The organism is Pseudomonas plecoglossicida NBRC 103162 = DSM 15088 (genome assembly GCF_000730665.1).
Classification (GTDB): domain Bacteria; phylum Pseudomonadota; class Gammaproteobacteria; order Pseudomonadales; family Pseudomonadaceae; genus Aquipseudomonas; species Aquipseudomonas plecoglossicida.
Window position 1 is genome coordinate 57,076 of the sequence record NZ_BBIV01000017.1, and the last position, 57,671, is coordinate 114,746.

A 57,671-nucleotide genomic window follows, 5' to 3' on the forward strand; every position below is an offset into this window, starting at 1 on the left:
GAAAGCGCAGTTTGTTGTCCTTGCGTGCACGACGCAGGACATTGAACAACAGGCTGACAGGGCGTCCGGTCCTTTTTTTGTTGGAGACTTCCATCCTCCAACATTCGAGCAGGTCGGCGTACTTCACACCTGGCCTCCAATGAACGGGTGCCAGCATTGTGCCGCAAAAGCCGCCGCGCTGCACTTGCCCTTGTCTGCTCCGGCCCCGCTGGCTAGGCTAGCCAACCCACTGCAGAGACCCTGCCATGCCGGATTCGCGCCCCATCGCCCTCGACGAAATCGACCACCAGTTGATCGCCCTGCTGCAGATCAACGCCCGCGAAAGCGTCGCGACCCTGGCCCGCCAGCTTGGCATCGCCCGCACCACGGTCAACTCGCGCCTGGCGCGCCTGGAAAAGGGCAAGGTCATCACCGGTTATGGCGTGCGTCTGGGCCAGCGCCTGGTCGGCGGCGGCCTGCAAGCCTACGTCGGGATCAAGGTACAGCCACGTTCCGGCAAGGAAGTGGTACGCCGCCTGAGTGCCATGGGCCAGGTGCAACAGCTGTGCGCGGTCAGTGGCGAATTCGACTACGTGGCCTGGTTGCGCAGCGATACGCCGGAGCAGCTCGACCAGTTGCTGGACCAGATCGGCAGCGTCGAGGGTGTGGAGAAGACCACCACCTCGATCATTCTGAGCAGCAAGGTGGATCGCGGGCAGCCGGTTTGATCTCGAGGATTTCCTGCACACGTTACACCCTGTAATTCTCTGGCGCTCGCAGGCAGCGCCAAGGCGTATAGGCTGGGAAACGGCCCATTGACGGCTCGCCGGTACCCAGTTCTGGTTGTTCACGTTGTATGGCAAGGACATGCAGGACGACCTCACTGATCAGCAGCGTAAAGTGCTGAAAACCCTGCTTGAGCGTGAACAACTGATGAGGACAATCCATGCCCCGCAACCTCTTCACTGAACTTGCCGAAGGCTTCGATGCACTGGCCGATGAACGCGCTGGCAAAATGACCCTGCGCACGCATAAAGCCACCCTCGCCGAACTCCGGCCTCTGGCCCCGAACGAACTGATCGAACTGCGCCAGCAACTGAACATGTCCCGTGCGCTTTTTGCGAACTATCTGCGAACCAATGCCCGCACCTTGGAAAACTGGGAACAAGGCCGATCCAGGCCCAATGCCCAGGCAGTCGCCCTGATCCGCCTGGTACAGAAATTCCCAGAGACGGTTGAGCACCTCGCGTCCCTGGCCTGATTCGTCAAAAACACTCAAGCTGCTGTCGTTATGACGAGATAACTTACATTAAGCCACCACTCTGCATCTTAATTACGAACACCCCGCTCCCTAAAATGACCGCCAGGCATCTCCTATACTCAGGCTCCGCCCTCCGCGCAGCCGCTCTGGCAAGGTCATTCCATGAACAAGAAAAACCGCCACCCCGCCGACGGCAAGAAACCCATCACCATCTTCGGCCCGGACTTTCCCTTCGCCTTCGACGACTGGCTGGAGCATCCTGCCGGCCTGGGCAGCATTCCGGCCGAACGGCACGGTGAAGAAGTGGCCATCGTCGGTGCCGGCATCGCGGGTCTTGTAGCGGCCTACGAACTGATGAAGCTGGGCTTGAAGCCGGTGGTGTACGAGGCGTCGAAACTGGGTGGCCGGCTGCGCTCGCAGGCCTTCAACGGCACCGACGGCATCATCGCCGAGCTGGGCGGCATGCGTTTCCCCGTCTCGTCCACGGCCTTCTACCACTATGTGGACAAGCTGGGCCTGGAAACCAAACCCTTCCCCAACCCGCTCACCCCCGCCTCGGGCAGCACGGTGATCGACCTGGAAGGCCAGACCTACTACGCCGAAAAGGCCAGCGATCTGCCCGAGCTGTTTCACCAGGTGGCCGATGCCTGGGCCGATGCACTGGAAAGCGGCGCCCAGTTCGCCGAGATCCAGCAAGCGATCCGCGACCGTGACGTAGTGCGCCTGAAGACACTGTGGAACAAGCTGGTGCCGCTGTGGGACGACCGCACCTTCTACGACTTCGTCGCCACCTCGCGCTCGTTCGCCAAGCTCAGCTTCCAGCACCGGGAGGTCTTCGGCCAGGTGGGCTTCGGCACAGGTGGATGGGATTCGGACTTCCCCAACTCGATGCTGGAAATCTTCCGCGTGGTGATGACCAACTGCGACGACCACCAGCACCTGATCGTTGGCGGCGTCGAGCAGGTACCACAAGGTATCTGGCGCCATGTGCCGGAGCGATGCAGCCACTGGCCCGAGGGCACCAGCCTCAGTTCGCTGCATGGTGGCGCCCCGCGTACCGGCGTCAAGCGCATCGCCCGCGCTGCCGATGGCCGCCTCGCGGTCACCGACAACTGGGGCGACACCCGCCACTATGGCGCCGTCCTCGCCACCTGCCAGAGCTGGCTGCTGACCACCCAGATCGACTGCGAGGAATCGCTGTTCTCGCAGAAGATGTGGATGGCCCTGGACCGCACTCGCTACATGCAATCGTCCAAGACATTCGTCATGGTCGACCGGCCGTTCTGGAAGGACAAGGACCCGCAAACCGGGCGCGACCTGATGAGCATGACGCTCACCGACCGCCTGACCCGCGGCACCTACCTGTTCGACAACGGCGACGACAAGCCAGGGGTGATCTGCCTGTCCTATGCCTGGATGAGCGATGCCCTCAAGATGCTTCCGCACCCGGTGGAAAAGCGCGTGCAGCTGGCGCTGGACGCCTTGAAGAAGATCTACCCGAAGACCGACATCGCCGGGCACATCATCGGCGACCCGATCACCATTTCCTGGGAAGCCGACCCGCACTTCCTCGGCGCCTTCAAAGGCGCATTGCCAGGCCATTACCGCTACAACCAGCGCATGTACGCGCACTTCATGCAGCAGGACATGCCAGCCGAGCAGCGCGGCATGTTCATCGCCGGTGACGATGTGTCGTGGACCCCGGCCTGGGTCGAAGGTGCGGTGCAGACTTCGCTGAACGCGGTGTGGGGTATCATGAACCACTTCGGTGGCCACACCCACCCGGACAACCCGGGCCCGGGCGACGTATTCGACGAGATCGGGCCGATCGCCCTGGCTGATTGAACAAGGAGGCAGCATGCGCATCGCTCTGTTCCAGGGCGCCCCCCACCCGCTGGACGTGCCCGGCAACCTGCAACGGTTGCGGCACCAGGCACAACTGGCAGCCGAGCGCGGAGCGCAGTTGCTGGTGTGCCCGGAAATGTTCCTGAGTGGCTACAACATCGGCCTTGCGCAGGTCGAGCGCCTGGCCGAGGCCGAAGATGGTCCTTCGGCCATGGACGTGGTGGAGATCGCCCAGGCCCACCGGATCGCCATCGTCTATGGCTACCCGGAGCGGGGCGAGGATGGCGCTCTCTACAACAGCGTGCAGTTGATCGATACCCATGGCCGCAGCCTGTGCAATTACCGCAAGACGCACTTGTTCGGTGAGCTGGACCGAGCGATGTTCAGCGCAGGCACCGACCACTTCCCGGTCGTCGAACTGGATGGCTGGAAGGTCGGAATGCTGATCTGCTACGACATCGAGTTCCCGGAAAATGCCAGGCGCCTGGCGCTGGCAGGCGCCGAGCTGATCCTGGTGCCCACAGCGAACATGACGCCCTACGATTTCGTCTGCCAGGTGACCGTGCGCTCGCGGGCCCAGGAGAACCAGTGCTACCTGGTGTATGCCAACTACTGCGGTGCGGAAGGCGAGATCCAGTACTGTGGGCAGAGCAGCATCATCGGGCCGGATGGCAGCTTGCTGGCGATGGCTGGGCGCGATGAGTGCCAGTTGCTGGCGGAACTGGAGCATGAACGGGTAGTGCAAGGACGCCAGGCGTTTCCTTACCTGACGGATCTGCGTCAGGAGCTGCATTGACATAGCACCTGATGGCCCTGTCGCCGGCATGCCGGCGATGAGGGCGGGCCTGCCATTACAAATGGGTTAGCATGAACACCTGCCCCGGAGTTCACATGCCTGACGCCATCCGCCATCTCACCCTCGCCAACGGCGTTAAGCTCATCCTGCGCCACGCCTCGCGCCTGACGCGCGCAGCAGCGGCATTGCGGGTGCACGCCGGTAGCCACGATGCACCGGCGAAATGGCCCGGGCTGGCGCATTTTCTGGAACACCTGTTCTTCCTTGGCACGCCTCGCTTCCCCCTGGTCGATGGCCTGATGCGTTACGTCCAGGCCCAGGGTGGCCAGGTCAACGCCAGCACCCGCGAACGCACCACCGACTTTTTCTTCGAAGTGCCGCCAACCGCCCTGGCGGGCGGATTGCAGCGCCTCTGCCAGATGTTGGCCGAACCCGACCTGGGCATCGATCGCCAACGCGGCGAGCGGGAAGTGATCCACGCCGAATTCATCGCCTGGTCGCGCAACCCGCAAGCCCGGCAGCAGTTCGCGATGTTGCAATCGGTGTGTGCGAATCACCCGCTGAGCGCCTTTCATGCCGGCAACCGCTACACGCTGGCCTTGCAGGATCCTGCCTTTCAGCGGGCGCTTGTCGGTTTCCACGCACGCTTCTATCGAGGCGGCCAGATCACCCTGAGCCTGTGCGGCCCGCAAACCCTGGACGACCTCGAACAGCTTGGCAGGCAAGCCGCCGACCTGTTCACGCCAGGGGCGCCCGTCGCGCAGTTGCCAGCACCTGCCTTGACGGCAGAACCCGGCGCACCGGTCTTTGCCCATGATGACCTGCCCGCTGGCGCCGAACAGGCACTGGAGCTGTTGATGGCTTGCCTGGGCGATGTCAGGCCAGGCAGCTGGCTTGATGCGCTCCAGCAGCGCGAATGGCTGCAAGGGTTCGAGGCTCGAATGCTGTATGCCTTTGGCGGGCAACTGCTCTGGCATATCGACCTCAAGCTGAACCCCGACGGCGACGCCGGAGAAGCCACAGCGCTGTTGCACGGCTGGTTCGGCTTCATCCGGCAACTTGACCCTGCGCAACTGAACGCCGGTTTCAGCCTCCTGCAACAGCGTCGCGAACGCAGCGCCAGCCCGCTTGAGCTGGCCCGCCGTGACGTTACCGGCCAACCGTTCGCGGCGCTGGACAAGCAAGCCCTGCAAGCACTCGCGTCACTGCTGAGGCAGTTGCCGTACCGGGAGCATGGCCAATGGCAGTGGCCTGCGTTCGACCCACTGCTGCTTGACGACCTGCCTGCAGCCACGGCGCAGCCACTGCCTGCAGCCATGACGTTCAGCGACCAGCTGCCTGCCACTCGCCAGTACGCCGTGCTCTGCTTGCGCTGGCATGTACCCTCGGCGCTGCGCCGGCCTCTGCACGTCGCGCTCGAGCGCGCCCTGCGCCCGTTGCGCAAGCGCTGCGAGCGCGCGTCCTTGCAGCTGCAGTTCAGCGCGGCAGGCGAGCACTGGCAGCTGCGCTGCGCCGGTCATCCGGCAGCAGTGATACGGGCTGTGGCACAGGCGCTGGCGGTCTTGTCCGCACCTTCGGCTGATGCCTGGTTGCCGTCGACGGATCAGGAACCTGCCTTGATCCCCATCAGAGCGCTGCTCGAACAGTTGCCAGACGCCGTGCACGGCGGCCTCGCCGAACCAGAGACCACCGACGTCTTCGGTCAGCACGATCTCGAACAGGCATGGCAGCGCAGCCACTGGCATGGGCTGGCTGTCGGCTTCGACAAGCCGGCCCGCGCGGCGTTGAATGCCGTGCTGCAAGCCTGCCCTGGCCAAGCCGGCAAGCCCGACGCCCTCCCCGTCTGGCAGCACGCGCGCTGGCTCCAGGCCCAGGTACCGGGTAACGAACACGCACTGCTGCTGTTCTACCCGCTGCCGGCTCGGCATCAAGCCTGCGGTCGCTTGCTCGCGCAACTGCTGCAAGGGCCGGTGTACCAACGGCTACGGGTAGAGCTGCAACTGGGCTATGCGGTATTCAGTACCTTCCGTCAGATCGAAGGCGTGGGAGGCCTGTTGTTCGGCGTGCAATCACCGCACGTTCGCCAGCATGAAATCCTCGACCACCTGCGCGTCTTGTTGAGTCAGGGAGTGACCCTCGACCCGGCCGCGCGCCAGACCCTGGCCGAGCAGTTCGACGAAACCACCATGGCCAACGACGACCTCGCGCAGTGGCTGTGGCAGACACACCTGGCGACACATAGCCAGCCGCTGGCATCGCTGCGCGCGTCTATTCTCAACACGCGACAAGCGGATCTGGATGATCTGCTTCGGCAGCTTCTCGACCACCACGCCCCCTGCCTGTGCCTGGCCAATGCAGCCGCGCCAGCCGGTTCGTGGAGGTAGCCAGAACCGGGATTGTTACGTCGGCTGCAACAGCGCTTTTCGAAGAATTAACCTTCCGGTACAAATTTTTCTTGTAAGATAGCGCAATCCCAGCCAATGGAACCTCCTGCGCAAGGCGGCATCCCAACAGTAGCTGACCACCCCAAACTCATTCGGAAGGAGTCTCCCATGTGGACCAAACCTGCATTCACTGACCTGCGTATCGGCTTCGAAGTGACCATGTATTTCGCCAGCCGCTAAGCCTTGCTTGCGGCTCGACGCCTCGGTCCGCCGGGGCGTCGTCGTTTTTCAGGAACGCATTCCGGACAGACAACAGCCATGTACATCCAGATTCTCGGCTCCGCCGCCGGCGGCGGTTTCCCCCAGTGGAACTGCAACTGCGTCAACTGCAAGGGCTATCGCGATGGCACCCTGCGCGCCGCGGCACGCACCCAGTCATCCATCGCCTTGTCCGACGACGGCGAGCACTGGATCCTGTGCAATGCCTCGCCCGACATCCGCGCCCAGCTCCAGGCATTCGCCCCCATGCAGCCGGCCCGGGCCCTGCGCGACACAGGCATCGATGCCATCATCCTGCTCGACAGCCAGATCGACCACACCACCGGCCTGCTCAGCCTGCGCGAAGGGTGCCCGCACCAGGTCTGGTGCACCGACATGGTCCACCAGGACCTGAGCACCGGCTTCCCGCTGTTCACCATGCTCAGCCACTGGAACGGTGGCCTGCAGTGGAACCGCATCGCGCTCGAAGGCAGCTTCGTCATCCCGGCGTGCCCCAACCTCAGGTTCACGCCCTTCCCCCTGCGCAGCGCCGCGCCACCCTACTCGCCGCACCGCTTCGACCCGCACCCCGGTGACAACCTCGGGCTGCTGGTAGAGGACACGCGCAGCGGCGGCAAGCTGTTCTACGCCCCCGGCCTCGGCCAGGTCGACGACAAGCTGCTGGCGATGATGCACGACGCCGACTGCCTGCTGGTGGACGGCACGCTGTGGGAAGACGACGAGATGCAGCGCCGCGGTGTCGGCACCCGCACCGGCCGCGAAATGGGCCACCTGGCACAGAACGGGCCCGGCGGCATGCTTGAAGTGCTCGACGGTTTCCCGCGCCAGCGCAAGGTGCTTGTCCACATCAACAACACCAACCCGATTCTCGACGAAGACTCCGCCGAGCGCGCCGAAGTCCAGCGCCGTGGCGTTGAAGTCGCCTACGATGGCATGAGCATCGAGTTGTAATGCACGCGGTCGCTGTGGGAGCTGGTTTGCCAGCCATCAGGCCAGCCCTGGCAGAGGGCAAGGGCTTCGCCCTTGATCGCCGGCAAGCCGGCTCCCACAGGTTTTCAAAGGAGCCAGCTGAATGAACGACGCACTGCCACTGTCCCCGGCCGAATTCGAACAGGCCCTGCGCGCCAAGGGCGCCTACTACCACATTCACCACCCCTATCACGTGGCGATGTACCAGGGCCGCGCCACCCGCGAGCAGATCCAGGGCTGGGTAGCCAACCGCTTCTATTACCAGGTCAATATCCCGATGAAGGATGCCGCGATCCTGGCCAACTGCCCGGATCGCGAAGTCCGCCGCGAGTGGATCCAGCGCCTGCTCGACCACGACGGCGCGCCAGGCGAGGACGGCGGTATCGAAGCCTGGCTGCGCCTGGGCCAGGCCGTGGGCCTCGACCCGGACCAGCTGCGCTCCCAGGAGCTGGTGCTGCCCGGCGTGCGCTTTGCCGTCGACGCCTACGTCAACTTCGCCCGCCGCGCCAGCTGGCAGGAAGCGGCCAGCAGCTCGCTGACCGAGCTGTTCGCCCCGCAGATCCACCAGTCGCGGCTGGACAGCTGGCCGCAGCACTACCCGTGGATCGACCCCGCCGGCTACGAGTACTTCCGCACCCGCCTGGGCCAGGCCCGGCGTGATGTGGAGCACGGCCTGGCGATCACCCTGCAGCACTACACCACGCGGGCCGGCCAGGAGCGTATGCTGGAAATACTGCAGTTCAAGCTGGATATCCTCTGGAGCATGCTCGATGCCATGAGCATGGCCTACGAGCTGAACCGCCCGCCTTATCATTCCGTCACCCAGGACAGGGTGTGGCACAAAGGGATCGCCTTATGAGTTTCGACCGCAACCAGGTACCGAACTGGCGTCCGGGCTACCGTTTCCAGTACGAGCCGGCGCAAAAAGGCCACGTGCTGCTGTACCCCGAGGGCATGATCAAGCTCAACGACAGCGCCAGCCTGATCGGCGGTCTGATCGACGGCAAGCGCGACGTGGCGGCGATCATCGTCGCGCTTGAACAACAATTCCCTGGTGTGCCCGAGGTCGCCGACGACATCGAGCAATTCATGGAGGTGGCCCGTGCCGAACACTGGATCACCCTCGCCTGAGGTGCCGATCGGCCTGCCGCTGTGGCTGCTGGCCGAGCTCACCTACCGCTGCCCGCTGCAGTGCCCGTACTGCTCCAACCCGCTGGATTTCGCCGAGCAGGGCAAGGAGCTGACGACTGCGCAGTGGTTCAAGGTGATGGCCGAGGCGCGTGAAATGGGCGCAGCGCAGATCGGGTTTTCCGGCGGCGAACCCCTGGTGCGCCAAGACCTCGCCGAACTGATCGGCGAAGCCCGGCGGCTGGGCTACTACACCAACCTGATCACCTCCGGCATCGGCCTCACCGAAGCGCGCATCGCTGCGTTCAAGGAGGTCGGCCTGGACCATATCCAGATCAGCTTCCAGGCCAGCGACGAGCAGGTGAACAACCTGCTGGCCGGCTCGAAGAAGGCGTTCGCGCAGAAGCTGGAGATGGCCCGGGCGGTGAAGGCGCATGGCTACCCGATGGTGCTCAACTTCGTCACCCATCGGCACAACATCGACAAGATCGACCGCATCATCGAGCTGTGCATTGCCCTGGAAGCCGACTTCGTCGAGCTCGCCACCTGCCAGTTCTATGGCTGGGCGCACCTCAACCGCCTGGGGCTGCTGCCAACCCGCGAGCAGCTCGAGCGCGCCGAACGCATCACCAACGAATACCGGGCCAAGCTCAAGGCCGAGGGCAACCCCTGCAAGCTGATCTTCGTCACCCCGGATTACTACGAGGAACGCCCGAAGGCCTGCATGAACGGTTGGGGCAGCCTGTTCCTGACCATCACCCCGGACGGTACCGCCCTGCCCTGCCATGGTGCCCGGCAGTTGCCGGTGCAGTTCCCCAACGTGCGTGACCACGACCTGCGGCACATCTGGTACGACTCGTTCGGCTTCAACCGTTTCCGTGGCTATGACTGGATGCCCGAGCCCTGCCGCTCTTGCGACGAGAAGGAAAAGGACTTCGGTGGCTGCCGCTGCCAGGCCTTCATGCTCACCGGCGATGCCAGCAAGGCCGACCCGGTATGTGCCAAGTCGCCCGACCACGGCATCATCCTCAAGGCCCGCGAAGAGGCGCAAAGCGCCGATCTCGCCATCGAACAGATGACCTTCCGCAATGAGCGCAACTCCCGTGTCATCGCCCGCGGCTGAATTCAGCGCCGCGCAGGCCGTCGCCGCCGGCACCGACTTCGCCGAACTCAAGGTCAGTGCCGACGGGTTGTTCTGGAACGAGTTCCGACCGGCCGACGGCGCCTGCCGGGTGTGGCGCTGGCATGGGCAACAAGCCACTTGCCTGACCCCGGACGGCTTCAGCGTGCGCAGCCGGGCCTACGAATACGGTGGTGGCAGCTTCTGCCTGGGTGGCGACGGCTTGCTGTTCGTCAACGAGCAGGACCAGCAGGTCTATACCCAGCCACTGGAAGGCGGCGCCCCCCGCGCACTGACGGGCGATAGCGCCAGCCGCTTCGGCGATGTGCAATGGCACGACGGCAAGGTGCTTGTGGTGCAGGAGTGCCACGCAGAGTCGGTTGAGCACCGCCTGGTCGCTTTCGACGAAGACTCGCTGGAAATACTGGCCGAGGGCGCCGACTTCTATGCCTCGCCCACCTTGAGCCGCGATGGCGCGCGCCTGGCCTGGATCGAATGGGACCGCCCCGCACAGCCCTGGACGATCACCCGGCTGATGTGCCGGGAACGTGACGCCACGGGCGCCTGGGGCTCGGCCCACTGCATCGCTGCGACTGACGAGTCCCTGCAGCAACCGCGTTTCGATACTGAAGGCCGACTCTACTGCCTGTCCGACCGCAATGGCTTCTGGCAGCCGTGGGGCGAAATCGACGGCCATTGGCAAGCCTTGCCCGCCGCACCTGCCGACCATGCGGCCGCGCCCTGGCAACTGGGCGCCTGCACCTGGCTGGCACTGGGGCCCAAAGCCTACCTGGCCACCTGGTTCGAAGACGGCTTCGGCCAGTTGGGGCTGCGCACCGCCGATGGCCGTCTGCAACGTTACGCCAGCGCCTACACCCGCTTTCGCAGCCTGGCCCTGGATGACGAGCACCTCTACGCCATCGCCACATCGCCCATCAGCCCGCCTGCCGTCATTGCCGTCGACCGCGCGAGCCACGAGGTGCATATCCTGGCAGGGGGCGCCGAAGTTCTACCAGACGACTGCATCAGCCGACCCGAGCCGATCCACTACGACAGCGGCGGTGAGGTTGCCCATGGCTTCTTCTACCCGCCAGCGCGTGCGCAAGGCCCGGCGCCACTGGTGGTATTCATCCACGGCGGCCCGACTTCCGCGTGCTACCCGGTGCTTGACCCGCGCATCCAGTACTGGACCCAACGAGGCTTTGCGGTTGCCGACCTGAACTACCGCGGCAGCACCGGATACGGCCGCGCCTATCGCCAGGCGCTGCACCTGCGCTGGGGCGAAAGCGATGTGGCAGATGCCTGCGCGGCCGTCGAGCACCTCGCCGCACAGGGCTTGGTCGACCGCAGCAAGGTCTTCGTTCGCGGCGGCAGCGCGGGCGGCTATACCACACTCTGCGCCCTGGCCTTCCATGATGTATTCCGGGCCGGCGCCAGCCTGTACGGCGTCAGCGACCCGATTGCCCTGGGCCGCGCCACGCACAAGTTCGAGGGCGACTACCTGGACTGGCTGATCGGCGATCCGCAGCGCGATGGCGAACGTTACCAGCAGCGCACTCCGCTGCTGCATGCAGCGCAGATCAAGGTGCCGGTGGTTTTCTTCCAGGGTGAGCTGGACGCCGTGGTGGTGCCAGAGCAGACCCGGTCGATGCTCGAGGCGTTACGCGCCAATGGCATCGAGGCCGAAGGGCATTTCTATGCCGGGGAGCGGCACGGCTTGCGCAAGGCCGAGAACCTTGCGCATGCGCTGGAGGAAGAGTGGAAGTTCTATTGCCGGGTGTTGGGTCAGTAGCGGCCTCATCGCCGGCAAGCCAGCTCCCACAAAAGCCTGTGGGGTACCTGTGGGAGCCGGCTTGCCGGCGATGAGGCCATGAACGGCTAACGCTTGGCGATGATGTACACCGCATGCACGATCCCCGGAATGTACCCCAGCAAGGTCAGCAGGATATTCAGCCAGAACGCCCCGCCGAACCCCACCTGCAGGAACACGCCCAGCGGCGGAAGAATGATGGCGATGATGATGCGAACGAAGTCCATGCGAGTCTCTCCTGAAAGGGTCTAAACAGAGACTAGCCGCGCAAGGCAGAGGTTCCACAGGCAAAAAAAACGCCCCGGGCCAAGTGAATCAGGCCAGGGGCGATGCGCAGAAACGCCAGACGGTTCGTAGAATTCGTGTTACGCCGATACTTCGCGGCGGGCATGCTGTTGCGCATGCAGGCGGGCAAAGGCCCGGGCCAGGCGCAGGAGCATTTCGTCGATGTTGCCCTTGCTCACGGTCAGCGCCGGCGACAAGCGCACCACGTCCGCTTGCGGCGCATTGAGCAGCAGGCCTTCATCCAGGGCCGCCCGGACCAGCTCCGCAGCCAGGTTGTCCTGCAGCTGCAGGGCCCAGAGCAGGCCCTGGCCGCGCACCTCGCCCTGCCCATAACGCCCGGCCAGGCGGCTCAGACCATCGCGCAAGTGGCGGCCGCTGTCCTGGACATGCTCGAAGAAGCCCGGCTCCAGCACGGTGTCGAGCACGGCCAGGCCCGCTGCGCTCATCAGCGCATTGCCGTGGTGGCTACCTTCCAGCTCGCCGGGTTCGGCGCAGCAGGCGCTGCCACGGGCCAGCAGGGCGGCCAGCGGTACGCCACCGCCCAGGCCCTTGCCCAGGGTGACGATGTCGGCGCGCACGCCGTAGGTTTCTTCGGCCAGCAGCGCGCCACAACGGCCGATACCGGTCTGCACCTCGTCAAGGATCAGCAGGATGCCCAGCTCACGGCAGAGTTTTTCCACACCCTGCAGGTATGCCTTGGTGGCCGGAATCACACCGGCCTCACCCTGGATCGGTTCGAGCATGATGGCCACGGTGCGCGAGTCGACTTGCGCATGCAGCGCCGCCAGGTCGTTGAACGGCACCTTGCTGAAACCGGGCAGGCCCGGTTCGCAACGGTTGCACGGCAGCGGATCGGATGCCGAAAGTGCGCCCAGGCTACGGCCATGGCAGCCCTGGTTGGCCGTGATGATGTGATAGGCGCCGTTGCGGTGCAGCTGGCCCCACTTGCGCGCCAGCTTGATCGCCCCTTCACAGGCTTCGGCACCACTGTTGAGCAGGTAAGCCTGGTCGCTGCCGGTGCTCTTGCACAGGCGGTCGACCAAGGCCAACAAGCCGCGGCTGTGATAACCGGCCCCAGGGTTGATCAGCGCCTGGGCCTGGTTGCCCAGCGCCTTGACCAGCACGCTCGGGCTATGGCCAAGGCTGTTCACCGCACAACCCTGGGTGAAGTCCAGGTAGGCGCGCCCCTCGCTATCCCACAACCACGAGCCCTGGCCACGCACGAAAACATGCTCGGCACGTGCACTGCCTGGCATCAGGCGCTCGCGAGACACCGCCGGGGCCGGGGCTTCGGTCACCGGCGCACGCTTGGGCTCGGCAACCGCGGCAGGGGCCGAGCGGCGCAGGTTGAACAGGTTCATTGGGGCTCCAACCAATCACGGTAAAGGGCGGCCAGGGTCCGGTCTTGCTGCCGGCGCTTGATAATTTTGCCTTGCCTATCAAAAGTGTTTTTCCAACGCGGTAACAATGCGTCGCTGTAACCCGTTGCAATGCGGCGATAGACTAGGCTTCGGCGGCGCGTGCGGCCATTCCGTTTTTCCAGCTTTTTCGATAAGTGTTAGTTATGGATTTTCGCCAACTGCGTTATTTCGTCGCGGTGTATGAAGAAGGCCATGTCGGCCGTGCTGCCGAACGTCTTTCCCTGTCCCAGCCGGCACTCTCGCAACAGATCCGCCAGCTCGAACACAGTCTCGACCTGAGCCTGTTCGAGCGCAGCAACAAACGCCTGCTGCCGACCTTGGCCGCGCACACTTTGTACAACCATGCCCTGCCCTTGCTCGACGGCCTGCAGCGTGCCCACGAGGCGATGCGCAACTTCAAGGGCCAGTCGCTGCGTACCCTGGCCATCGGCGTATTGCAGACGGTGCGCCCCAGCCTGGTGCCGCAGTTGCTGGAGCGGGTGCGCAAGGCCCAGCCGCACCTGGTCGTGCAGATCTATGAACTGTCGGGTCTGGAGATCGAACGGCGCCTGCTCAATGGCAGCCTGGACATCGGCATCAGCTACCTGCCGCCGCGCCAGCCAGGCCTGCACGGCATTCTGCTGTATGAAGACGAACTGCAACTGGTCATCCCGGATACCCACCCTTTGAAGGACTTCAAGAAGGTGTCCATCAGGCAGGCCGCGGAGTTGCCCATGTTGATGCTTGGCGAGGAGTTCCAGATCCGCCAGATCTGGAAAGAGCAATTGGCCAACCAGGGCCGCCGGCCCCAGGTCCAGGCCGAAATGAACAACATGGCTGGGATTCTCGACAGCCTGGCCCACACCGCACTGGCCACGATCCTGCCCGGTCGGGCCAAGGATGCCGCTGAAGATGAACAGGGCTTGCTGTGGAAACCGTTGAGCGAACCGCGGGTTCCGCTCAAGGTCGGCCTGGTGTTCCGGGACGCCCAGCGTCAGCAGGCGTCGGTGGAACTGCTGCGCAACCTGCTGGAAGAAGAGGTCGATGCAAGGCCGTTGGGGGCCTCGAAGCTGGATGTGCTCGGCTGAAAAACACGCGCACAAAGAAAACCCCGCCTAAGCGGGGTTTTCCAGACTGTTTCCCTGTGACATCCCTATCGCCCCGCCACCCTGGCAGGAATTCCTTCGTTGTCCCTGTTCTGTCCTTTGCACATCCTGTGCAACGTCCATGAACAAAGATTAACCGTGGATCCAATCTGAGGCTAGTGGCGAAAAGTCACCACGTCGTGTAGGAAAAAGCTTACACGCGCCTTCCAGGGGTCAGAACTGCTCGGCGTCGAGCAGATACAGCGACTCGCTCCCCGCCTTCACCGACGCCACCAGCGAGTCCACCCGTGGCAACAGGCGGTCGAAGTAGAAGCGTGCAGTGCCGAGCTTGGCCGAATAGAACGCCTGGTCGCCCTCGCCTGCCTTGGCGGTGCGCGCCATCAGCGCCCACATGTAGGCATAGGCGACATAACCGAAGGCGTGCAGGTACTCCACCGAGGCAGCGCCAATTTCGTTCGGGTTGCCTTTGGCTTGCTCCAGCACCCACTCGGTCAGCCCATCGAGCTGGTCCAGGCGAGCGCCCAACGGTTTGACGAATTCGGCCAGCTCGCTGCCGGCGGAGGCAATGAACTGGCGGATTTCATCGGAGAACAGCCGGTAGTACGCGCCACCGCTGGCCACCACCTTGCGCCCCACCAGGTCCAGCGCCTGGATGCCGTTGGTACCTTCGTAGATCTGGGTAATGCGCACATCGCGCACCAACTGCTCCTGGCCCCACTCGCGAATGTAGCCATGGCCGCCGAACACTTGTTGGCCGTGCACCGTGCACTCCAGCCCCAGGTCGGTCAGGAATGCCTTGGCCACTGGCGTCAGCAGCGCCACCAGCTCTTCGCTGCGCTTGCGGGTGGTCGGGTCTTCGCTGTACTTGGCGCTGTCCAGTTGCATGGCCACGTAGGTAGAGAAGGCGCGGCCGCCCTCGATCAGTGCCTTCATGGTCAGCAGCATGCGCCGCACGTCCGGGTGCACGATGATCGGGTCGGCAATCTTTTCCTTGGCCTGCGGCCCGACAGGGGCGCGGCTTTGCAAGCGATCGCGAGCGTACTCGACGGCATTCTGGTAGGACCGCTCTGCCGAGGCCAGGCCCTGGATACCCACGCCAAGGCGCTCGTAGTTCATCATGGTGAACATCGCCGCCAGGCCCTTGTTCGGTTCACCAACGATGTAACCCACGGCTTCGTCGAAGTTCATCACGCAGGTGGACGAACCCTGGATGCCCATCTTGTGCTCGATCGAACCGCAATTGGCCGGGTTGCGCGCACCCAGGCTGCCGTCTTCGTTGACCAGGAACTTCGGCACCAGGAACAGCGAAATACCCTTGGGCCCTGCTGGCGCGTCCGGCAGCTTGGCCAGCACCAGGTGGATGATGTTCTCGGTCAGGTCATGCTCGCCGCCGGTGATGAAGATCTTGGTGCCGCTGACCTTGTAGCTGCCATCGGCCTGGGGCTCGGCCTTGGTGCGGATGATGCCCAGGTCGGTACCGGCGTGGGGCTCGGTGAGGCACATGGAGCCAGCCCAGACGCCGCCATACATGTTCGGCAGGTACTTTTCCTTGAGGGCTTCGCTGGCGTGGGCATTGATCGACAGGCAGGCGCCGGCGGTCAGCATCGGATACAGGCCGAAGGCCAGGCTCGAGGCATTGACCATTTCCTCGACCTGGGCCGAGATGGCCTTGGGCATGCCCATGCCGCCAAACAGCGGATCACCGCCCACGCCGACCCAACCGCCTTCGGCGTAGGTCTTGTACGCTTCGGTGAAACCGGCGGGCGTGCGCACGGCGCCGCTGTCCCAGTGGCAGCCTTCTTCATCGCCGGAGCGGCTGAGCGGGGCAATGCTCTTGCCGGTGACCTTGCCGGCTTCTTCCAGCACGGCCATGGCGGTGTCGGCATCGACCGCTTCGGCGAGCTCGGGCAGTTGCGCCCATTGCTCGGCCACGTTGAAGACTTCGTTCAGAACAAAGCGCATGTCGCGCAGGGGAGCTTTGTAGTCTGCCATCACAACCTCTGGCTTGGTCGGGGTCGGGGGCGGTCCGGAAGGGGCCGCGGCTCGGGGTTGAATCCGAGTGTAACCGAACAACTTTTTAGAGACATAGGGTCATCAAGCGACCAATAAGTCATGCTCGGTCACGCGGTGCGGACCGCTCCACGCTGCGATTGTTGCCCATGGACCATGACACAGTTACGTCCGGCACCCTTGGCATTGTAGAGCGCCTGGTCGGCGGACTTGAGCACTTCCTCCGGGTTGCGGTGATCGGCCTGGCGCTCCGCCACGCCGATGCTGATGGTGACCGACACCGTGCCAGCGCCGTTGCCACCGCGGCGTTGACGCCCCGTCGAGTCGTCCTGCGGGCGGTTGTTCTGGTCGCGCAACTGCATGACGTAATTGGCGATCATCTCGCGCACCGCCTCGACATGCGGCACGCACTCCTCCGCGGTCTTGCCCGCGAACACCAGGGCAAACTCCTCGCCACCGTAACGATAGGCTCGGCCACCGCCGGTGACTTTCGACAAGCGGCTGGCGACCAGGCGCAGCACCTGGTCGCCCACGTCGTGACCGTGGGTGTCGTTGAATTTCTTGAAGTGGTCGACGTCGGTCATGGCGATCACGTAGCTACGCCCCAGCCGCTGCATGCGCTCGTTCAGGGCGCGGCGCCCCGGCAGACCGGTCAGCTCGTCACGGAAGGCCATCTGGTAAGCCTCGTGGGAGACCGCGGCAGCGATCATGAGCATCACCTGACTGCACATGATGTTCAGGGTAAACGGCAGGATGAAGGTCTTGGGCAGCATCCAGAAGATACCCACCAGGCCGATCAGCTGCGCCGCGTGCAAGGGCCTCGGCTCGCGCAGATACTGCACCACCAGCAGGATGAAGACACCGATGAACAGTGGGTAGACCATCTGGATCAGGCTCATCCACTGGCCATGCAGCGCTGGCCAGCGGATTTCCGCCAACCAGGTCAGCAACGCCTCTGGGAAACTCTGCTCCAAGGCCACCGCGACGCTGCCGACGGCGAACAGCACGGCAAAGCGGGCCAGCAAGTCCTGGGCGAGGTGGGTGCGTTCCTGCCAGGCGCCGAACAGGCCGAACAATGCCGGTAGCAGCAGGCAGACCAGGTGGAAGATCACCGCGGCGTCTTCACGCACATGCGCGTTGTCGCGGTAGTAGTCGGTCTGGGTGTCGAGCAGGAAATAGGCGATGTACACCGTGACCATCAGAAACAGCTCGCGCTGACGACGGTATACGGCGCAATAAGCACCGCCCAGCAACAGCACCAGCGTGGGCAGTACATTGAACAGTGAAGTGAAGAAGACGCTGAGGTCTCTTACATAAGCCGCCGCAAGCCCTGCCAGCAACAGAAACAACGAAGGCAGAAAGTGGCTCACGCGTACAGCGTTTGGACGAAACAAGGGTAATCTCCGACCCGGCAGATCAATAATGGCATTGTGCCCCTACTTCATCGGCAGCGCACTTGAATAGATGAGGACAAAGGTGATTAACGGCAGCAGGGGCGCAAGGCTTGAGCTTTTCCTGTCACTGGCTCCCGGGGCTCGCGCAGCGACCCAGCCAGCTGAAACCCGCCTGCCGCTGTGGGCAGACGGGTTTCCATCACACGCCAGTGATGCAAAAGGAGAGATTGTTACAAGTCGTTATTGAACGGCAGCAGCGGCCCCTGCAAAGCGGAGCGACCTTGGGCCCCCACGGCATTGAGTTGGAAAATGGCGTCCTGCGCTGGCCGAGAGGTGGTCGACGCGCCTTGCGCGACGGCGTTCTCATCGCCCTTCTCACCCTGTGGCAGCATCAGCGAGGGGTGATCGAACGGAGCCCGTTCCCACGCCACGCGCGGATCGAGCAAGCCGACCTCCATGAACTTGACCAGTGCATCCACTTCATCTGCGGTCAGGTTCAGCGCGGTCATGTCCGGGTCAAGGTTGGAGCCGTTGTGCTGATTGACGGCCGGGTGTTCGAAACCGCTGGTGTTGCTGGCGTCTTCGCCACGGCGATCGCCGCCGCGGTTGTAGAACTCCATGACCTGTTGCAGCGTTGCCCGGCTGCCGTTGTGGAAGTACGGACCGGTCAATGCAATGTTACGCAGCGTCGGGGTCTTGAAGGCGCCATCGACCGAGTCGCGGAAACCGACACTGGGCTTTTGCGTCGGGTCGCAAGGGACTGCGGCGCTCAGCGGCGCCTCGAAGGTGCAGACATCGACATCCAGTGGGTCAGGGATATTCCCGCCTTGCAGCAGGGTGTTGTACTGACGGGTGAAGGACAATGGATGGCCCCAGGGGTCCGCAGCGCCCAGCGCCAGGTCTTCGGCGGTCGGGCGCACACCGGTGTTGTAGAAACCGTTGTCGTACAGCGTGGTCAGGCCATCCGCCATGACCATGCGTTCGATGCGCTCACGCGGCTCGAACAGCAGCCGACTGGCCGCGTTGGTCAACTCCGCGCCACCATGGCAGGCCACACACTTGCCCTTGCCCAGGAACAGCTCCATGCCTCTCACCTGCTGAGCGTTCATCGCGCTGTGGTCGCCCTGCAGATAGGCATCCAGCGGTGCCTGGTCGGAGATCAGCGTGGCCTCGTACATCTGAATCGCCAGCCCGAAGAACAGCGAGAAGTTCGCCTCCATCTGGCTGTAGGGCTGGCCGCCCAGCGACACCTGTTGCGTGGCATTCCACAGGCGTGGCTGGAATGCGTCTTTGATCAGTTCGCGGTAGGTCGGCCGGCGGGCACTGGAGACAGGCCCGAGCACCGAATCGGTGGGCGAGATCTTTTGCCCCTTGAGCATCATGCTGTCGAGCAGACGCCGGCCGATGTCAGCGAAGGTGCGCCCGCCACAGGACATTTCCACCGCGCTGCCGGGAGGCCCCACGGCTTGCGAGGCCGCCGAGGCATCCTTGAGGGCCAGTCGTGCCTTGACTGCCACGCCACTGCGATCCTTGGTCACGAAGATGGCTGCGTCAGGGTCGCGATTACCGAACGGCGAGAAGCCGTTGAACACATTGTTGGCCCGACCATCCCAGAAGTTGCGGACGTTGAATGCCGCATTGATGACCGACGGCGCATTGCGCCCGGTGCTGCGCCGCACGTTGATACCGCCCACCTGGAAAATCCCGTCAGGCTGCCGTGTGCATTGGTCGAAGCGCGATTGCCTGGGTTTGACGAAGTTGGCCTCGATCACGCCTTGTGAGCCGATGACGTCATCCGTGGAATAGACGATCATCGAGTTGCGATCCAGAGGATTGGCCAGCACGTGGGTCGGAAAATCGCCTTTTTTCAATGTGTAGTTCGGGCCGCCCTTGCCACCGGAGAGGGTGGTGTAACTGGGCACGTCGCCAGGAATATCGGCGGCCGTGAACGGCTTGTTGAAGATCGATGCAACGTTCGCATTGGTATTGGCCTGGCCAGGGTTGATCTGGTTGGTGACCCGGTGATCGACACCGGCGTGGTAATGGCAGGACGCGCAGGCGGTGGCGCCGTCACTGCCGACCGCCATGTCCCAGAACAAGGCCTTGCCCAACGTGATGGCTGCCACACGATTGATCACATAGTCGGACATCAGATCGACCTTGCGGCCATCCTCGGTACCTGAAGGGTCCGGCGGGAGCATGCCACGCAGTGAACTCAGGCTGGGCACTTCCGGCGCTTGCGCAGCGGCTTCGGCCGGGTCAGCGGCCCGAGCGCTCATGAACGGCAGGCCGACAGCGGCGAGGGTCATCGCTGTCGCACAGGTCAGGCGGGGGATTCGCAACGCTCTCAGATATTCGACCATGATGAACTTCCCGATTCAGCACGGAGTAGCCAGCTCCGTTTTTTGCCTGTGTCGAGATGAACTCATCTGCTATCCATCTTGCAGCTCGCAGCTTCAGCCACTTCAACTCAAAGTTGTTCGGGCAGCGCGAGGCCTCGCTGGCAAGGTAATCTCTTGGCTCAGGTTATTTTTAAAACCGATCGTTCACGCATCGCAGTGCGCTTAATGCCAACATAGCTGTAACAAAGTATTTCAGCTGGAAAAAATCAGTATTTTTTTATACCGACTCATTCAGAGATTCATGACGATAAATTCTGACCCGCGCGCTTCCTCAATTTCGGTGTTAGTTCCCCACCACTATTGGGTGCCATTCCCCGAACACCTTGCTTTCCCTGTTCGCCCAACGCCTGGATTCGTCGGCAAAATGAGCATCTTGGAAACTGGCAATGTATTTGCTAACTCAAACTGAGCAGCAGTAATTATTTGGATTCAGGCAGAAGCCTGAAGTCGCGTCAGCTAACAAAATTGCACGTAAGCGCAAGTTACACGGCCATTGTATTTTCACTTGCTGATCGAACTACCTTATTTGAATGCCAAAAAAAAACGCCACTCACGAGGAGCGGCGTTTGTTGAGTCCTTCACTCAGGTTTAATAACCCAGCGAGAAGTCTTCTTCCTTCATGTCCATCAGGTTGTTGGCGCCTGACAACATGGTGGCCACGTGAGTACGGGTACGCGGCAGGATGCGCTGGAAGTAGAAGCGCGCGGTCTGCAGCTTGGCGGTGTAGAACGCCTCCTCGCTGGTGCCGGCTGCCAGTTTCTCGGCCGCCAGGCGGGCAATGTCGGCCCAGAAGTAGGCCAGGCACGCGTAACCGGAATACATCAGGTAATCCACCGAAGCGGCGCCCACTTCCTCGCGGTCTTTCATCGCCGCCATGCCAACCTTCATGGTCAGCTCGCCCCACTCCTTGTTCAGCGCGGCGAGCGGCCCGACGAACTCCTTGAGCGCATCGACGCCTTCCTGCGCCTGGCAGAACTTGTGCACGATCTTGGTGAAGCCCTTGAGCGCTTCGCCCTGGGTCATCAGTACCTTGCGGCCGAGCAGGTCGAGTGCCTGGATGCCGGTGGTGCCTTCGTACAGCATGGAGATACGGCTGTCGCGCACGTTCTGCTCCATGCCCCACTCGGCGATGAAGCCGTGGCCACCGTAGATCTGTACGCCATGGTTGGCGGCCTCGAAGCCGACTTCAGTCATGAAGGCCTTGGCGATCGGGGTCAGGAAGGCCAGCAGGGCGTCGGCCTTCTTGCGCTCTTCCTCATCCTGGCTGTACTTGACGATGTCTACCTGCTTGGCGGTGAAGTACACCATCGCACGGTTGCCTTCGGCGAAGGCTTTCATGGTCAGCAGCATGCGACGCACGTCCGGGTGGACGATGATCGGGTCGGCCGCCTTGTCCGGAGCTTTCGGGCCGGTCAGGGAGCGCATCTGCAGGCGATCACGGGCGTATTTCAGGCCACCCTGGAAGGCCACCTCGGCGTGTGCCAGGCCCTGCAGCGCGGTACCCAGGCGTGCAGTGTTCATGAAGGTGAACATGCAGTTCAGGCCCTTGTTGGCCGGGCCGATCAGGTAGCCGGTGGCGCCGTCGAAGTTCATCACGCAGGTGGCGTTGCCGTGGATGCCCATCTTGTGTTCGAGGGAACCGCAGCTCACGCCGTTGCGCTCGCCCACGCCGCCTTCGGCATTGGGCAGGAACTTCGGCACGATGAACAGCGAGATGCCTTTGGTGCCGGCCGGGGCATCGGGCAGGCGGGCCAGGACGATGTGGACGATGTTATCGGCCATGTCGTGCTCACCGGCGGAAATGAAGATCTTGGTACCGCTGACCTTGTACGAGCCATCGGCTTGCGGCTCGGCCTTGGTGCGCAGCATGCCCAGGTCGGTGCCGCAATGCGGCTCGGTCAGGCACATGGTACCGGTCCATTCGCCGGAAACCAGCTTGGTCAGGTAAGTGTGCTGCTGCTCTTCGGTGCCGTGGGCCGAAATGGTGTTCATCGCACCATGGGACAGGCCCGGGTACATGCCCCACGACCAGTTGGCGCCGCCGACCATTTCGCTCAGGGCCAGGCCCAGCGACTCAGGCAAGCCCTGACCACCGTGGGCGACGTCGTGCGCCAGGCTCGGCCAGCCGCCTTCGACGAACTGCTCGTAGGCTTGCTTGAAGCCGGTCGGCGTCTTCACACCGGATTCGCTCCAGGTGCAGCCTTCCAGGTCACCAACGCGGTTCAGCGGGGCCAGCACCTGCTCACAGAACTTCGCGCCTTCTTCAAGGATCGCATCGACCATGTCTGGCGTTGCGTCCTGGCAACCCGGCAGGCTCTGATAGTGCGCCTCGTAGCCGAGCAGCTCGTCGCGGACGAAACGAATATCACGCAAGGGGGCTTTGTAATCAGGCATTGCGATGAACCTCTGTGATGAGTTCGGTAGGGAGACCGCTGATACCGACCAGCTCTTGGTGGCTTTCGGTCAAACAGTTGTTTGAAACTAACGTTTAGCTCCGCTGCTTGTCAAGAAGACCCTAGTGCCATTTGCGTCACGAAAAACGGTATTTATGCCACCACAGCAAATGCCGGCCATAAACCACTGTGGGAGCGGGCCTGTCCCGCGAATGTGCCAGCCCAGACAGCCTGAGATGTCTGTTCTGCCGCATTCGCGGGACAAGCCCGCTCCCACATGGAGGTGTTCGGCCTTGTCTGGATCAGGCGTAAGTGTCGATGAACCGCCCGAGCATTTCGTCTGACGCCTTGGCGACCTTCGAGCCCAGCTCGACTTCGGTCTTGCCCAGGGCCAACTGCTGGCTGCGATCGACCGCTCTCAGGCGTTCGGCCTGAAAGTCGCTGGATTGGCTGGTGGCGGCGCGTTCGACCGTGGTGTTGGCGATCTGGCCGGCAGCCTGATCGATACGGTTCTGGCCAGTCTGGAGGGCGCCGAGGCCCGCGTAGTAGGCGGAATTGCCGGTGATTTCCATGTCAGTACTCCGGTGACGCTGGATTGGAACAGACTGAATTAAAGCAGGCCATCGCCCAAAAGGCCCGTTTAAATCCCTAATGGCCTAGTGCTAGCTGATAGACCAGGGCCATGTCCGCTAATCCAGCAAGTCCAGTTGCAGGTGCTCCGCCACCGCATCTGCCGTTGCCACCTTGAGCCGTGGCACTCGCCCAAGGCAGGGCGCCGGCAGGCGTTCAGCCAGGCTGGCAAGGTTCTCCTCGAGCCGCGATGTCCGCGGCTCGAGGATGTTGGCTACCCAGCCGGCCAATTGCAGCCCATCACGCGCAATCGCCTCGGCACTGAGCAGGGCATGGTTGATGCAGCCCAGGCGCACGCCCACCACCAGGATCACCGGCAGCTGCAGGCCGATCGCCAGGTCGGAGAGGTTGGCATGATCGGACAGCGGTACCCGCCAGCCGCCCGCGCCTTCGATCAGGGTGAAATCCGCCCCCTGATCCAGGACATACTGCATGGTGTTGAGCAGGGCCGACACTTCCAGTGCCACGCCGGCCTCGCGCGCAGCCACGTGCGGTGCAATGGCAGGCTCGAAGGCAAACGGGTTGACCATTTCGTACTCGAGCTTCAGCGTGCTTTCGTCGATCAACGCCTGGGCATCGGCGTTTCGCAAGCCCTTGGCAGTGACGGTGCAGCCGGAGGCCACCGGTTTTGCCCCCAGGGTGCTCAGGCCCTGCGACCGTGCTGCATGCAGCAGCCCGGCGGCGATGGTGGTCTTGCCAACATCGGTGTCGGTGCCGGCGATGAAATAGGCTTGGCTCATGTCACTCCTCTCATGCCCGTGGCTTGCGCATCACACCATAGACCACCTGGTAGGTGGCTGGCAGCCCCTGGGGCTGGCGAAACGCCTCGTAGGCCTGCAGCAAGCCTTGCATGCGGGCACGCCCGGTCAGGCCGGAAGGCCGCCCCGGGTTGAGGTTGTGGGCGCCCAGTGCCTTGAGTTCGTGGGTCAGGTTGCGCACATCCGGGTAGTACAGCACATGCGCCTGGCGCTGCAGGCCGACCTGCTGCAGACCACTGGCCGCGCACAGTCGCTGATAGTCCTCGAAACGGCGGAAGCGGTTCACATGGACCATGCCGTCCACCGCCTGCCAACTGGCACGCAGCTCATCGAGCGTGCCGACGCACAGGCTGCTGAATGCCAATACCCCGCCCGGGCGCAACACCCGTTGCGCCTCGTTCAGGACGCTGGCGAACTGGCCGCACCACTGCACCGCCAGGCTGGTGAACACCAGGTCGACACTGCCATCGCGCAGCGGCAAGCGCTCGGCATCGCCAGCCACGTGATAGGCCGCGCCACCCTGTTCGCCGCGGGCATGGCGCAGCATGCCTTCGGCGATATCCACCGCCACCCCGCTGGCAGGCGCGAAGCGCTCGGCCAGTACCCGGCTGAAATAGCCGGTGCCACTGCCCAGGTCGAGCCAGCGCGAGGGCGCCAGGTCATCCGGCAATTGCTCCAGCAGGCTCACGCCCACTGCGCGCTGCAGGGCCGCCACGCTGTCGTAGCTGGCCGCCGCGCGGGAGAACGAGGCCGCCACCTGGCGCTTGTCCGGCAGCGCACCGGGCAGGGTTGGACGGGATAGATCAGTCATCGCCACTCTCATGCAGGAAACTCTTGATGCCCGACGCCAGTTCCTGTGGATATTCCAGCAGGAAAGCGTGGGAACTCTCTTCGACCAGTCCGACCTCGATGTCGGGCAGCAGCTCGCTCAAGGCCTTGGCCGCTTCCGCCGGCACCAGCGCATCGCTGCCGGCGAACAGGTGCAGCTGCGGCCCGCCATAGGCCTGCAACGCTTCGCGGGTGTCCATCTGCGCCAGCACCTGGAGCCCCGTGGCGAGGTACAGCGGGTCGGTATCCGGCACGCCTACACCGAGCTGGCGCAACAGCGTGCGTGGCTGCTGGGCACCGTCGCTGCACAAGGTGCGAAAGCGCTTGAGGGTCACCGAGGCATGGCTGCGGCAACCATCGAGAAAGGTGCCAAAGGTATCTTCGGCCATGCCTGGCCAGCCCGGCCGGGCGACGAAACTGGGGTTGCTGGCCAGGGTCAGCAAACCGCAGCAATGGTCGCCACGCTTGCGCGCCAGCTCGCTGGCCAGCATGCCGCCTAACGACCAGCCGCCGAGCCAGGTGTCGGTTGGCAGCTTGCGGTCCAGGTGGTCGACCCACGCCTGGACATCGGCGTCGGCCAGCTCCGGCAGAGGCATCAATTCGACCTGCAGTCGCGCATCCTGCGCCCGCAGGCTCGCGGCCAGGGGCTCCAGTGCGGCAATGCCCAGCCCCCAGCCGGGCAGAAGGATCAGTCGGTTACGCATCGGCGGCCTCCAGCTGTGGATGACACTCGGCCAATGCATTCAACAATAGCTGTACCTGAGCCTCACTGTGCGCGGCGCTCAGGGTGACCCGCAGACGAGCGCTGCCGGCAGGGACAGTGGGTGGGCGAATCGCGGTCACCAGCAGGCCGCGCTCGCGCAGCATGCGCGACAGGCGCAGGGCCTGGGCGCTGTCACCGATCAGGATCGGCTGGATCGGCGTCGGGCTGTCGAGCAATTGCAGGCCGATCTGTTCGGCGCCTTGGCGGAACTGCCGGATCAATGCTTCCAGATGCTCACGCCGCCAGGTTTCGCGGCGCAGCAACTCCAGGCTCTTGAGCGTTGCGCAGGCCAGGGCCGGCGGCTGGCTGGTGGTGTAGATGTAGGGCCGGGCGAACTGCACCAGCGCCTCGATCAGCTCCTCGCTACCCGCAACGAAGGCGCCGGAAGTGCCGCAGGCCTTGCCCAGGGTGCCGATCAACACCGGCACGTCATCGATGCCCAGGCCGAAATGCTCGACGATCCCGCCACCCTGAGCACCCAAGGTACCCAAACCATGAGCATCGTCGACCATCAACCAGGCGCCACGGGCGCGGGCGACCTTGGCCAGCGCCGGCAGGTCGGCGAGGTCGCCGTCCATGCTGAACACGCCGTCGGTAACCACCAGGGTGTTGCCGGTGGCTTTGTCCAGGCGGTTGTCCAGACTGGCCGCATCGTTGTGCAGGTAACGGCTGAAGCGCGCCCCGCTGAGCAGGCCACCGTCGAGCAGCGACGCATGGTTCAGGCGGTCCTGCAGCACGGTGTCGCCCTGCCCCACCAGGGCGGTGATGGCACCGAGGTTGGCCATGTAACCGGTGGAAAACAGCAGCGCGCGCGGGCGGCCGGTCAATTCGGCCAGCGCTTCTTCGACGGCATGGTGCGGCGTACTGTGGCCAATCACCAGGTGCGAGGCCCCGCCACCGACACCCCAGCGCTCGGCGCCAGCCTGCCAGGCGGCAATGACTTCGGGATGGTTGGCAAGGCCGAGGTAGTCATTGCTGCAGAAGGCCAGCAACGGCTGGCCGTCGACCACTACCTGCGGCCCCTGTGGGGTCTCCAGCAACGGCCGCTGCCGATACAGGTCCGCGGCGCGCCGTTCGGCCAGGCGCGCCGCCAGATCGAACGCCATCTCAGGCAGACGCGGCGTTGTAGAACAGCTCGCTGCTGCGTTGCTCGACCAGTGCCTGCTCGATGGCGGCCTGGTGTACTTCGTCGGCATGCTCTTCACGCGCTTCAGGCTTGATGCCCAGGCGAGCGAACAGCTGCATGTCCTTGTCGGCCTGCGGGTTGGCGGTGGTCAGCAGCTTCTCGCCGTAGAAGATCGAGTTGGCGCCGGCCATGAAGGCCAGGGCCTGCATCTGCTCGTTCATCTGCTCGCGGCCGGCGGACAGGCGCACGTGCGACTTGGGCATGAGGATGCGCGCGACCGCCAGCATGCGGATGAAGTCGAACGGGTCGACATCTTCTTCCTCGGCCAGTGGCGTGCCGGCCACTTTCACCAGCATGTTGATCGGTACCGATTCCGGGTGCTCGGGCAGGTTGGCCAGCTGGATCAGCAGGCCGGCGCGGTCATCGAGCGATTCGCCCATGCCGAGGATGCCGCCGGAGCAGATCTTCATTCCGGCATCGCGGACGTAGGCCAGGGTCTGCAGGCGCTCACCGTAGGTGCGGGTAGTGATGATGCTGCCGTAGAACTCCGGCGAGGTATCGAGGTTGTGGTTGTAGTAGTCCAGGCCGGCCTGGGCCAGCGCCACGGTCTGCTCCTGGTCGAGCTTGCCGAGGGTCATGCAGGTTTCCAGGCCCATGGCCTTCACCCCTTTGACCATCTCCAGCACGTAGGGCATGTCCTTGGCGGACGGGTGCTTCCAGGCAGCCCCCATGCAGAAGCGGGTCGAACCGATGGCCTTGGCCCGAGCGGCTTCTTCCAGCACCTTCTGCACTTCCATCAGCTTCTGTTTTTCCAGGCCGGTGTTGTAGTGGCCGGACTGCGGACAATATTTGCAATCTTCCGGGCAGGCGCCGGTCTTGATCGACAGCAGCGTCGAAACCTGTACCCGGTTGGGGTCGAACTGCGCGCGATGCACGGTCTGCGCCTGGAACAGCAAGTCGTTGAACGGCTGCTGGAACAGGGCCTTGACCTCAGGCAGGGACCAGTCGTGACGTGTTGTTGCAGTTGTGCTGGCGCTCATCGGCGTTTCCTTGTTTAGGCTGTAGCTGGCGCCGAGGCACAAGTGCCCGCCAGCGCATCACGGATAGCTGGCATAGTCATGGAAGGCCTATGAACTGTCAACCTTGGTTAAAAGCACTGGTTTACAAGTGTGCGAATTTTGATCACGCGTGTTCGCTCTGCGCCACACCGGCCGAACAACCCTACCCGCTGTGCAGCGCTTGCGAGCATGAGCTGCCCTGGCTGGACGAGCATTGCCTGCGCTGCGCGCTGCCCTTGCCGATGGCCGGCCTAATCTGCGGTCAATGCAGCCGACGCCCGCCCGCCTTCGATCAGGTCATGGCGCCCTGGCACTACGGCTTCCCGCTGGACACTCTGATCAGCCGCTTCAAGCACGAAAGACAGTGGCCCCTGGGGCGCCTGATGGCCGAACTGCTGAGCCTGAACTTGCACCACCGCTTTCACGAGGGCCTGGCGAAGCCCGCGCTGTTGCTGCCTGTGCCACTGGCCAGGCGTCGCCTGCGCGAGCGCGGCTTCAACCAGGCGGGCATGCTGGGGCGCTGGTTGTCGAAAGGCCTGGGTATCCGCTGCGATGAACGGTTGCTGTCACGTACCCGCGAGACACCCGCCCAGCAAAGCCTGGATGCCCGGGCACGGCGACGCAACCTGCGCCAGGCATTCGCCCTGGCCGATGACGTATCGATCGCCGGCCTGCACGTGGCCGTGGTCGATGATGTGCTCACCACCGGCGCCACCGCCCAGGCCATCGCCCGACTGTTGCGTCAGGCCGGCGCAGCCAGGGTCGACGTGTATTGCCTGGCACGTACGGCAAAACCGGGGCAAGCTTGACGGGTCAGTCCCAGATAGGCGCCATCATGTCCCTGCCCGCCCTGCTTACCCAACACATTGCCCGTCGCCCCCAGCGCATCGCCTTGCTCCAGCACATCGCCGACCAGGGCTCGATCACCCGCGCCGCCAAGGCCGCCGGTATCAGCTACAAGGCCGCCTGGGATGCCATCGATGAACTCAACAACCTGGCAAGCCAGCCACTGGTCGAGCGCAGCACGGGCGGCCGCGGGGGTGGCGGCGCACGCCTGTCGCCCGAGGGCGAGCGGGTGCTGCGCCTGTATCAGCGCCTGCAGAACCTGCAGGCACAGCTGCTCGAAGCCGCAGAAGAATCCAGCGACCTCGACCTGCTCGGGCGCCTGATGCTGCGTACCAGCGCCCGCAACCAGCTGCAGGGCCAGGTCAGCGGGCTGCGCCGCGAAGGCCGGCATGATCGCGTGAGCCTGGCCCTGGGCAGCGGGCTGGAGGTCCACGCGCTGATTACCCCGGACAGCACCGAACGCCTGGACCTGACTCTCGGCACCATGGTGGTGGCGCTGCTCAAGGCCGGCTGGGTGCAGTTGCTCGGTACAGGCGACGAGGCCGAGGCTGGCAGCAATGTGCTCGACGCCATCATCGAAGAAGTAGTGACAGACGGGCACGAGCCCAATGAAGTGCGCCTGGCGCTGAGCAACGGGCAAACGCTGCATGCGTTTGCCGAAGCGCACTGGTTGGCGCAGCACGCCATCCAGGCGGGCAGCGAAGTACAGGTGCAGTTCCAACCATCCTCGGTGCTGCTGGGCGTGCCGGTCTAGGCATGCCCCGCGATCGGGCCGGCACTGGTACCATGAACCCTTGCCGCCCACCCCGGAGCCTCCATGTCGCACCCCTTCTCCACCCTCACCCCCGACCTGGTCCTGGACGCCGTGGAAAGCCTCGGTTTTCTCAGCGACGCCCGCGTCCTGGCACTGAACAGCTATGAGAACCGCGTCTATCAGGTGGGGATCGAGGACAGCCAGCCGCTGATCGCCAAGTTCTACCGTCCAGGCCGCTGGAGCGACGCAGCGATCCTCGAAGAGCACCGCTTCAGCGCCGAGCTCGCCGAATGCGAAGTGCCGGTGGTCGCCCCCCTTCAGCACGACGGCCAGACCTTGTTCGAGCATCAGGGTTTCCGCTTCACCCTGTTCCCCCGCCGTGGCGGGCATGCGCCGGAACCCGGCAACCTCGACCAGCTCTATCGCCTCGGCCAGTTGCTCGGCCGCCTGCATGCCGTGGGCGCGGCACGCCCGTTCGAACACCGTGAGGCACTGGCTGTGGACAACTTCGGTCACGCCTCGCTGAAGACCCTGCTCGACGGCGGTTTCGTCCCCAAGGACCTGCTGCCCGCCTTCGAGTCGGTAGCACGCGATGTGCTCAAACGTGTCGAAGACGCCTACGCCCGCACGCCGCACCAGCTCATTCGCCTGCACGGCGACCTGCACCCCGGCAACCTGATGCACCGCGATGAGGTCTACCACGTCGTCGACCTCGATGATTGCCGCATGGGCCCGGCCGTGCAGGACCTGTGGATGATGCTCGCCGGCAGCCGTGAGGAGCGCACGGGGCAACTGGCCGAACTGATCGATGGCTACAACGAGTTCCATGATTTCGACCCGCGCGAGCTGGCCTTGATCGAGCCTTTGCGCGCCCTGCGCCAGTTGCACTACAGCGCCTGGCTGGCACGGCGCTGGGACGACCCGGCGTTCCCGCCAAGCTTCCCCTGGTTCGGCCAGCCGCGTTACTGGGGCGACCAGATTCTCGCCCTGCGCGAGCAACTGGCGGCGCTGGATGAACAACCGCTGAAATTGTTCTAGAAGCGCGCCGCGCTCTGTCTACAATAGGCGTCGCTTTATTTAGCTTCCTAAGCAAGGATTCTGCATGCACGCCGCACTGGTGGCGCAAGCTGCGCGAAAACCCGCGCCGACTGGCCATCCTCGCCCTCAGCGGGGCGCTGATCGCCGGCAACTGGCTGACCTATGTGTGGTCGGTGAACAATGGCCGCATGCTCGAAGCCAGCCTCGGCTACTACATCAACCCGCTGGTGAACGTGCTGCTGGGCATGCTGTTGCTGGGTGAGCGCCTGCGTCGCCTGCAATGGCTGGCCGTGGGCTTGGCTGCGCTCGGCGTGGCGCAGCAGGTCTGGCAAGTTGGCAGCCTGCCGTGGGTATCGCTGGCACTGGCGCTGAGCTTCGGCTTCTACGGGCTTATTCGCAAGCAGGCGCCGGTCGCGGCCTTGCCGGGGCTGGTGGTGGAAACCTGGATGCTGGTTCCGCTGGCGCTGGGGTGGTTGTTGTTGACCCCCACCGCAATGAGCGCCCAGCCGGTGTTCTACAGCAGCCGTGAGGCGCTATGGCTGATGGCTGCAGGGCCGGTGCCGCTGGTGTGCTTCAACGCTGCGGCGCGTCACCTGCCCTACACCACGCTGGGCTTCCTGCAGTACCTGGCGCCTACCCTGGTACTGATACAGGCGGTATGGCTGTTCGACGAGCACTTGTCACCCAGCAGCCTGGTGGCGTTCATGTGCATCTGGGCGGGCCTGGCACTGTACAGCGTCGATGCGTGGCTGAATTTGCGCAAGCGCGCCTGATCAAAAAACGACCAGAGTCCTGCAGGCCACGTGGTCCGTGGCCTGCATGAATGTCTCCAAAGGTTATCCACACCCTCGTCCCCGTGGTTTGTGCACAAGCTACTGATAACTGGGTGTTTTTTGCTCAAATCGCGGGAGGGCTCGGCCTTCGTGGGCTGCACAGGTACGCCCCCAGCTTATCCACAGGGACGTCCCCGTTATATCGGGATAACCATCAGGTCCTCAACAATTTCAGCTCAATCCTCCGGCCGCAACTTCAACTCCACCATCAAGTCATCCGCCAGGCTCTCCAGCTTGTGCTGCAAATCCTCCAGCGACAATGTGAGCGGCAGCGCCAGCAAGGCATCGGCGTGGAACAGCGGCTCGCTGCTCATCGGCGCAGGACGCACTTCGGTAGTGAAGCGTTCCAGGTTCACCCCATGGTCCGCCAGCAAACGGGTGATATCGCGCACGATCCCCGGGCGGTCATTACCCACCAGCTCCATGGCGATCGGTTTCCACGTGCAGGACGGCTCGATGCCGCTTTCGGCGATCAATACCCGAATACTGTATTGGCTCAACGCCTGCAGCGACTTCACCAGGTCGTCGTAGTTCTCCGCCGGCACCGCCACCCGCAGGATCCCGGCGAACTGGCCGGCCATGCGCGACATGCGACTCTCGAGCCAGTTGCCGTTATGGTCGGCAATGCACTGGGCGATACGTTCGACCTGGCCGGCCTTGTCAGGGGCAATCACGGTCAGTACAAGATGGTCCACAGGTCCTACCTCTGCGCGATGCCGCGTGAAGCGGCGAAAAATCGGGGGGATCGACTCAGTATAGGCAAGGCGCGTCAACCTGCCGCAGGACAGTCCGCGCAACTAATCGTGTACTGTTTCAAGATTTATCTGGAACAATCCACCGGTTTTTTGCGAACATAGCGACTCCCAGCGTGACCCTACGCGACCAACCGGTCGCAGAGCGGCGCTTTTAGTCTGATGTTCACCTGCCTGCTGCTTCATGTAGTATGCGTTGGCGCGGACTACAAAAAACGTCGTTTCGATGTCTGCCAAGGCGCCTGTGAAAATACGCAAACCGCCCGCCAGCCTGTCTGGCGAGCCGCACCCAGCCGCGCTCGTGGATGACGAGAGCACGCACTGGTGCCGTGTTTAGAGAAGCGCTACAGGCTTAATACAGAAGAGCGAAAGCGAAATAGCTGAGCAGAGGTGAGGCAAGCAATGACTGGATACGTTCAAGTCGGTGGCCTTCAGGTCGCCAAGGCCCTGTACGACTTCGTCAACAACGAAGCGATCCCTGGAACCGGCATCAAGGCCGATGCGTTCTGGGCCGGGGCAGAAAAGATCATCAACGACCTCGCCCCCAAGAACAAAGCCCTGCTCGCCAAGCGCGACGAGCTGCAGGCCAAGATCGACGCCTGGCACCAGGCGCGCAAAGGCCAGGCCCATGACGCCGTAGCCTACAAGAGCTTCCTCCAGGAAATCGGCTACCTGCTGCCGCAAGTCGAGGACTTCCAGGCCACCACCCAGAACGTGGACGAGGAGATCGCCCGCATGGCCGGCCCGCAGCTGGTAGTGCCGGTGATGAACGCCCGCTTCGCCCTGAACGCCGCCAACGCCCGCTGGGGCTCGCTGTACGACGCGCTGTACGGCACCGACGCCATCAGCGATGAAGGCGGCGCTGAAAAAGGCCAGGGCTACAACAAGCTGCGCGGCGACAAGGTCATCGCCTTTGCCCGCGCCTTCCTCGACGAAGCCGCGCCGCTGGCGGCCGGCTCGCACGTCGACTCCACCGCCTACCGCATCGAAGCCGGCAAACTGGTGGTCACCCTCAAAGGCGGCAGCAACAGCGGCCTGCGTGACGACGCCCAATTGATCGGCTTCCATGGCGACGCCGCCGCGCCGACCGCCGTGCTGCTCAAGCACAACGGCCTGCACTTCGAGATCCAGGTCGACGCCAGCACGCCGGTCGGCAGCACCGACGCTGCCGGCGTCAAAGACATCCTGATGGAATCGGCACTGACCACCATCATGGACTGCGAAGACTCGGTCGCCGCGGTCGATGCCGACGACAAAGTCATCGTCTACCGCAACTGGCTGGGCCTGATGAAAGGCGACCTGTCCGAGAGCGTCAGCAAAGGCGGCAAGACCTTCACCCGCACCATGAACCCCGACCGCGAGTACGCAGCGCCCAACGGCGGCAGCGTCACCCTGCACGGCCGTTCGCTGCTGTTCGTGCGCAACGTGGGTCACCTGATGACCAACCCGGCGATCCTCAACGCCCAGGGCAACGAGATTCCGGAAGGCATCCAGGACGGTCTGTTCACCAACCTGATCGCCCTGCACAACCTCAACGGCAACACCAGCCGCAAGAACACCCGCACCGGCAGCGTGTACATCGTCAAGCCGAAGATGCACGGCCCTGAAGAAGTGGCCTTCGCAGCCGAGATCTTCAGCCGCGTCGAAGACCTGCTGGGCATGCCGCGCAACACCGTCAAGGTCGGCATCATGGACGAGGAACGCCGTACCACGGTCAACCTCAAGGCCTGCATCAAGTCGGCCGCCGAGCGCGTGGTGTTCATCAACACCGGTTTCCTCGACCGTACCGGTGACGAGATTCACACCTCCATGGAAGCCGGCGCCGTCGTGCGCAAGGGCGCCATGAAGAACGAGAAGTGGATCGGCGCCTACGAGAACAACAACGTCGACGTGGGCCTTGCCACCGGCCTGCAAGGCCGTGCGCAGATCGGCAAGGGCATGTGGGCCATGCCTGACCTGATGGCCGCGATGCTCGAGCAGAAGATCGCTCACCCGCTGGCCGGTGCCAACACCGCCTGGGTACCGTCGCCAACCGCCGCTACCCTGCATGCCCTGCACTACCACAAGGTCGACGTGCAGGCCCGTCAGCGCGAACTGGCTTCGCGCGCGCCGGCCTCGGTCGACGACATCCTGACCATCCCGCTGGCGGCCGATACCAACTGGTCGGCCGAAGAGATCCGCAACGAGCTGGACAACAACGCCCAGGGCATCCTCGGTTATGTGGTGCGCTGGATCGACCAGGGCGTCGGTTGCTCGAAGGTGCCGGACATCAACGATGTCGGCCTGATGGAAGACCGCGCCACCCTGCGTATCTCGGCCCAACTGCTGGCCAACTGGCTGCGCCACGGCGTGGTCAGCCAGGAGCAGGTGCTGGAAAGCCTCAAGCGCATGGCTGCGGTGGTGGACAAGCAGAACGCCGGTGACACCCTGTACCGCCCGATGGCGCCGAACTTCGACGACAACGTCGCGTTCCAGGCGGCTGTGGAACTGGTGGTCGAAGGTGCCAAGCAGCCGAACGGTTATACCGAGCCGGTGCTGCACCGTCGTCGTCGCGAGTTCAAGGCGCGTAACGGGTTGTAAATTGCAGGGGGCCGCTCTGCGGCCCTTTCGCGACACAAGGCCGCTCCTACACAGATGTCCCCTGTAGGAGCGGCCTTGTGTCGCGAAAGGGCTGCAAAGCAGCCCCAGCCCTGAATCACTCGAGCTTCAACTCCTTCTTCACCAGCCCCAGCAACTTGCCCAGGTCCACCGGCTTGAGCAGGAAATCCACCACCCCCAGGTGCATCACGTCCACCGCCTCCTTCACATCGGTATCGCCCGATACCACGATGATCGACAACGCCGCCCGCTCCGACTGACGAATCTGCCGGATCAGCTCCAGGCCATCCTTGGGCTCCATGCGCAGGTCGGTGATCATCAAGGCAATGCGCGGTTCGTAGTGCAGCTTGAACATCGCTTCCTGCGCGCCATCGGCCACCATGCTGTCTATGCCCCTGCTCCTGAGGTACAAGCTCAGGGCCTCGCTGTTCACCGGGTTGCCATCAACCACCAGCACCACAGGTTTTGGCGCCACCGGCGCACTCACCACGGCCAAAGCTTCACGTTCGTCTTCACTCAGGATGTCGTCATGCTCAACCATGGTCGTCTCGTCAAGAAAATTGCCTGCTCAGTCGGTAGGACAGCACCTTGTGAAATTGATCACAGCCCGCCCATAGACTTACGTCCAATGGGCACCACACGGCCGCCAGCCGACCATGGGGGCCGAGAACAACAAGGCCGGCACCTATATATAGATATATATAGTTCGGCGTAGCGATACGGTCAGTTTCATGAGCAAAAAGGACGCCTACAGCCAGGCGGGCAGGACTGCCGTCCTGCAGAACATCCAGGGCACTCTGCAGTTCCTGCAGCGATTCCCGCCTTTCAACCAGATGGAGCACAGCCACCTGGGCTTTCTGGTGGAACAGTGCCAGCTGCGTTTCTATGCCTGCGGGGAAAGCATCCTCAAGCCCGCCGATGGCCCGGTGGAGCACTTCTACATCGTCAAGCAGGGGCGAGTCGTCGGCGAGCGCCAGCACCTGGTCAAGCCAGGCGTGGAAACCACCTTCGAGATCACCAGCGGCGAATGCTTCCCGCTCGCCGCCCTGCTTGGCGAACGCGCGACCCGTACCGAGCACCTGGCCGGTGAAGACACCTTCTGCCTGCAACTGAACAAGGCAGCCTTCATCCGCCTGTTCTCGATGTCGGATGTGTTTCGGGATTTTGCCTTGCGCGGCGTCAGCAGCCTGCTCGACCAGATCAACCAGCAAGTGCGTCAACGTGCAGTGGAAACCCTTGGCACCCAGTACTCGCTGAACACCCCGCTGGGCGAACTGGCCATGCGTCACCCCGTTGCCTGCGCCCCGGACACGCCGCTGCGTGAAGCCGTGCGGCTGATGCACGAGCAACAGGTCGGCAGCATCGTGGTGGTCGACCCGCAACGCTACCCGCTGGGTATCTTCACCCTGCGCGACCTGCGCCAGGTGGTCGCAGCCGCCGATGCCGACCTCGGTGCGCCAATCGAGCGGCACATGACCGCCAAGCCGTTCTACCTCAGCCCGCAGGCCACCGCCTTCGATGCGGCCATGGCCATGACCGAGCGGCACATCGCCCACGTCTGCCTGGTGGACAAGCAGCGCCTGTGCGGCGTGGTTTCCGAACGCGACCTGTTCTCCCTGCAACGGGTCGACCTGGTGCACCTGGCGCGCACCATCCGCCACGCGCCACGCCTGGACACCCTGGTATCGCTGCGCGGCGAGATCGGCCAGCTGGTCGAGCGCATGCTCGCCCACGGCGCATCCTCGACGCAGATCACCCAGATCATCACCCTGCTCAACGACCACACGGTCTGCCGGGTGATAGAACTGGCCCTGGCCGAACGCGGCGACCCTGGCGTGCCCTTCAGCTGGCTGTGCTTTGGCAGCGAAGGGCGACGCGAACAGACGCTGCACACCGACCAGGACAACGGCATTCTCTTCGAAGCCGAAGGCAGCGCCGAAGCCAATGCCATCCGCGACCGCCTGCTGCCGCTGGCCCAGTACATCAACCAGTGTCTGGCCCTGTGCGGTTTCACCCTGTGCAAGGGCAATGTCATGGCCGGCAACCCCGAGCTGTGCCTGTCGCGCGCCGAATGGGCCCGTCGCTTCGCCGGCTTCGTCCGCGAGGCCAGCCCGGAGAACCTGCTGGGTTCGAGCATCTACTTCGACCTGCGCGTGGTCTGGGGCGACGAAGCGGGTTGCGAGCAATTGCGCCAGGGCCTGCTCGAGCAAGTGGCCGACAACCGTATCTTCCAGCGCATGCTGGCCGACAACGCATTGCGCCAGCGGCCGCCCGTGGGACGTTTGCGCGACTTCGTACTGACCCGCCAGGGCAACGACAAGGCCGCCACCCTCGACCTCAAGGTCCAGGGCCTCACGCCCTTCGTCGATGGCGCACGCTTGCTGGCCTTGGCCAATGGCATCGCTGCTTGCAACACCCTGGAGCGCTTGCGCCAGCTGGTCGATCAGGGCGTCATCGAAGCACTCGATGGCGCCGCCTATGAAGAGGCCTACCACTTCATCCAGCAAACCCGCATGCAGCAGCACCAGCGCCAGTCACGCGACAACCTGCCATATTCCAACCGACTCGACCCGGACAGCCTGAACCACCTGGACCGACGCATCCTGCGCGAGTCCCTGCGCCAGGCCCAGCGCCTGCAAAGCAGCCTGGCCCTGCGGTACCAGCTATGAGCCTGTTCGCCTGGCTGCGCCCTGCCGCCGTATCACTGGAGGACGCCCTGCGTGAGCGCCTGGCGCGCCTGCCCAAGCCTGCGCCGCCAGGTGTGTGTTCGTTGCGCGAACAGCGCTGGGTGGTGCTCGACCTCGAAACCAGCGGCCTCAACCCCAGCCGCGACCAGGTCCTGTCGATCGGCGCCGTGGCCATCGAGGACGGCGCCATCGACTTTTCCCAGCAGTTCGAGCGTACCCTGCACCGCCCGACGCAGAAGACCAACGCCAGCGTGCTGATCCATGGGCTGGGGCCCAGTGCCCTGGCAGCCGGCTGCGACCCGGCCGAGGCCTTGCTCGACCTGCTCGAATTCATCGGCACCAGCCCGGTGCTGGCCTTCCACGCACCGTTCGACCAACGCATGCTGGCACGGGCACTGAAGCAAAGCCTTGGCTATCGGCTGCAGCAGCACTTTCTCGATGTGGCCGAACTGGCACCGATGCTCAACCCCGATACCGTGCTGCGCGAAGCCGGGCTGGACGACTGGGTCGCCCGCTTTGGCCTGCACATCGAAGAACGCCACCATGCCAGCGCCGATGCCCAGGTGACCGCAGAGCTGGCGCTGATCCTGCTCAGCCAGGCCCGCCGCCAACAGTTGGACAGTCCCTTGCAGCTGGAGCAGCGCTTGCGTGGGTGGCGGCGGCGCAAGGTGCAGGTGCATGGTTTCTGATGTGTCCTACCCTATCGCGGGCAAGCCCGCTCCTACAGGAACGACGCAACCTCTGTAGGAGCGGGCTTGCCCGCGATAGGGCCGGTATTGCCAACATCAATTCCCAGCCCCGCAGTAATGGCATTCCGATAAGCGTCCATTGCACGGCACCCCCCGCCTCTGCAACAATCGCGAATAATTATCGTTAGTTAATGCATTGGTTCCGGGGGGGACACTGCGTGTCTTCAGCACAAAGCCCACACGCCGATCTGGTCGGTGCGCTCTATCGCGACCACCGTGGCTGGCTACTGGCCTGGCTTCAGCGCAGCCTGGCCTGCCGCCAGCGCGCCGAAGACCTGAGCCAGGACACCTTCGTGCGCCTGCTCGGCCGCGAACAGCTGGACACCCCCCGCGAGCCCCGCGCCTTTCTTGCCGCCGTGGCCAAGGGCCTGATGTTCGACCACTTCCGCCGCGCGGCGCTGGAGCAGGCCTACCTGGCGGAACTTGCCCGCTTGCCGGAAGCCGAACAGCCCTCCCCGGAAATCCAGCACCTGATCCTCGAAGACCTGAAGGCCATCGACCGCCTGCTCGGCAAGCTGTCGAGCAAGGCCCGTGCGGCCTTCCTGCACAACCGCCTGGACGGCATGGGCCACGCCGAGATCGCCGAGCGTCTGGGGGTCTCGGTGTCACGCGTACGCCAGTACATCGCCCAGGGCATGCGCCAGTGCTATGTCGCCCTGTACGGGGAGCCGACGTGAACGGATCACCGGTTTCGAACCGCGTCCTGGAAGCCGCCATTGCCTGGAAAATGAGCCTGGACGATGGCAGCGGCACGGCCGATGAGCGCAACGAATTCATGCGCTGGCACGCCGCCAGCGAAGAGCACGCCCGCGCCTGGCGCCAGCTTGGCGCCCTCGACCAACGCGTCAGCGCCGCCGCCGGCCCGGCCCGCCAGGCCCTGCTGCAATCACGCGCAGGCCTGCGCCGGCGCATCGCCAAGACCGGCAGCGGACTGGCCGGCATGCTGCTGCTCGGCTCGCTGCTGGCCTGGATCGGCGCACCATCGCTGGCGCCCAGCTACTGGCTGGCCGACCAGCGCACCGCCACCGGCGAGCTGCGTACCCTGCGCCTGGAAGACGGCACCCTGCTCAGCCTCAACAGCCACACGGCGGTCGACATCGATTACCAGGGTGATCAACGGATACTGGTCCTGCACCGGGGTGAAATCTCGGTCGAGACCGGCCACCAGGACCCTCGCCCGCTGCTGGTACGCACCGACGATGGCCGCCTGCGCCCGCTGGGCACGCGCTTTCTGGTGCGTCGCGAAGATCGCGGCACACGACTGGAAGTCCTGCAAGCCTCGGTCGGCGCCATGCCGCAGAACAGTGGCGACGAGCAGGTCGTACGCGAAGGCCAGCAGGTATTGATGAGCACCAATGGGCTGGGCCAGGTCGGCCCTGTGCAGGCCGGCGCCGATGCCTGGACCCGCGGCATGCTGGTGGTGGACAACGTGCGCCTGGCCGACCTGCTGGCCAGGCTCGGCCAGTACCGCAGTGGTTATCTGGGCGTGGCCGATGAAATCGCCGACCTGCGAGTGACGGGCAGCTTCCCGCTGACCGACACCGACCTGGCCCTGGCATCGCTGGTGCCGGCGTTGCCGGTGAAGGTCGAGCGCCATGCGCCTTGGTGGGTGACTGTCGTTCCCAAATAGAACCGTAGTGACCTCATCGCCAGCAAGCTGGCGATGAGGTCACTACGAGCTGTAACCAAAACAATTCTCACTTTTTTTCACATTACCCCTGTCACTTCACACATCTCGCTCGGCAAGGAAGCAGAAAGCACTTATCCGTCGAGGAGCCGCTGCATGTCCCGCGCTGTTGATCGTTTCCTGCGTCCAAGCCTGATGGCCCTGGCCATCGCCATGGCCGCGCCCTTTGCCAGCCCAGCCCTGTTCGCTGCCGAACAGTCGGCGCCGCGTGCCTACAACCTGCCCGCTGCCCCCCTGGCCAACACCCTGAACCAGATCGCCAGCCAGTCGGGCATCGCCCTGGCCATCGACCCGGCCCTGGTCAGCGGCCGCAATTCGGCGCCGGTCAACGGCCAGTACGACGGCCTCGGCGCCCTGCAGGCAGCCCTGCGCGGCACCGGGCTGCAACTGGAGCAGAGCAGCGTCGGCAGCTACAGCCTGGCGGCGACCCCTCAAGGCGCACTGGCGTTGCCGGAAACCACGATCGACGCCAAGTCCAGCTACGAAAGCGCCTGGGGCCCGGTCGAAGGCTATACCGCAAAGCGCACGGCCGCCGGCACCAAGACCGACACCGCGCTGGTCGAAGTGCCCCGCTCGATCTCCGTCGCCACCCGCCAGCAGATGAGCGACCGCGGCGTGCACAGCCTCGACGATGCCGTGCGCTACATGCCGGGGATCGTCTCCGCCAGCTTCGGCAGCGACACCCGCTATGACTGGATGCGCGTGCGTGGCTTCGAGCCGACCCAGTTCCTCGACGGCCTGCCGCTGCCCCGTGGCGTATACGCCAACCCCAAGGCCGAAACCTGGAACCTGGATCGCCTGGCGCTGCTGCGCGGCCCGGCTTCCTCGGTCTATGGCCAGACCCCGCCCGGCGGCCTGCTGGACATGGTCAGCCGCCGCCCGCAGGCTGAAAGCGCCAACGAAATCGAATTGCAATACGGCAGCGACAACCACCGCCAGATCAACTTCGCCAGCACCGGCAAGCTCGACGAGCAGGGCAAGTTCCTCTACAGCCTCAGTGGCGTGGTCCGTGACGGCGGTACGCAGATCGACCACATCGACGACAAGCGCTACAACATCGCCCCGAGCCTGACCTGGAACATCGACGAAGACACCTCGCTGACCTTCCTGACCCAGTTCACCCGCGACGATACCGGCGTCACCAGCCAGTTCCGGCCGATCCAGGGCACCAAGATCGACATGCCGTTCGGCGACATCTCGCACCACAAGAACCTGGGCGACCCCGACTACGACTTCTACGACCGCACCTACTACGCGCTGGGCTACGCCTTCGAGCACCGCATCAACGATGTGTGGCAGTTCCGCCAGAACCTGCGCTACACCAAGTCGGACCTGGCGTTCCAGACCGTCACCGTCAACAGCTACATGCCACAGTTCGGCATGGTGGTGGACGACGAAGGGAATGTCGGGCGCGGTACCACCAACGTCGACGAAGACATCAGCCAGTTCGCGGTCGACAACAACTTCCAGGCCGACTTCGCCACCGGCGCCGTCAACCACACGGTGCTGCTCGGCCTGGATCACCAGCGCAGCAACACCAACTACCTGGCCATTTTCGGCACGGCGCCGCCGATCAACGTCAATCACCCGGAATATGGCCTGCCGATCACCCGTCCGCCCCGCTCCGATGCGTTCTACGACTACAACCAGAAGACCTACCAGACCGGCCTCTACGTCCAGGACCAGATGGCCCTCGACAACTGGCGCCTGACCCTGGGCGGGCGTGAAGACTGGGTGCACACCGGCACCAAGTTCTTCAACAAGGACGATGCCACCAACACCCAGCGCGACAGTAACTTCAGCGGCAACGCGGCGATCAGCTACGTCTTCGATTCTGGCTTCGTGCCGTACCTGTCCTACGCCGAATCCTTCCAGCCGGCCAGCAATGCCAGCGTCGATCCCGAGGTTTCGTTCAAGCCGACCGAAGGCAAGCAATGGGAACTGGGCATCAAGTACCAGCCGCCGGGCTCCAACACCCTGCTGTCAGCAGCCGTGTATGACCTGACCCAGAAGAATGTCTCGGTCACCAACAACGTCGGCAACGTCTCCGTCACCAGCCAGACCGGCGAAGTGAAAGTGCACGGCCTGGAGCTCGAAGCCGTGTCCGACGTCACCGACAACCTGAAGGTGATCGCGGCCTATACCCTGGCCAAGTCGGAAGTGCAGGACGGCCTGTACAAAGGCAACCGTCTGCAACTGATGCCCAACCAGCAAGCCTCGGTGTGGGCCGACTACACCTGGCACTCCGGTGTGCTCGACGGCTTCGGCGTCGGCGCCGGCGCCCGCTACACCGGCAACACCTACGGCGACCAGGCCAATACCTACCTGGGCAAGGCCGACGCCTACACGGTGTTCGATGCGTCCGTGCACTACGACCTGGGCCGCCTGGACAACAGCCTCAAGGGCGCCTCGGTGGCGGTCAACGCCACCAACCTGCTGAACAAGGACTACATCTCCACCTGCGACTCGTACTACTGCTACTACGGCGACCTGCGCAGCGTCGTCGCCAGCGCCACCTACAAATGGTAAGCCTGTGACGCTGTGAGATTGCCGGCCAAGCCGTCCCCCGTGGACGGCTTTGGTCTTTCTGAACATCGAGAAATAAAATGTAATGAAAAGCCCAACCATCCGCCGCTGGTCCGTGATCCACACCTGGAGCAGCCTGGTCTGCACCGTGTTTCTGCTGTTGCTGGCACTCACCGGTCTGCCGCTGATCTTCCACCATGAACTCGAGCACCTGCTCGGTGATGCGGCCGAACTGCGCGAGCTGCCGGCAGGCACGCCACACCTCGACCTGCAGCAACTGGTGGTCAAGGCCGAGCAACATCGCCCTGGTGAGGTGATGCAGTACTTCGGCTTCGACCAAGACGAGCCCAACGGCGTGATGGCGATCACCGCCGCCACCGCCGGCACCGAACCCAACTCTTCCCATACCTTCATGCTCGACGCGCGTACCGGCGAGGCCGTGGCCATGCCGGCCGCCAACGGCGGCTTCATGATGGTCATGCTGCGCCTGCACGTGGACATGTTCGCCGGCCTGCCCGGCAAATTGCTGCTGGCCTTCATGGGTGTGCTGTTCGTCGTGGCGATCGTTTCCGGCACGGTGCTGTACGCCCCGTTCATGCGCCGCCTGGACTTCGCCACGGTGCGCCACGACAAATCCCGGCGCCTGCGCTGGCTCGACCTGCACAACCTGATCGGCGTGGTGACCCTGGCCTGGGCGCTGACCGTGGGCGTCACCGGCGTGATCAGCGCCCTTTCCGACCTGGTCATCGCCGCCTGGCGCAACGACAGCCTGGCGGCCATGGTCGAGCCGTACCGCAGCGCCCCGCCACTCAGCGAACGCGCCCCCGCCACGCAGTTGCTGGCGATCGCCGAACAGGCCGCGCCCGGCATGCGCCCGGACTTCATCGCCTTCCCCGGCACGCGCTTCTCCAGTGAGCACCACTACGCAGTGTTCATGAAAGGCGCCACGCACCTCACTTCTCATCTGCTGACACCCGTGCTGATCGACGCACAGAGCCTGACGGTGACCGCCGTCGGCGAGCGGCCCTGGTACATGGATGCCATGGGCCTGTCCCAGCCGCTGCACTTCGGTGACTACGGCGGACGGCCGATGCAGATCCTCTGGGCCGTGCTCGATGTGCTGACCATCGTCGTGCTCGGCAGCGGGCTGTACCTGTGGTGGGGCAAGCAGCGCAAAGGCAAAGGAGCACGCCCATGAGCCATCGATCGCAATCGACCTGGCGCATCTTCACCTGGCCGCTGCTGATCGCCCTGCTGGGCGCTGCCGGGTTGTTCGCCGCGCTGCTCGGCGACGGCGGCTGGGACATGCTGGCCTGGGTCGGGCTGGGCATTCCTGCGTTGCTCAGTGCACGGTCGCTGCTGCGGCGCGGCTGAAATAGCGGGCTACCACCTGACGGGCGCCATGCATTTCCAGCATGGGCGCCCCAGTCAGAAGGAGCAGCCCACATGCGCCCCCTCGAACAACTCGAACGAATAGATGCACAGATCCGTGAGCTACTCGCAAACCTCCCGGTGGCCCACGACCGTGGCGCCGACAGCCGTCGCCGCCTGCATGGCGACCTGGCCAGCTTCTGGAGCACGCCGGACAGCCAAGGCCAGACACCCCGGCAGCGCCTGCTGCAGTTGCGCAAGGCCCAGCTGATCGCCGAGGCCCGGCTGCGTCAGGACGACCAGACCCTCACCGACGACCAGGCCGCCCTGCTGCGCGTCTGCCTGGCCTCGCCGCTGGCCGCCCAGCGCAGGCACCTGCCATTGGCTGAGCGCTCCCAGGTGTATCGCGTGCTGATCGAGGGCTTTCACCCAAACTGGCGCAGTTACCTTCCGGGGGTACTGGTCATTGTCGCTGGTAGCGCAGAAGGCCAGATGCTCACCGCGCAAGCGTCGACCGGCACCGTGCTGCTGTGCGGGCTGACCCAAGGCATCGAAGCGTTCGACACGCTTGGCGACTTGCATCAGGAGCTTTGCGAAAGGCTCGATGACCCCTTGCAAAGTCAGCCGCTGCTGCGACTTTACGGCGAAGGCATGCAGGCCGAACGTATCCACCACGCGCAGCGTCTGCGCTATGACTGGTATGCCGACAGCCTGCTCGACGCACAGATCGATGCGCTCATCGAGGCACAGCGCCAGCGCCTGAACGATCCAGGTTTGTGGCCCGACGCGGCACCCGAACGGATCACCACAGCCTTGGCCCTGGACCAGGACATCGACAGCCGGGCCCTGGTGCAAACGCGTTACTCGCTGTTGCTGGAAAAGAACCTTCCCCACTGGCTGCGCAACGCCAGCCCGCAAGGCTTGAGCCACATCATGCAGACGATGCAGGAACTGGTGGCGGCAGCTGAAACGGCGGCGGCCCCGGGCATCCTCGACATCGAGGCGTTTTCCAAGCAGCACAGCCTGCTTGCCTGGACCAATGCACGCCTGGCCGAGCGCCTGCGCAGCGACCTGGGTACCGACTTCCCTCCTGGACAGATCCTGGTCAGCGTGGTGCGTGCGCGGCGTACCGGGGCGATCTTGCATCCCTTCGCGACCTCGGCCTATGTCACCACCGCAGGCATGAAGCGCGTGGGCGACGACATGATCGAGATGGTCAAGGAAACCCGATCGCTGGATCAACTGGCACTGCACAACCTGCCCTGGTTCGATGCTGACTACTGGCTGACCGCACAAGTGACACACCTGCAGGGCACGGCTCTGCCACCCGGGCTTTCGCCAGGTTATGTGAAGGCCCTGGTCAGGGAACTGAATGTGGGTGGCAGTTACGCGCAATTCCTGCAAACCCAGTTGATCAGCTCCAGGGCGGGCAAATGGCGGCTGCGCAGCCATGCCCAGATCAACCGGGCCCGCATGCGCGCCGAAGCGGCCAAGGCTCGATATGCCGGTCACTTTGGCGACGATGCTTTCGAGCTTGGCTATCAGTGGGTCACCGCCGTGCTCGACCAACCGCATAATGCCTTGCGCCCACTGGCAGCAGGTTACGCGATCAAGGTCAGGCAATTGCGCATCATCGGGCATACGCTGCAAGGCGTACTGCTGATAAACAGCACTGCACAACGCTCTCCCTCTTGCGTGCTGTACACCCCGGACGCGCCGGACCGCAGGGCATGGCGCCGGTTTCACAACACCCGCGAGCTGATTCGCACCCTGCGCCAACAGCCCAGGCTCAGCGACTATGTGATTGAACGATTGCCGCTGCTGCCTGCTGCCAGGGTCAGGCGCTTGCTGACCAAAGGCAGACTTGGCCCGGCACTGCAAACGCCTGAGATCGAAGACGATCTGTTTTATGCCTGCTACATGGCCGAAGCCCGCGCCGTGCTGGCCGACGCCGATGCCAAGAGCAGGACGACCCGGGAGGTCGATGCCCAGTCGATCGTCGACCTGAGCTGGCGCCTGGTCGACTTCATCAGTCTGCTGCTGCCCAACCGGGCGTTGCTGGCCCTGTCCGTGGGGCGCATGGCCATCGACATCTGGGACGGTTTCGAAGCGTATAAACAGGACGATGTCGAGGGCGTGCTGCGCCATGCCTACGACGCACTCAGCCATGCCAACGACGCGGCCATCGGTTATTCCGGCTCCGGACTGCTGCGGCGCTCCCTGCGCGGGATGCCGAAGCAGCCGCCATTGCCACTGCCCACGCGCTTCGAGGTACAGGTAGCCCCCAGCACCCTGCGCTATCGCATCGACGGCATCTATGGCGAAGGCGTCTATGAGCAGGTGTCACCATTTGCCGGGCTGTCCCTGTACTTCGTCAAGGACAAGGACAACCGTCACTACAAGGTCAGTTTCGACGGGCAGCGCTGGCGAGCCATCGACCCCGAGCAGCCGGATGCCTATTTGCAGCAACCGGTGAAACGCACGGCCGACGGGCGCTGGGTGATCGATTCGCCGCTGCACTGGTATGAGGGGCTGCCGGATGTGCAGCGAATGCTGGACGACTGCTACCTGGAAGAAACGCTGGATGGCGTGCCGCTGGAGGCGGAGCAAGGACTGCATGAGGCCGATGGGCAGTTGTACCTGGTGCTGCGCATGGGGCAACTGCCGGTGCGCAGGCATCTGCTGCCGGATCGGTTTCATCTGCCCATCCCGGCGGCACGGGAGGCCGGCGTGGTGCCTTGGGCGGTGTTGCGCTGGGAAGCCGGCAAGTGGCTGATCCGCGTGCGTCAGGCCGGGCGCAGCAGTGACTGGCTGCCGCTGCCGGATGCACCGGCCCAGTCTGACTGAAAAATTTGCGGGGTATTCATCGCGGGCAAGCCGCTCCTACAGGTTCCGCGCCGTGCCCAGGGACAGCGTTGATCCTGTAGGAGCGGGCTTGCCCGCGATGAGAGCCACCTTCAATCCAGCTTCGGCAGCAAACGGTCGAGCCGCTGGTGCAGTGCGCTGCCACGGGGCCAGTTGCGCAGCAAGCGCGCCCGATCACGGGCATAGGCCGGTGCGAAGCTGAGCTGGGTGGCGTGCTGGCACATGGCGTCAAGATCGATCAGCGACCACTGGCCGTCCTGCCAGAACAGATTGTGGCCCTTGAAATCGCCGTGGCTGATGCGCTCGCGGATCAGCTGCTGCATCAGGTGCACCAACGCATCGATCTGCTCCTCCGGCGCATCGCCGTTTTCCACATAGGGCGCGAAGCATGCGGTCAGGTCCGGGCCATCGGCATATTCGGTGACCAGCAACGCACGGCTGCGCAGGCCCATGACCCGTTGTTCCAGCACCGCCAGCGGACGCGGCGTGGCGATGTCGAGAAACGCCAGCCGGTGCCCTTCGATCCAGGAGTGCCAGGCCCGGCTCGGGCGCCAGAAACGCTTGAACCAGTGCGCGGTGTTCTTGATGTTGTAGCGTTTGAGCACCAGGCTGCGGCCGCCCACCTCGATGCGCGCCACACTGGCCGCACCGCCGGTCTTGTACAGGTGGCCCTGGTCGATCAATGCATCGGCCTGCTCCAGCACCGGCAACATGGCCTCGAGTTCGCCACGGCGAATGGCCCGAAGGCCCGACAGGCTGCGTTCGACGCTGAACAACGTGCACTCGCGGCCGGCCTTTTCCAGGTAATCCTTCAGGCGCCAGTTGCGCACCTTGTCCACCTGCTTCTGCAACGCCTCCATCGGCAAGGCGTGCTCGGCATTGGCCAGCAGGTAGTGCACCAGCAGCTCTTCGATGAAGGGCTCCAGGCGCTTGGGCAACTGGGCGAAGAACACCCCGAGGTTTTCCAGCACGCGCGGGCGCGACAACTGTTGGCCAGGCGTCTCGGACTTGATGCCGGCGCCGTCGATCAGGTACAGCTTGCCGCCGTGGCGCAGCAGGTTGTCCAGGTGCAGGTCTTCCTGCCACAGGCCCTTGGCGTGCATCTGCGCCACGGCGGTCAGCGCCTCGCCAAGCACCAGGTGCTGCTCGTCCGCGAGCACCGGCAGGTGTTCCACCGCCGCCCAGGCGTCGGCCAGGCTCTCGGCACCGTCGAGGAATTCGAACAGCAGCCAGCCACCCTCGCCTTCCTTGAGGCCGTCGGCCAGCAGCTTGGGAGTGGTCAGGCCTTGTTCGGCCAGCAGCTTGACGCCGTCCAGCTCACGCTGGAAATGCCGCGCGGCGTTGCTGCCCACCAACAATTTGGCCAGCACCGGCGTGCCGCGCCAGACGCCGGCGCCGACATAACGCTGGCCCGGCAACACGCGCAGCAGGCTGAGCAACTGCAGGTCGGCGCTGCCGGCCGCATCGGCCAGGGTCACCGACAGCGGCAGCGAGGGGCTGCGCCCGGTGGCTTTCAATTCGGACAAACGCATCAGCGGGCCTCTTTTTCACGACGGCGTTGCGTCAGGCGTTGCAGCCAGGTATCGACCAGCGCGCTCCCGGCTGGGGTTGCCAGGTACACGGCCAGCAGCTGGCGCACGTCCGCCTCGCTCCAGGCTCGGGCGCGGCGCAGCAGCGGCTCCAGGTCCTTGAGCCGGTCGCGCATGCCGAACAGCAGCGGCCGGGTCTTTTCCAGGTCGATCAGTTGCGCGTCCCAGCCGTCACGGCGTTGACGCAGGAAGATGTGCTTGGGGTAGAAGCAGCCATGCACCTGGCCGGCGCTGTGCAGCGTACGCGCCAGCTGGCCACAGGCCTGGAGGATGCCGCTGCGCTCGCCCTCGGTCAGCTGCGGCCAGCGGGCCAGCAGGCTTTCCAGGTCGCTCCAGTCGTCCAGTGCGCGGGTCAGCAGGATTGCCCGGTGCTGGCCGCCCTGCTTGCGCTCACCGTAGAACACCGCCTGCAGGGCCGGGATCTGCAGCTTCTGGTAACGGCTGATGTTGCGAAACTCGCGGGCGAAGGTCGGCTCGCCGAACGGCCGCGACAGGGTGCGGGTCAGGTAGTCGCTCTGGCGCTTGAGGTAGTAGCCCTTGCCTTCGAGCTCCAGGCGGAACACGCTGCTCCAGCCGCCACGGCCGGTGTTGGGTTCGTCCACGGCGTCGAGCTGCAGCGCCCACAGCGCCTCGAAGTCGTTCAGGCCATGGCGCTTGAGCAGCGCAAGGTCCGCGCTGGCCAGGTAATCGGTCATTCCCTTCCCTCGAAGAAACTCAGTACCTGGCGAATGCGCCGCTTGTCGCGCACATTCAGGCGCTGACGCCCGCGGTACTGCAGGTAGAAACGCAGGCGCTGGGTCGCCGACAGATGATACTTGGCGACCTTGTCCAGGCAGGCCAGGTCCTTGATCATCCGGTGACGCCACATGAAGCCGCGCCAGAAATCGCCGGTCGGGCAGTCGATGAAGAACAGCGTGCCCAGATCGTCGACCAGCAGGTTACGCCACTTCAGGTCGTTGTGGGCAAAGCGGTGCTCGTGCATGACCCGGGTATGCCGTGCCAACTGGCGGCTGAGGTGGTCGACCCAGCGGCGGTCGGCCAGGCGGGGGTCGTTGCGATCGGCCAGCGCCGAGAGGTCTTCGGTGTTCGGCAGCTCGCGGGTGATCATCGCGCCACGGCCGAAGGCCAGGCCATTGCGCTCCAGGCCCCAGGCGACCACTTCGGCAGTGGGGATGTCCCACTTGGCGAACTGCTTGAGGTTTTGCCATTCGGCCTTGATCCGTGGACGGCCCAGGTAGCGGCGCATGTGCTTGCCGGCACCGGTGTAGCGTTTGACGTAATAGTGGACGCCGTCTCGCTCGATGCGGATGACCTCGCTGAGCGGGTCGCGGGTCAGGCGTTGGCCCTGCAGGGCAAACACCGCATCGAGACTGCCGAAGTCCGCCGCCAGGTGTTCATAACCCGGCGCCAGGTTCCAACCCGCCATCAGAGTGCATCCCCATAGCGAAGCTTGCGGTCGTAGAGTTTCTGCGCCTTGCGCTCGAGCCAGGCGAGCAGCGCCGCCTCCTCGGCGAGGATCTGGCGCAGCGGGTGCTGGAAGTACCCGCGCAGGAAGCGCAGCTTGTCACGCCGGGTCAGGCCGATGTCCAGCGCCGAGAAATACAGCGCGGCCAGGTCCTTGTCACGCCAGCGGCGGCTGATTTTCGCCCGGGTCTGGGCGCGGTGCAGGTCGATGACCGACAATTTGAAGTCATCCGCCGTCACCGGCCGGTCGGTGTGCAGCAGGAAGTGGCAGATATAGCAGTCGCGGTGGTTGACCCCGGCGCGGTGCATGCCGCCGGTCATCTTCGCCACTTCGGCGATCAGTGCACGCTTGAGGCGAGGCTCGGGCGGCTGCTTGACCCAGTCGAGGCTGTAGTCTTCCAGGCTGATGGTCGGCGCCAGCTCTTCGGTGACGATGAACGAATGCTGGGTGGCCGGGTTGCTGCCACGCTCGCCATAGGCGACGGCGGTCATGGTTGCTACACCCACTTCATGCAGGCGCTGGATGGCTTGCCACTCCTGGCCCGCGCCAAGCACCGGGAGCTTGGCCGTCAGCAGGTTCTTGAAGATCTCGCCCCAACCGATGCCGCGGTGGATCTTGACGAAGAACCCTTCGCCATCGACCTCGGTGCGCAGCGTGCGACGCCCTTCCAGCTCGCGGTAGACCTCGCCTTGCAGCGCTTCCACGGCCTCGAAGGCATCACGCCCGGCCCACAGGCGCTTGAAGGGTTCGGCCAGTATCAGCTTCATGCGGTCTCCTGCCCCAGGATCACGTCGGCTGCATGCTGCGGCATGCTGTACAGGTCAGCGGTCTCGGCAAAGGCCAGGCCGTTGCGCGACCACTCGGCACGGCTTTGCGGCGCTTCCAGCATGCGCTGCAGGTAGCGGTTGAGCTGCTCTTGCTCGAACGGCTCGTCCAGCACCAGGCCGCTGTCGGCCTCGGCGATGTAGTGGGCGTAGCCACAGACCTTGGACACCAGCACCGGCAAGCCGGCCACCAGGGCTTCGAGCAGCACCGTGCCGGTGTTCTCGTTGTAGGCCGGGTGGATCAGCACATCAGCGCCGAGCAGGAAACGCGGGATATCGCTGCGCCCCTTGAGGAACTGCACCTGATCGCCCAGGCCCAGGGTGGCGCTCTGCAGCTGGAACACCTTGGGGTCGTCCTGGCCGATGACCATCAGTCTCGTGCGCTTGCGCAACGCTGACGGCAGCGCAGCCAGGGCCTTGAGGCTGCGGTCCACGCCCTTGGTCTTGAAGCCCGAACCGATCTGCACCAGCAGCAGGTCGTCATCGCCCAGGTTGAATTCCTTGCGGAACTCGGCGCGGATCTCGGCGGCATTGGCCGGCGCACGTCGGTCCTGGGAAATGCCCGGCGGCAGCAGGTGGAAGCGCTCCACCGGGGTGCCGTAATGCTTGATGAACAGCGGTTGCTGCACTTCGGAAATCATCAGCACTTCGGTATGGGCGTCCTTGGCGAATACCGCCCGCTCATACTCGGCAAAATGCCGGTAGCGGCCCCAGCGCCGGTACAGACCGCCGCGCAAGGTCTGGGCCTTGTCCTCGAAACAGCCGTCGGCGGCGTAGTAGACGTCCAGCCCCGGCATCTTGTTGAAGCCCACCAGGCGGTCGACAGGGCGCTTGGCCAGGTCTGCGGCCATCCAGGCGCTGAGCTTCTCGTTGCGGCGGTGGTTGAACAGCGCCTTGACCGGCGCCACCAGCACCTCGAAGCCCGGCGGAATGTCACCCTCCCAGATCAGCGTGTAGACGCGGATCTGGTGGCCCCGCTTCTGGCATTCCAGGGCAATGCGCATGAAATCGCGCTGCAGCCCGCCGAAGGGGAAATACTTGTAAAGCACGAAAGCCAGTTGCATCAACGAACATCCTCAGCCAGCAGCAGCGCGCTCAAGCGGCTCGCCACATGCTCGGGATTCAGGCGAGTGAAGCACAGTGGCCACTCGCGTTTGAGATCGAACCGGCGCAGGTCGTCGGCGCTCGGTTTGTAGGTGCACTTCTTCTGCAGGCACGGCGCGCAGGGGAAGTCGCTGGCCTGGTGGACCTGGACGCGGCCATAGGCCCCCGTCAGGCCCGGGTTGGTCGGGCCGAACAGCGAGATGGTCGGCACGTCCAGCGCCGCGGCCAGGTGGCCCAGGCCAGTGTCCACCGCCACGCAGGCCTTGGCCGCCGCCAGCACCCGGGCAACGCCGGCCAGGTTCAATTTGGGCAGCACCTGGCAGTTGCTCAAGCCTTGGGCAATGCGCTCGGCGCGCGCCTTCTCGGCCGGGTTGCCCCACGGCAGGCGCACCTGCAGCTTGCGCCGACCCAGACGCTCGGCCAGTTCCCGCCAGTAGGCTTCGGGCCAGTGCTTGGTCGCCCATGTAGTGCCGTGCAGGAATACCACGTACGGCGCGGCAGGTGGCAGTTGCAGGCGGTCGAGGTCCAGGCCGTAGTTGCCGATGCCTTCCGGCAGGTCGTAGGCCAGGGCCATGGCGAACAGCTGGCGCACGCGTTCGACCGCGTGCTGGCCGACAGCGACCGACAGGCGTCGGTCATAGAAACGACTGGCCAGGCCTTCACGCGCCGAGTAGCGGTCGAGCCCGGCCACCGGCGCCTTGACGTAGCGGGTCAGCCAGGCGGACTTGACCAGACCCTGGGCGTCGATCACCAGGTCATAGGTGTGCTCGCGCAGACGCTTCTTGAAGGCCTTCCACTCGCCGCTCTTGAGGGTCTGCCAAAGGTTCTTGCGCCAGCGGCGGATGGCCACCGGGATGACCTGATCGACCGCCGGGTGCCAACTGGGAATTTCGGCGAAGCCTTCTTCCACCACCCAGTCGAAGCGAATGCCCGGGATGGCATGGGCGGCATCGGTGAGGGCCGGCAGGGTGTGGATCACATCACCCAGCGACGAAGTCTTGATGATCAGTACCCGCACTTAGTCGACCTCGGCCACGGTATCGATCAGGTCAGGCCCACCCAGGCTGTGCAGCGCGGCGATGACCCTGCCGGGCTCGAGCAGACGCAGGCAGTTGTAGTGGCCGAAGCGGCAGGTCCGGTCGAAGCACGGGCTGCACTCGATGCCCGTGCGCACGATCTCCACCTGCTCCGCCAACGGTGGCGTGAAACCCGGGGATGTCGAGCCATACACCGCGACCAGCGGGCGATTCAACGCTGCCGCCACGTGCATCAATCCAGAGTCGTTGGAGACCACGGCATCGGCGCAGGACATCAGGTCGATGGCCTCGGCCAGCGACGTTTCACCCGCCAGGTTGTAGGACTCTTCACGCAGGCCCGGGATCAGCCGGTCACGGATCTGCTCACCGACAGGGTGATCGTTCTTCGAACCGAACAGCCACACCTGCCAGCCCTGGCGAATCATGGCATCGGCAACGATGGCGTAGTGCTCGGAGGGCCAGCGCTTGGCCTCGCCGAACTCGGCGCCTGGGCAAAGTGCCAGCACCGGGCGGTCCAGCTCCAGCCCGAACTTGGCCATGGCCGCCTCGCGGCTCGGCGCTTCGATCTGCAGGTTGGGGCGTGGGTAAGGCTGCGGCAACTCGGCGCCGGGCGCATAGGCCAGGGCCATGAAGCGCTCGATCATCAACGGGTAGCGGGCCTTGTCCAGCTTGCGCACATCGTTGAGCAGACCGAAGCGCATCTCGCCGCGCCAGCCGGTGCGCTTGGGGATACCGGCGAAGAACGGCACCAGCGCAGACTTCAACGAGTTGGGCAGGAGGATCGCCTGGTCGTACTGGCCGGCCAGGGACTTGCCGATGCGCCGGCGCGTGGCCAGCTCCAGCGCGCCGTGGCCGAGCGGGAAGCTCAAGGCCTGGCGTACCTCGGGCATGCGTTCGAGGATCGGCCGGCTCCACTCGGGGGCCAGCACGTCGATCACGCAGTCGGGGTGCTGCTGTTTCAGGCACTGGAACAGGGTCTGCGCCATCACCATGTCGCCGACCCAGCTGGGGCCAATGATCAGTATTCTCATGCTTAGTCCAGAAACGCTCGGGGAGGCTGCAGGCTGCGTAAAGCCTGGCCTCCCCTCTTTATATTCAGGCTATGTGGCGGACAGTGTACCACCGGGGCTCCATTGTGCCCCTAATCGCCGGCAAGCCGGCTCCCACGGAATCTGTGGGAGCCGGCTTGCCGGCGATCGGCTCTCAAGTCAGCCCCAGCTCGCCCCAGATCCGCCGCACCTCGCGGCGCTCATCGACAAACTGCGCGGCGTCGATCACCCCGGCCTGCTTCTGCAAGGCCTGGCGGTGCGACGCCGAACGAAACGCCTTGTACACCTCGCGCAGCAGGATCGCGTCGCTGGCCGGCATCAATTTCGCCTGCCCCAGCTCTTCCAGGATGCGAATGTTGTCGGTCCATCGGAGTATGGCCGGGTGGTCGTGGGACCAGGCCAAAGCGGCGTATTGCACCATAAATTCGATATCGACGATACCGCCGGCATCCTGCTTGATATCGAACGCCACACCGGCGTCGAATGCGTTGTCGGCGGTGCCCGCAGCCGTGGCCTTGGTGCCCAGGTTGTCACGCATCTTGGCGCGCATCTCACTGACTTCGCTGCGCAGTTTGTCAAGGTCGCGGGGCTGCCCCAGGACCTTGGCGCGTACGTTCTCGAACGCGCTCGCCAGCTGCTTGCAGCCCACCAGCACCCGGGCCCTTACCAGTGCCTGATGTTCCCAGGTCCAAGCCTCGCTCTGCTGATAGCGCTCGAACGCGCCCAGCGAACTGACCAGCAAGCCCGATGCACCCGAGGGGCGCAGGCGCATGTCGACGTCGTACAGCTGGCCGGAGTTGGTCTGGGTCGTGAGCAGGTGAATGATGCGCTGGCCCAGACGGGTATAGAACTGCGCGCTGTCGATCGGCTTGGCACCGTCGGTTTCGGCCTGTGGATCGCCGTCGTGGATGAACACCAGGTCCAGGTCAGAGCCGTGGCCCAGTTCCAGGCCACCCACCTTGCCATAGCCAATGATGATGAAACCCGGGTCGCCCAGGCTGCCGTCGCTGCGCTTGGGCTGGCCGTGGCGGGACACGGTCTGGCGCCAGGCCAGGGCCAGCACCTGGTCGAGGATGGCTTCGGCCAGCCAGGTCAGATAGTCGCTGACCTTCATCAAGCGCAGGTTGCCGCTGATTTCCGAGGCGGCCACGCGCAGGCTGTGGGCCAGCTTGAAGTGGCGCAGCGCCTCCATCTGCTGTTCCAGGTCGTCCTCGGGGATGCGCGTCAGCCGTTCGCGCAACTCGGCAGCCAGCTCGGGCGCCATCGGCGGGCTGAACAGCCGGCCTTCGTTGAGCAGTTCATCGAGCAGCAGCGGGTAACGGGCGATCTGCTCGGCGATCCACGGGCTGGCCGCGCACAGGGTCAGCAGACGGCGCAACGCACCGGGGTTTTCGGTGAGCAGCACCAGATAGGCAGAGCGCCGCGCCACGGCTTCTACCAACGGCAGCACGCGCTCCAGCACCAGGTCCGGGTTGTCGTGCTCCACGGCCTGGGCCAGCAACCGGGGAATGAAGGCATCCAGACGCTCGCGACCAATGCGCTGCATCGAGCGCAACTGCGGGCTGGCACGCAGCCCGGTCAGGCGTCGCAGGGCTTCGGCCGGCAGGCTGAAGCCAGCCTCCTGCAGTTGCCGGCAGGCAGCCTCTTCGTCTTGTGCCTGCTCCCACAGCGGCGACCACTCGCCGCCGACCACCAGCTCGCCTTCGCCGTCTTCATCGTCCGGGTCGGCGATCACCTGGCGGAAGTGCCAGTCGACGCGGTTGCGCCAGTGCATCAGATGCTCATGGAAGCTTTCCCAGTCGGCATAACCGAGCATGTAGGCGATCCGCGCACGGTCGAGGTCACTGTCCGGCAGCATCTGCGTCTGGCGGTCGGCAATCGCCTGGATGGCATGCTCGGTGTAGCGCAGGAACTCATACCCCTCACGCAGCTCGAGCACCACCGCGGTCGGCAGGTAGCCCTGGCCCTCCAGAGTCGCCAGCACCTTGAGCAACGACCGTTGCTGCAGGCTCAGGTCGCGCCCGCCATGGATCAGCTGGAACGCCTGGGCGATGAACTCCACCTCGCGGATGCCGCCGGCGCCGAGCTTGATGTTGTCGGCCATGCCCTTGCGCCGCACTTCCTGCTGGATCAGCTGCTTCATGGTGCGCAGCGCCTCGATGGCCGAGAAGTCCAGGTAGCGTCGGTAGACGAACGGTCGCAACATTTCTTGCAACTGGGCACCCGCGGCCTGGTCGCCGGCCACCACCCGCGCCTTGATCATGGCGTAGCGCTCCCAGTCGCGCCCCTGGTCCTGGTAGTACTGTTCCAGGGCGTTGAAGCTCATCACCAGCGCGCCGGCCGAACCATAGGGGCGCAGGCGCATGTCGACGCGGAACACGAAGCCATCCACGGTCACCGGGTCGAGCGCCTTGATCAGCCGCTGGCCCAGCCGGGTGAAGAACTCCTGGTTGTCCAGTGCACGCTTGACCCCTTCGGTTTCGCCGCCTTCGGGGAAGGCGAAGATCAGGTCGATGTCCGAAGACAGGTTCAGCTCCACCGCCCCCAACTTGCCCATGCCCAGCACCACCATGTGCTGGGGCTGGCCGCTGCGGCTGCCGATCGGCGTGCCGAACTGCTGGCAGTGGCGCGGGTACAGCCATTGATAGGCTTCGTCGATGGCCGCGTCGGCCAGGTCGGACAGGTCGCGGCAGGTTTCGCCAAGCTCGGCCTGGCGAGTGATGTCGCGCCAGATGATGCGCAGTTGCTGGCGGTTGCGCTCGCGGCGCAGGTTGCGCGCCAGTTCGTCTTCGCCCTGCGCGGCCTGGACAGCGGCGGCGATATGACCGCGCAGCTCGCCCGGCGCATAGCGGCGGTCCAGTTCACCGCTGGCCTGCAGCGCGAACAGCATGGCCGGCTCGCGCTGGGCCAGGCCAAGGACGAAATCGCTGGCCGCCGCCACCTGGTCGAATTGCTGGCGGTGGACCGGGCTCCACGCCGTCAGGTCGAGGTCGGGATGGCCGGCCAGCGCATCGAGCAGAAACTGCTGGTTACGCGCGACCAGCGGTTGCAGGGTGGCAGGCAGTTCGAGCGGCAAAGGCAGGCGCATGGTCTATCCTTGATCGGCGTGAATGAGAGGGTTGAATGCGGCCACGGGGAAGCTCGACCACGGTTGGACTGTCGTACAAAAGTTGGAAATAGCTGAAAAAAACGAATCATTGGCAATAAACATCAAGAATCACCCGTTCGCGACACAACGCCAACCAACATGAACGTTTTTCCTCACAAGCCAAGGTGCGACTAAACGTCGCATTTGTGTAGTTTTACTACTACCCCGCCCGTGCAAAAGCATGAAATACGAAAGCAAATGTAGTAAAACTACACGCCGCCGGTGCACACTCCGGTAATCCAAGAATTCACGACGTCTGCCCATAAGGCCAGTCGCAAACTCAGGCCCCCGATTCTGGTGGCCTTTCCGCCCTGGAGCAAGCCATGCAAGACCTCGATCCAATCGAAACCCAGGAATGGCTGGATGCCCTGGAGTCGGTCCTCGACAAAGAAGGCGAAGACCGCGCTCATTACCTGATGACCCGCATGGGCGAGCTGGCCACCCGCAGTGGCTCCCAGCTGCCATACGCGATCACCACGCCATACCGCAATACCATCCCCGTCACCCACGAAGCACGCATGCCTGGCGACCTGTTCATGGAACGCCGCATTCGCTCGATGGTGCGTTGGAACGCGCTGGCCATGGTGATGCGCACCAACCTGAAGGATTCGGACCTGGGCGGCCACATCTCCAGCTTCGCCTCCAGTGCCACCCTGTACGACATCGGCTTCAACTACTTCTTCCAGGCCCCGACCGAAGAACACGGCGGCGACCTGATCTTCTTCCAGGGCCACGCTTCGCCAGGCGTCTACGCCCGTGCCTTCATGGAAGGCCGCATCAACGAAGACCAGATGAACAACTTCCGTCAGGAAGTGGACGGCAAAGGCCTGTCTTCGTACCCTCACCCTTGGCTGATGCCTGACTTCTGGCAGTTCCCGACCGTTTCCATGGGTCTGGGCCCGATCCAGGCGATCTACCAGGCACGCTTCATGAAGTACCTGGAAGCCCGTGGCTTCATCCCGGCCGGCAAGCAGAAGGTCTGGTGCTTCATGGGCGACGGCGAGTGCGACGAGCCGGAATCCCTG

49 protein-coding genes (2 of these 49 only partly in view) are annotated in these 57,671 nt (G+C 64.4%); 26 read left to right on the forward strand and 23 right to left on the reverse strand.

What is annotated here, in order from left to right:
• A protein-coding gene (locus PPL01S_RS12100) for a serine acetyltransferase (protein WP_016393235.1) crosses the window boundary here: on the reverse strand, positions 1–94 show its 5' portion. Its footprint begins 428 nt before the window's first position; the window shows 94 of its 522 coding nt (coding positions 1–94); the start codon lies at positions 92–94; its stop codon lies beyond the left edge, outside the window.
• 151 nt (positions 95–245) lie between these two features.
• Between PPL01S_RS12100 and PPL01S_RS12105 the strand changes: the two genes are divergently transcribed.
• From PPL01S_RS12105 to PPL01S_RS12150, 11 genes are all read left to right on the forward strand, one after another.
• Positions 246–707: an Lrp/AsnC family transcriptional regulator gene (locus PPL01S_RS12105; protein ID WP_016393236.1), complete on the forward strand. Its 462-nt coding sequence runs from the start codon at positions 246–248 to the stop codon at positions 705–707.
• A 218-nt stretch (positions 708–925) separates the two neighbouring features.
• A complete protein-coding gene (locus tag PPL01S_RS12110) occupies positions 926–1,240 on the forward strand; it encodes a helix-turn-helix domain-containing protein (RefSeq protein WP_016393238.1) in 315 nt (104 codons plus the stop codon).
• A 162-nt stretch (positions 1,241–1,402) separates the two neighbouring features.
• Complete coding sequence (locus PPL01S_RS12115; protein WP_016393239.1) at positions 1,403–3,085, forward strand: flavin monoamine oxidase family protein; 1,683 nt, start codon at positions 1,403–1,405, stop codon at positions 3,083–3,085.
• A gap of 13 nt (positions 3,086–3,098) precedes the next feature.
• On the forward strand, positions 3,099–3,881 hold the full coding sequence (locus tag PPL01S_RS12120) for a carbon-nitrogen hydrolase family protein (protein ID WP_016393240.1): 783 nt from the start codon (positions 3,099–3,101) through the stop codon (positions 3,879–3,881).
• 95 nt (positions 3,882–3,976) lie between these two features.
• Entirely contained in the window at positions 3,977–6,265 is a 2,289-nt protein-coding gene (gene pqqF, locus PPL01S_RS12125; RefSeq protein ID WP_028625702.1) for a pyrroloquinoline quinone biosynthesis protein PqqF, read from the forward strand.
• Between the two features lie 168 nt (positions 6,266–6,433).
• Entirely contained in the window at positions 6,434–6,505 is a 72-nt protein-coding gene (pqqA, locus tag PPL01S_RS24645) for a pyrroloquinoline quinone precursor peptide PqqA (protein ID WP_010209364.1), read from the forward strand.
• A gap of 78 nt (positions 6,506–6,583) precedes the next feature.
• Positions 6,584–7,495, forward strand: coding sequence for a pyrroloquinoline quinone biosynthesis protein PqqB (pqqB, locus tag PPL01S_RS12130; protein ID WP_028625703.1), 912 nt, complete (start codon positions 6,584–6,586; stop codon positions 7,493–7,495).
• Between the two features lie 121 nt (positions 7,496–7,616).
• Complete coding sequence (gene pqqC, locus PPL01S_RS12135; RefSeq protein WP_028625704.1) at positions 7,617–8,372, forward strand: pyrroloquinoline-quinone synthase PqqC; 756 nt, start codon at positions 7,617–7,619, stop codon at positions 8,370–8,372.
• Complete coding sequence (gene pqqD, locus PPL01S_RS12140) at positions 8,369–8,644, forward strand: pyrroloquinoline quinone biosynthesis peptide chaperone PqqD (RefSeq protein ID WP_016393244.1); 276 nt, start codon at positions 8,369–8,371, stop codon at positions 8,642–8,644. The genes pqqC and pqqD overlap by 4 nt, the downstream gene beginning before the upstream one ends.
• Positions 8,616–9,764, forward strand: coding sequence for a pyrroloquinoline quinone biosynthesis protein PqqE (gene pqqE, locus PPL01S_RS12145; RefSeq protein ID WP_028625705.1), 1,149 nt, complete (start codon positions 8,616–8,618; stop codon positions 9,762–9,764). The genes pqqD and pqqE overlap by 29 nt, the downstream gene beginning before the upstream one ends.
• On the forward strand, positions 9,730–11,553 hold the full coding sequence (locus PPL01S_RS12150) for an alpha/beta hydrolase family protein (RefSeq protein ID WP_028625706.1): 1,824 nt from the start codon (positions 9,730–9,732) through the stop codon (positions 11,551–11,553). Before pqqE ends, PPL01S_RS12150 begins: the two co-directional genes overlap by 35 nt.
• A gap of 86 nt (positions 11,554–11,639) precedes the next feature.
• Here PPL01S_RS12150 and PPL01S_RS24650 read toward each other — a convergent pair whose 3' ends face one another.
• Both PPL01S_RS24650 and PPL01S_RS12160 read right to left on the reverse strand, forming a co-directional pair.
• Positions 11,640–11,798, reverse strand: a complete 159-nt coding sequence (locus PPL01S_RS24650; RefSeq protein WP_008095322.1) for a YqaE/Pmp3 family membrane protein — start codon at positions 11,796–11,798, stop codon at positions 11,640–11,642.
• Positions 11,799–11,936: 138 nt separating this feature from the next.
• Complete coding sequence (locus tag PPL01S_RS12160) at positions 11,937–13,217, reverse strand: aspartate aminotransferase family protein (protein WP_028625707.1); 1,281 nt, start codon at positions 13,215–13,217, stop codon at positions 11,937–11,939.
• 203 nt (positions 13,218–13,420) lie between these two features.
• Between PPL01S_RS12160 and PPL01S_RS12165 the strand changes: the two genes are divergently transcribed.
• The gene (locus PPL01S_RS12165) at positions 13,421–14,344 is read left to right on the forward strand and encodes a LysR family transcriptional regulator (RefSeq protein ID WP_016393248.1); all 924 of its coding nucleotides are present in this window, start codon (positions 13,421–13,423) and stop codon (positions 14,342–14,344) included.
• Between the two features lie 231 nt (positions 14,345–14,575).
• Here the strand turns inward: PPL01S_RS12165 and PPL01S_RS12170 are convergent, their stop codons facing one another.
• From PPL01S_RS12170 to bioB, 10 genes are all read right to left on the reverse strand, one after another.
• Entirely contained in the window at positions 14,576–16,354 is a 1,779-nt protein-coding gene (locus PPL01S_RS12170) for an acyl-CoA dehydrogenase C-terminal domain-containing protein (protein ID WP_028625708.1), read from the reverse strand.
• Between the two features lie 128 nt (positions 16,355–16,482).
• The gene (locus tag PPL01S_RS12175; RefSeq protein WP_028625709.1) at positions 16,483–17,766 is read right to left on the reverse strand and encodes a GGDEF domain-containing protein; all 1,284 of its coding nucleotides are present in this window, start codon (positions 17,764–17,766) and stop codon (positions 16,483–16,485) included.
• 230 nt (positions 17,767–17,996) lie between these two features.
• The gene (locus PPL01S_RS12180; RefSeq protein ID WP_028625710.1) at positions 17,997–20,129 is read right to left on the reverse strand and encodes a cytochrome-c peroxidase; all 2,133 of its coding nucleotides are present in this window, start codon (positions 20,127–20,129) and stop codon (positions 17,997–17,999) included.
• Positions 20,130–20,756: 627 nt separating this feature from the next.
• On the reverse strand, positions 20,757–22,562 hold the full coding sequence (locus tag PPL01S_RS12185; RefSeq protein ID WP_016393252.1) for a phenylacyl-CoA dehydrogenase: 1,806 nt from the start codon (positions 22,560–22,562) through the stop codon (positions 20,757–20,759).
• 301 nt (positions 22,563–22,863) lie between these two features.
• The gene (locus PPL01S_RS12190; protein ID WP_016393253.1) at positions 22,864–23,133 is read right to left on the reverse strand and encodes a hypothetical protein; all 270 of its coding nucleotides are present in this window, start codon (positions 23,131–23,133) and stop codon (positions 22,864–22,866) included.
• Between the two features lie 117 nt (positions 23,134–23,250).
• Positions 23,251–23,931, reverse strand: a complete 681-nt coding sequence (gene bioD, locus PPL01S_RS12195) for a dethiobiotin synthase (protein WP_028625711.1) — start codon at positions 23,929–23,931, stop codon at positions 23,251–23,253.
• 10 nt (positions 23,932–23,941) lie between these two features.
• Positions 23,942–24,760: a malonyl-ACP O-methyltransferase BioC gene (gene bioC, locus PPL01S_RS12200; RefSeq protein ID WP_028625712.1), complete on the reverse strand. Its 819-nt coding sequence runs from the start codon at positions 24,758–24,760 to the stop codon at positions 23,942–23,944.
• Entirely contained in the window at positions 24,753–25,481 is a 729-nt protein-coding gene (locus PPL01S_RS12205; RefSeq protein WP_016393256.1) for an alpha/beta fold hydrolase, read from the reverse strand. Before PPL01S_RS12205 ends, bioC begins: the two co-directional genes overlap by 8 nt.
• Positions 25,474–26,646, reverse strand: a complete 1,173-nt coding sequence (bioF, locus tag PPL01S_RS12210; protein WP_016393257.1) for an 8-amino-7-oxononanoate synthase — start codon at positions 26,644–26,646, stop codon at positions 25,474–25,476. The genes PPL01S_RS12205 and bioF overlap by 8 nt, the downstream gene beginning before the upstream one ends.
• 1 nt (position 26,647) lies before the next feature.
• On the reverse strand, positions 26,648–27,706 hold the full coding sequence (gene bioB, locus PPL01S_RS12215) for a biotin synthase BioB (RefSeq protein ID WP_028625713.1): 1,059 nt from the start codon (positions 27,704–27,706) through the stop codon (positions 26,648–26,650).
• Between the two features lie 89 nt (positions 27,707–27,795).
• Here bioB and PPL01S_RS12220 point away from each other — a divergent pair, with 89 nt between their 5' ends.
• The 4 genes from PPL01S_RS12220 to rarD all read left to right on the forward strand — a co-directional run bounded on the left by PPL01S_RS12220 (position 27,796) and on the right by rarD (position 31,135).
• Positions 27,796–28,533, forward strand: a complete 738-nt coding sequence (locus PPL01S_RS12220) for a ComFC family protein (RefSeq protein ID WP_016393259.1) — start codon at positions 27,796–27,798, stop codon at positions 28,531–28,533.
• A 26-nt stretch (positions 28,534–28,559) separates the two neighbouring features.
• Positions 28,560–29,324, forward strand: coding sequence for a TOBE domain-containing protein (locus PPL01S_RS12225; protein ID WP_028625714.1), 765 nt, complete (start codon positions 28,560–28,562; stop codon positions 29,322–29,324).
• A gap of 63 nt (positions 29,325–29,387) precedes the next feature.
• Positions 29,388–30,362: a serine/threonine protein kinase gene (locus tag PPL01S_RS12230; protein ID WP_016393261.1), complete on the forward strand. Its 975-nt coding sequence runs from the start codon at positions 29,388–29,390 to the stop codon at positions 30,360–30,362.
• A gap of 14 nt (positions 30,363–30,376) precedes the next feature.
• Positions 30,377–31,135: an EamA family transporter RarD gene (gene rarD / locus PPL01S_RS12235; protein ID WP_042155978.1), complete on the forward strand. Its 759-nt coding sequence runs from the start codon at positions 30,377–30,379 to the stop codon at positions 31,133–31,135.
• A 236-nt stretch (positions 31,136–31,371) separates the two neighbouring features.
• Here the strand turns inward: rarD and PPL01S_RS12240 are convergent, their stop codons facing one another.
• Positions 31,372–31,890, reverse strand: a complete 519-nt coding sequence (locus PPL01S_RS12240; protein WP_016393263.1) for a glycine cleavage system transcriptional repressor — start codon at positions 31,888–31,890, stop codon at positions 31,372–31,374.
• Between the two features lie 459 nt (positions 31,891–32,349).
• On the opposite strand from PPL01S_RS12240, the gene PPL01S_RS12245 reads away from it, so the two are divergent.
• Positions 32,350–34,527, forward strand: a complete 2,178-nt coding sequence (locus PPL01S_RS12245; protein WP_028625715.1) for a malate synthase G — start codon at positions 32,350–32,352, stop codon at positions 34,525–34,527.
• 115 nt (positions 34,528–34,642) lie between these two features.
• On the opposite strand, the gene PPL01S_RS12250 is transcribed toward PPL01S_RS12245, so the two are convergent.
• A complete protein-coding gene (locus tag PPL01S_RS12250) occupies positions 34,643–35,086 on the reverse strand; it encodes a response regulator (RefSeq protein WP_016393265.1) in 444 nt (147 codons plus the stop codon).
• 190 nt (positions 35,087–35,276) lie between these two features.
• On the opposite strand from PPL01S_RS12250, the gene PPL01S_RS12255 reads away from it, so the two are divergent.
• From PPL01S_RS12255 to PPL01S_RS12290, 8 genes are all read left to right on the forward strand, one after another.
• The gene (locus tag PPL01S_RS12255; RefSeq protein WP_016393266.1) at positions 35,277–37,214 is read left to right on the forward strand and encodes a putative nucleotidyltransferase substrate binding domain-containing protein; all 1,938 of its coding nucleotides are present in this window, start codon (positions 35,277–35,279) and stop codon (positions 37,212–37,214) included.
• Positions 37,211–37,921: a 3'-5' exonuclease gene (locus PPL01S_RS12260; RefSeq protein ID WP_028625716.1), complete on the forward strand. Its 711-nt coding sequence runs from the start codon at positions 37,211–37,213 to the stop codon at positions 37,919–37,921. The genes PPL01S_RS12255 and PPL01S_RS12260 overlap by 4 nt, the downstream gene beginning before the upstream one ends.
• A gap of 191 nt (positions 37,922–38,112) precedes the next feature.
• Positions 38,113–38,658, forward strand: a complete 546-nt coding sequence (locus PPL01S_RS12265; protein WP_174435904.1) for an RNA polymerase sigma factor — start codon at positions 38,113–38,115, stop codon at positions 38,656–38,658.
• Positions 38,655–39,611, forward strand: a complete 957-nt coding sequence (locus PPL01S_RS12270) for a FecR domain-containing protein (protein WP_028625717.1) — start codon at positions 38,655–38,657, stop codon at positions 39,609–39,611. The genes PPL01S_RS12265 and PPL01S_RS12270 overlap by 4 nt, the downstream gene beginning before the upstream one ends.
• A 153-nt stretch (positions 39,612–39,764) precedes the next feature.
• Positions 39,765–42,197, forward strand: coding sequence for a TonB-dependent siderophore receptor (locus tag PPL01S_RS12275; protein WP_016393270.1), 2,433 nt, complete (start codon positions 39,765–39,767; stop codon positions 42,195–42,197).
• Positions 42,198–42,279: 82 nt separating this feature from the next.
• A complete protein-coding gene (locus tag PPL01S_RS12280; protein WP_016393271.1) occupies positions 42,280–43,392 on the forward strand; it encodes a PepSY-associated TM helix domain-containing protein in 1,113 nt (370 codons plus the stop codon).
• Positions 43,389–43,568: a hypothetical protein gene (locus PPL01S_RS12285; RefSeq protein WP_016393272.1), complete on the forward strand. Its 180-nt coding sequence runs from the start codon at positions 43,389–43,391 to the stop codon at positions 43,566–43,568. Before PPL01S_RS12280 ends, PPL01S_RS12285 begins: the two co-directional genes overlap by 4 nt.
• 72 nt (positions 43,569–43,640) lie before the next feature.
• On the forward strand, positions 43,641–46,412 hold the full coding sequence (locus tag PPL01S_RS12290; protein ID WP_028625718.1) for a dermonecrotic toxin domain-containing protein: 2,772 nt from the start codon (positions 43,641–43,643) through the stop codon (positions 46,410–46,412).
• Between the two features lie 110 nt (positions 46,413–46,522).
• Here the strand turns inward: PPL01S_RS12290 and PPL01S_RS12295 are convergent, their stop codons facing one another.
• The 8 genes from PPL01S_RS12295 to glnE all read right to left on the reverse strand — a co-directional run bounded on the left by PPL01S_RS12295 (position 46,523) and on the right by glnE (position 56,586).
• A complete protein-coding gene (locus PPL01S_RS12295) occupies positions 46,523–47,962 on the reverse strand; it encodes a lipopolysaccharide kinase InaA family protein (protein ID WP_016393274.1) in 1,440 nt (479 codons plus the stop codon).
• Positions 47,962–48,714 (reverse strand): lipopolysaccharide kinase InaA family protein, encoded by a 753-nt coding sequence (locus PPL01S_RS12300; RefSeq protein WP_016393275.1) that lies wholly within the window; start codon positions 48,712–48,714, stop codon positions 47,962–47,964. Before PPL01S_RS12300 ends, PPL01S_RS12295 begins: the two co-directional genes overlap by 1 nt.
• On the reverse strand, positions 48,711–49,445 hold the full coding sequence (locus tag PPL01S_RS12305) for a lipopolysaccharide kinase InaA family protein (protein ID WP_016393276.1): 735 nt from the start codon (positions 49,443–49,445) through the stop codon (positions 48,711–48,713). Before PPL01S_RS12305 ends, PPL01S_RS12300 begins: the two co-directional genes overlap by 4 nt.
• Positions 49,445–50,251: a lipopolysaccharide core heptose(I) kinase RfaP gene (gene rfaP, locus PPL01S_RS12310; RefSeq protein WP_016393277.1), complete on the reverse strand. Its 807-nt coding sequence runs from the start codon at positions 50,249–50,251 to the stop codon at positions 49,445–49,447. The genes PPL01S_RS12305 and rfaP overlap by 1 nt, the downstream gene beginning before the upstream one ends.
• Entirely contained in the window at positions 50,248–51,372 is a 1,125-nt protein-coding gene (locus tag PPL01S_RS12315) for a glycosyltransferase family 4 protein (protein WP_028625719.1), read from the reverse strand. Before PPL01S_RS12315 ends, rfaP begins: the two co-directional genes overlap by 4 nt.
• Positions 51,372–52,430: a lipopolysaccharide heptosyltransferase I gene (gene waaC, locus PPL01S_RS12320; RefSeq protein ID WP_016393279.1), complete on the reverse strand. Its 1,059-nt coding sequence runs from the start codon at positions 52,428–52,430 to the stop codon at positions 51,372–51,374. Before waaC ends, PPL01S_RS12315 begins: the two co-directional genes overlap by 1 nt.
• Positions 52,431–53,480 carry a lipopolysaccharide heptosyltransferase II gene (gene waaF / locus PPL01S_RS12325; RefSeq protein WP_016393280.1) on the reverse strand — a complete coding sequence of 350 codons (1,050 nt, stop codon included), beginning with the start codon at positions 53,478–53,480 and terminating at the stop codon, positions 52,431–52,433.
• A 172-nt stretch (positions 53,481–53,652) separates the two neighbouring features.
• Positions 53,653–56,586 (reverse strand): bifunctional [glutamate--ammonia ligase]-adenylyl-L-tyrosine phosphorylase/[glutamate--ammonia-ligase] adenylyltransferase, encoded by a 2,934-nt coding sequence (gene glnE, locus PPL01S_RS12330; RefSeq protein WP_028625720.1) that lies wholly within the window; start codon positions 56,584–56,586, stop codon positions 53,653–53,655.
• Positions 56,587–56,969: 383 nt separating this feature from the next.
• Between glnE and aceE the strand changes: the two genes are divergently transcribed.
• Positions 56,970–57,671, forward strand: partial view of a pyruvate dehydrogenase (acetyl-transferring), homodimeric type gene (gene aceE / locus PPL01S_RS12335; RefSeq protein WP_028625721.1) — the 5' portion only. The gene runs 1,944 nt beyond the window's last position; the window shows 702 of its 2,646 coding nt (coding positions 1–702); it begins with the start codon at positions 56,970–56,972; the stop codon falls past the right edge of the window.

Excerpts from the sequence above, each read along its gene's own strand:
- PPL01S_RS12105 (WP_016393236.1), top strand. The coding sequence starts at position 246 with ATGCCGGATTCGCGCCCCATCGCCCTCGACGAAATCGACCACCAGTTG.
- PPL01S_RS12110 (WP_016393238.1), top strand. The coding sequence starts at position 926 with ATGCCCCGCAACCTCTTCACTGAACTTGCCGAAGGCTTCGATGCACTG.
- PPL01S_RS12115 (WP_016393239.1), top strand. The coding sequence starts at position 1,403 with ATGAACAAGAAAAACCGCCACCCCGCCGACGGCAAGAAACCCATCACC.
- PPL01S_RS12120 (WP_016393240.1), top strand. The coding sequence starts at position 3,099 with ATGCGCATCGCTCTGTTCCAGGGCGCCCCCCACCCGCTGGACGTGCCC.
- pqqF (WP_028625702.1), top strand. The coding sequence starts at position 3,977 with ATGCCTGACGCCATCCGCCATCTCACCCTCGCCAACGGCGTTAAGCTC.
- pqqB (WP_028625703.1), top strand. The coding sequence starts at position 6,584 with ATGTACATCCAGATTCTCGGCTCCGCCGCCGGCGGCGGTTTCCCCCAG.
- pqqC (WP_028625704.1), top strand. The coding sequence starts at position 7,617 with ATGAACGACGCACTGCCACTGTCCCCGGCCGAATTCGAACAGGCCCTG.
- pqqD (WP_016393244.1), top strand. The coding sequence starts at position 8,369 with ATGAGTTTCGACCGCAACCAGGTACCGAACTGGCGTCCGGGCTACCGT.
- PPL01S_RS12150 (WP_028625706.1), top strand. The coding sequence starts at position 9,730 with ATGAGCGCAACTCCCGTGTCATCGCCCGCGGCTGAATTCAGCGCCGCG.
- PPL01S_RS24650 (WP_008095322.1), bottom strand. The coding sequence starts at position 11,798 with ATGGACTTCGTTCGCATCATCATCGCCATCATTCTTCCGCCGCTGGGC.
- PPL01S_RS12160 (WP_028625707.1), bottom strand. The coding sequence starts at position 13,217 with ATGAACCTGTTCAACCTGCGCCGCTCGGCCCCTGCCGCGGTTGCCGAG.
- PPL01S_RS12165 (WP_016393248.1), top strand. The coding sequence starts at position 13,421 with ATGGATTTTCGCCAACTGCGTTATTTCGTCGCGGTGTATGAAGAAGGC.
- PPL01S_RS12170 (WP_028625708.1), bottom strand. The coding sequence starts at position 16,354 with ATGGCAGACTACAAAGCTCCCCTGCGCGACATGCGCTTTGTTCTGAAC.
- PPL01S_RS12180 (WP_028625710.1), bottom strand. The coding sequence starts at position 20,129 with ATGGTCGAATATCTGAGAGCGTTGCGAATCCCCCGCCTGACCTGTGCG.
- PPL01S_RS12185 (WP_016393252.1), bottom strand. The coding sequence starts at position 22,562 with ATGCCTGATTACAAAGCCCCCTTGCGTGATATTCGTTTCGTCCGCGAC.
- PPL01S_RS12190 (WP_016393253.1), bottom strand. The coding sequence starts at position 23,133 with ATGGAAATCACCGGCAATTCCGCCTACTACGCGGGCCTCGGCGCCCTC.
- bioD (WP_028625711.1), bottom strand. The coding sequence starts at position 23,931 with ATGAGCCAAGCCTATTTCATCGCCGGCACCGACACCGATGTTGGCAAG.
- bioC (WP_028625712.1), bottom strand. The coding sequence starts at position 24,760 with ATGACTGATCTATCCCGTCCAACCCTGCCCGGTGCGCTGCCGGACAAG.
- PPL01S_RS12205 (WP_016393256.1), bottom strand. The coding sequence starts at position 25,481 with ATGCGTAACCGACTGATCCTTCTGCCCGGCTGGGGGCTGGGCATTGCC.
- bioF (WP_016393257.1), bottom strand. The coding sequence starts at position 26,646 with ATGGCGTTCGATCTGGCGGCGCGCCTGGCCGAACGGCGCGCCGCGGAC.
- bioB (WP_028625713.1), bottom strand. The coding sequence starts at position 27,706 with ATGAGCGCCAGCACAACTGCAACAACACGTCACGACTGGTCCCTGCCT.
- PPL01S_RS12220 (WP_016393259.1), top strand. The coding sequence starts at position 27,796 with ATGAACTGTCAACCTTGGTTAAAAGCACTGGTTTACAAGTGTGCGAAT.
- PPL01S_RS12225 (WP_028625714.1), top strand. The coding sequence starts at position 28,560 with ATGTCCCTGCCCGCCCTGCTTACCCAACACATTGCCCGTCGCCCCCAG.
- PPL01S_RS12230 (WP_016393261.1), top strand. The coding sequence starts at position 29,388 with ATGTCGCACCCCTTCTCCACCCTCACCCCCGACCTGGTCCTGGACGCC.
- PPL01S_RS12245 (WP_028625715.1), top strand. The coding sequence starts at position 32,350 with ATGACTGGATACGTTCAAGTCGGTGGCCTTCAGGTCGCCAAGGCCCTG.
- PPL01S_RS12250 (WP_016393265.1), bottom strand. The coding sequence starts at position 35,086 with ATGGTTGAGCATGACGACATCCTGAGTGAAGACGAACGTGAAGCTTTG.
- PPL01S_RS12255 (WP_016393266.1), top strand. The coding sequence starts at position 35,277 with ATGAGCAAAAAGGACGCCTACAGCCAGGCGGGCAGGACTGCCGTCCTG.
- PPL01S_RS12260 (WP_028625716.1), top strand. The coding sequence starts at position 37,211 with ATGAGCCTGTTCGCCTGGCTGCGCCCTGCCGCCGTATCACTGGAGGAC.
- PPL01S_RS12265 (WP_174435904.1), top strand. The coding sequence starts at position 38,113 with ATGCATTGGTTCCGGGGGGGACACTGCGTGTCTTCAGCACAAAGCCCA.
- PPL01S_RS12275 (WP_016393270.1), top strand. The coding sequence starts at position 39,765 with ATGTCCCGCGCTGTTGATCGTTTCCTGCGTCCAAGCCTGATGGCCCTG.
- PPL01S_RS12280 (WP_016393271.1), top strand. The coding sequence starts at position 42,280 with ATGAAAAGCCCAACCATCCGCCGCTGGTCCGTGATCCACACCTGGAGC.
- PPL01S_RS12285 (WP_016393272.1), top strand. The coding sequence starts at position 43,389 with ATGAGCCATCGATCGCAATCGACCTGGCGCATCTTCACCTGGCCGCTG.
- PPL01S_RS12290 (WP_028625718.1), top strand. The coding sequence starts at position 43,641 with ATGCGCCCCCTCGAACAACTCGAACGAATAGATGCACAGATCCGTGAG.
- PPL01S_RS12295 (WP_016393274.1), bottom strand. The coding sequence starts at position 47,962 with ATGCGTTTGTCCGAATTGAAAGCCACCGGGCGCAGCCCCTCGCTGCCG.
- PPL01S_RS12300 (WP_016393275.1), bottom strand. The coding sequence starts at position 48,714 with ATGACCGATTACCTGGCCAGCGCGGACCTTGCGCTGCTCAAGCGCCAT.
- PPL01S_RS12305 (WP_016393276.1), bottom strand. The coding sequence starts at position 49,445 with ATGGCGGGTTGGAACCTGGCGCCGGGTTATGAACACCTGGCGGCGGAC.
- rfaP (WP_016393277.1), bottom strand. The coding sequence starts at position 50,251 with ATGAAGCTGATACTGGCCGAACCCTTCAAGCGCCTGTGGGCCGGGCGT.
- PPL01S_RS12315 (WP_028625719.1), bottom strand. The coding sequence starts at position 51,372 with ATGCAACTGGCTTTCGTGCTTTACAAGTATTTCCCCTTCGGCGGGCTG.
- waaF (WP_016393280.1), bottom strand. The coding sequence starts at position 53,480 with ATGAGAATACTGATCATTGGCCCCAGCTGGGTCGGCGACATGGTGATG.
- glnE (WP_028625720.1), bottom strand. The coding sequence starts at position 56,586 with ATGCGCCTGCCTTTGCCGCTCGAACTGCCTGCCACCCTGCAACCGCTG.